Raw genomic sequence first — 56,587 nt, 5'->3', positions numbered from 1 at the left:
AGAAGGCCGACGGGTCCACGGCCCTGGCCGCGGCGGTCGGCTACCTCGTCTTCAAGGCCGTGCTCGCCAGCCCGGCCTTCCCCCACGGCGTCGACGGGGAGCCGCTCGACGCCAAGGTCCTCGGCGGCATCGTGATGGGCCTGATCGCGGCCCTCCTCTACCAGCGCTTCAGCCGCACCAGGCTTCCCGACTGGCTCGGCTTCTTCGGCGGCCGCCGCCTCGTGCCCATCCTCAGTGCCTTCGCGGGCGTCGGCGCGGGAGTGGTATTCGGAGTGGTATGGCCCACCGTCGGCAGCTGGTTCTTCCACTTCGGCGAGTGGCTGGTGGGCACCGGTGCCTGGGGCGCCGGCATCTTCGGCCTCGTGGTCCGGGCCCTCATCCCGATCGGGATGCACCACTTCTTCTCGTTCTTCCCCTGGTTCGAGGCGGGCACCTTCGTCAACCCGGCCACCGGGGCCGAGGTGCACGGAGACATCCACCGGTTCCTCGCCGGCGACCCGACCGCGGGCCAGTTCATGACCGGCGGCTTCCCCATCTACATGTTCGCCCTCCCCGCCGCCGCCATGGCCATCGCGCACACCGCCCGGCCAGAGAACCGCACCATGGTCAAGGGCATGATGATCTCGGTCGCCCTCACCTCCTTCGTCACGGGCGTCACCGAGCCCATCGAGTTCGCCTTCATGTTCGTGGCCCCGGTGCTCTACGCCGTCCACGCCGTCCTCTTCGGCGTCTCCATGGCCCTCTGCTACGCCCTCGGCATCCGCGACGGCTTCGGCTTCTCCTCCGGCGCCATCGACTACGTCGTCAACTACGGCATCGCCACGAAGCCGCTGCTGCTCATCCCGATAGGCCTGGGCTTCGCCGCCCTCTACTACGTGATCTTCCGCTACGCGATCGTCCGGTTCGACCTGCCGACACCGGGGCGCGAGCGCGATCCGGAGACCGCCGGCGAGGGGACTCCCGCGGGCGAGGGGACCGCCGGTTCCGCGGGGTCCGCCGGGCCGGGAGGGGCGATCGAGCCCGCCAAGGCCGACGCCACCACCTGACCGGCCCCGCGCCGCACCCCGCGCGCCCGCGCCGTACCCCGCGCACCGCCGCCGCGCACCCCTCCGTCGCCCGACCCACCAGACCCCCCAGGAGCCACCATGTCCGGATCCCGCATCACCTTCCTCCAGGGCCAGGCCGGCCAGGGCGCCGCCCTCGCCCGGATCGCCGACCGCGTCCGTACCCGGCTCGCCTCCCCGGAGCTGGCGGGCCTGCGCACCGCCCGGCGGCCCCTGTTCGCCGGCATCGGAGCCTCGTACGCGGCCCTCGCCGTCCCCGTGCAGCAGCTGCGCGAGGCCGGGGTCGTCACCCAGCGCGTCCTGTCCAGCGAGATCGAGTCCGGCACCACCGGCTTCGACACCGACTGCCTGATCGCCGTCTCCCAGGGCGGCCGCAGCTCCGAGACGCTCGCCGCCTTCCGGCGCGCCGCCCCCGGCATCACGAAGACCGCACTGCTCAACGTCGTGCCCTCGCCGCTCGGCGACCTCGCCGAACTGGTCGTGGACCTCGGCAACGAGTCCGACTCGTACGCCTCCACCATCGGCTACACCGGCACCGTCGTCGCCCTCGACCTCATCGCGGGCGCCCTCGCCGGCCGTGACGGCGACCCGTGGACCGCCATCGCGGAGCAGACCGCCGCCGTCCGCCGGCAGGCCGCCGAGGTCGTCGCCGGGCTGCGCGAGCGCGGCGCGCGGTGCATCGCCTCCGACGGCGTCGCGGCCGGGGCCTCCCGGGCCTCCGCGGAGGAGGGCGCGCTGCTGCTGCGCGAGGTGGTCCGGATGACCGCGGCCGCCTCGGCCACCCGCAACTACCTGCACGGCGAGATGGAGTCGGCGGGCAACACCCTGCACCTCGTGTACGGCGACGGGCGCGAGATCGAACTGGCCCGCTCCCTGGCCGCGGCCGGCCACCTCACCCTCCTGATCACCGGCGTGGACGTGGAGGTCGCCGAGAACCTGTTCGTCGTCCGGCTCCCGAAGGCCGCCGACGCCGTACGCGTGGTCCTGGAGACCGTGGTCCTGCAGGAGCTGGTGGCCCAGCTCAGCGACGAGCGGGGGGTGCCGATCGAGTCCTTCGTCTTCGCCAACGACGACACCAAGGAGGGCGGGCTCGACATGTCGGACTTCGAGGTGGCCGCCCACTCCCCGACGGGCTGAGACGGCCGGCCGGGGACCGCCCCGGCGGGCGCCCGACCGGGCCTGAGATCATCGGGGCATGCACTGCGTGAGGGAACCGGGCGCCGGGTGCGCCCCCGGCACCGGACCGGGAGCCTGACCTTGGACGACGTACTGCGACGGCTGGCCGCCGTCGGCCCCTTCTTCGCTGTTCCGTCCGGGAAGGAGCCACCCGGCCCCGGATTCCGGCCGCTCGGCGACCTGTACGGGGAGCACCTGGAACCGTACGTGGCCGAGGTGGGCCGCCGCATCGGCACCGGACCGGACCGGGTCGCCGCCTCGACCGCACAGTTCGGGATCGCCTCGAGGCTGTGGTCGCTCGGGCTCGGGTGCCTCGCGCTCGCCGGGCGGGTGCCGGACCTGGATCCCGGCCGGGTGTGGTGGCGGCTGCCCCGCGCGGGCTCGCTGGAACTGTGGCTGCCCGAGCCCGCCGCGCTGCCGGCCGGGGCGCTGGCGGAGAGCGTCCTCGGGAACCTGAACCGGCTGGACACGGGCCTGCGCGAGCGGTTCGGGGTCTCGCCCAAGGTCCTGCGGGGCAACGCGGCCTCGGGGCTCGTCGGGGCCCTGCGGGTGCTGACCGACCGGGTCGAGGGGGACGCGGCCGTGGGCGCGGCGGCCGCGCTGCTGGGCGACGGCGGGCCGCTCGCCGGCACCGGAACCTTCCTCCACGAACCCGGGCTCGGCGTGGCCTTCGTCCGGAACAGCTGCTGCCTCTACTACAAGGTGCCGGGCGGCGGCTTCTGCGGGGACTGCGTCCTGAGGACCAGGTAGGCCCCGCGGAAACGGGAGCGGGGCCACCGGGGGCAGCTGCACTGCTCCCCGATGGCCCCGCGGCGGCACGGCGACGTCGCTTCCGGCTGGTCGTCCGTGTGCCGTGACGAGCGGTCCCGGTGTCCCGACCCGACTAGAAGGTCAGGCTCCAGGAGTCGATCTTGCCGGTGTCGCCGCCGGCGTTGTCGTTCACCCGGAGCTTCCAGGTGCCGTTCGCGACCTCCGAGGAGGCGTTGACGGTGTAGGTCTGGTTGATGTTGTCGGTGCTGCCGCCCGAGCGGTTGTGCACCGTGTACACGGTGCCGTCGGGAGCCACGAGGTCGACCTTCAGGTCGCCGATGTACGTGTGCACGATGGCCACGCCCACCTTGAGCGTGGCCGGGGCGTTGCCCGTGACCCCGCTCGCCGTGATCGGGCTCTCGACCGTGGTGTTGTCGCCGATGGCGAAGTCACCCGTGTTCTGGAAGAACGTGCCGGGGGGCGGGGTGGATCCGACGGCCTTGAGGGCGTCGACCTGGCCCTCGCCGAAGAAGCCGTTCTTGGCGGTGGTGCCCTTGCAGCGGGTGTCCGACGGGCAGGCGACGTCGCCCGCCTGGGTGGACAGCTTGTCGCGCAGCTGCGCCGGCGTGATGCCCGGGTTGGTGCTCGCCAGCAGCGCGGCCACGCCCGCGACGTGCGGGGAGGCCATCGACGTACCACTCATGCTGCCGTACTTGCCGCCCGGCAGCGTGCTGTAGATGCCGGTGGCGTCACCGCCGGGCGCCGTGATGTCCACGACGTTGAGGCCGTAGTTGGAGTACGAGGCCTTCGCGGTGGTGCCCATCGCCGAGACCGTGACCACGCCCGGGAGCTCGGTCGGGATGTCCAGGCAGGCGTTGGTGATGGTGCGGGTGACCGGCGTCGAGTCGTTCGGGCTCTCGGTGTCGGTCGTCTTGTTGGCCAGGTCGAGGTTGGAGTTGCCGGCCGCGGCGACCTGCAGCGATCCCTTGCCCTCGGCGTACTCCTGGGCGCGCTTGACGCCCTCGATGATCGCGGCCTGGTCGGCGTTGTCCGGGCAGTTGAACTGCCACGGGTCCGTGTAGTAGCTGTTGTTGGTGACCTTGAAGCCGTGGTCACCGGCCCACATGAAGCCGCAGACGGTGTTCTCGGCGAAGAAGAGCGAGGAGCCCGGCTCCGCGATGCGCACCGAGGAGATCTTCACGCCCGGGGCCACGCCGATGACGCCCTTGCCGTTCTTGGCGGCGGCGACCGTGCCGGCCACGTGCGTGCCGTGGGTGCCGACGTCGCGCCAGGCACCGGCGCGGGTGTCCGCCTTGCCGTACGCGCAGGAGGCGGAGTCCGCAGCGTTGAAGTTCGGCGCGAGGTCCTGGTGCTGGTCGTCCACACCGGTGTCCAGGATGCCGACCTTGACGGCGGCGGACCCCGTGGTGACGGCCCAGGCCTGGTCGGCCTTGATCTGCGTCATGTCGGCGCGGACGGGCTCGCCCGAACCGGTCGCGGACTGCGCCGGGTTGGCGGGCAGCGCCGGGTTGTAGGCGTCCGCCGGTACGTCCGAGGTGCGGGTGGCGCCGACCTGCTGGACCCCGCTGACGCCGCGCAGGGTGGCGGCGAAGGAGGCCGAGGAGGAGTGGGCGACGATGACGCCGATGGCGTCGTAGTACGCGAAGACCGTGCCGCTGTTGGCGGTGACGGCGGAGCGCACCGCCGAGCTGTCACCGGGGGCGGTGATCACGAGGTAGGCGCGGGTTCCGGCAGCCCAGGTCGCACTCTGGGAAGCCGGGGCCGCTGCCTGCGGCGCGGGGGCCGGGGCCTGGGCGGCGGGGGAGACCGGGGCGGTGCCGGCGATCGCGGCGGGGGCCCCGAAGGCGAGGGCCGCGCCCAGGGCGGCGGCCAGCACCAGGGTGCGTCGGGGTCTGCGGGATATGTGGGGTATCAATGCGTCCTCCGATGACCCGGTGGGTCGCACCTACCGGGCCGTACGAAACGAGTGGTGGACGCAAGATGTCAGACGCATGCCCCGGTGCGGAAGTACCTTTTGCAACACGGGGGTTCGTTTATCGGTGGCGGCTAACCGAGTATGGGTGAGATGTGTGGTCTGTGCCGGGTCGGCCGGGCCGGGCACCGTGGGGGCGAGCCCGGCCCGGCCTTCCCGCGCGGCGTTCCGGTCAGGCCGGAACGCCGTCCTTGTCTCCGTACGGCTGCACCGGTACGGCATCCTTCCCGGCGACCGCACCGGTGCCGCTCGCGGTGCCGTTCCCGGTGTCCTTCCCGGCGCCGCCGGCCCGGCCTCCGGGGCCTTCGGCGTCGCTGCCGTGCGCGTCGTCGACCAGGGTGCTCTCGTCGAACGGGAGCCGTCCCGCGAGGACTTCGGCGGCGCGGGCGTGGTCGAACTCCTTCGTCCACGTTCCGATGAGGACCGTCGCCACCGCGTTGCCCGCGAAGTTCGTCAGGGCCCGGGCCTCGCTCATGAACCGGTCGATGCCCACGATCAGCCCGACCCCGTCGACCAGCTCCGGCCGGTGCGACTGGAGGCCGCCGGCGAGGGTGGCGAGCCCGGCGCCGGTCACGCCGGCCGCCCCCTTCGAGGCGATGATCATGAACAGCAGGAGGGAGATCTGCTCGCCGAGGGCGAGCGGCTTGCCCATGGCCTCCGCCACGAACAGCGACGACATCGTCAGGTAGATCGCGGTCCCGTCCAGGTTGAAGGAGTACCCGGTGGGCACCGTGATCCCGGTGACCGGGCGCGACACCCCCAGGTGCTCCATCTTGGCGATCAGCCGGGGCAGCGCCGACTCGGACGAGGAGGTCGACAGGATCAGCAGGAACTCCCGGCCCAGGTAGCGCAGCAGCGCGAACACGCTGACACCGGTGCACAACCGCAGGAGCGTGCCGAGCACGACGAAGACGAACAGCAGGCAGGTCGCGTAGAAGCCGATCATGATGACGGCCAGTGACTTCAGCGCGTCGATGCCGGTGGCCCCGACCACCGCCGCGATCGCCCCGAAGGCGCCCACCGGAGCGACCCACATGATCATCGCCAGGATCCGGAACACCAGCTTCTGCACGTGCCCGATCCCGCGCAGCACCGGCTCGCCCGCGGCGCCCATGGCCTGCAGGGCGAATCCGGTCAGCAGCGCCACCAGCAGCGTCTGGAGCACCTCGCCGCCGGTGAACGCGGACACCATCGTGGTCGGGACGATGCCGAGGAGGAACTCCGAGGTGCTCTCCGCCCCGCCCGCCTCGGCCTGCGCCTCGCCCGCGCTGCGCGCCGCCTCGGTCAGGTGGAGGCCGCTGCCCGGCTCCAGCAGGTTGCCGACCAGCAGACCGATGGCGAGCGCCACGGTGGACATGACCATGAAGTAGCCGAGTGCGAGCCCGCCCACGGCCCCCACCTTGGCGGCCTTGCGGACCGATCCGATGCCCAGCACGATCGTGCAGAAGATCACGGGCGAGATCATCATTTTGATGAGGTTGACGAAGCCGGTGCCCAGCGGCTTGAGCTCCACGGCCACGCCGGGTGCGGCGAAGCCGACGGCGATGCCGAGCAGCACCGCGGCGATCACCGCGATGTAGAGATAGTGCGTTCTGTCGCGCCTGGCGGCCACGATGCCTCCTGGTGGTGATTACGTCCCGGGAGGACCATCGCGCGCCGCTGTGACCCCGGTCACCCTTGCGTTCATTGAGTTCACGGCCCGGTGCACACTGAGCGTCATGTTCCGTTTGCCCCGTCCGCCGCGCAGCCTCGCCGGCCAGCTCTTCGCCATGCAGGTGCTGCTGGTCGCCGTGGTCGTCGCAGGCTGTGCCGTCTTCGCGTACGCGACCGCCCGAGGCCAGGCCGAGGAGGCCGCCCGCCGGCAGGCCGGAGCCGTGGCCCACGCGGTCGCGGACTCCCCGTCCGTGCGCGAGGCGGTACGGGAGGCCGTGCGCGGCGCCGATCCCTCGGCCCGGCTCCAGCCCTACGCGGAGCGGGTCCGCGTCGACTCGGGGGTCGACTTCGTCACGATCATGGCCCCCGACGGCCGGCGCTGGACCCATCCCGACCCGCGCCGGATCGGCGAGCCCTTCCTCGGGAACACCGCCCCCGCCCTGCGCGGCGAATCCTTCAGCGAGACCTACACCGGCACCCTGGGCCCCTCGATCCGGGTGGTCACCCCGCTCGACGACGGCGGCCGGGTCGTCGGCATGGTGAGCGCCGGCATCACCGTCCGGGCGATCAGCGACCGGCTGGCCGCGCAGCTCGCCGCCCTCGCCTGGGTCGCCGCCGCAGCGCTCGCCCTCGGCGGCATGGGCACGTACGTGGTCAACGCCCGCCTGCGCCGCCACACGCACGGGATGAACGCCGCCGAGCTGAGCGGGATGTACGACTACCACCAGGCGGCCCTGCACGGAGTCCGCGAGGGTCTGCTCATGCTCGACGGCCAGCGCAGGATCACCCTCATCAACGACGCCGGGCGCGAACTGCTCGGCCTGGGCGACGGGATGCGGGGCGCGTCCGTCGCCGGCCTGGGCCTGCCCGCTCCGCTCACCGGGGCCCTGCTGGCGGACCGGCCGAGGGTGGACGAGGTGCACCTGACGGCCGACCGGGTGCTCGTCGTCAACAGCTCGCCCGTCGCGGGCGGCGGCCGCCGCGGCACCGTGATCACGCTGCGCGACCACACCGAGCTGCAGTCGCTGACCGGCGAGCTGGACCACGAGCGCGGCTTCACCCAGGCGCTGCGCTCCCAGGCCCACGAGGCCGCCAACCGGCTGCACACGGTGGTCTCCCTCATCGAACTCGGCCGCGAGCGGGAGGCGGTGGAGTTCGCCACCGCCGAATTGGAACTCGCGCAGGCGCTCACCGACGAGGTGATCACCGCGGTCGGCGAGCCCGTCCTGGTGGCCCTGCTCCTCGGCAAGGCCGCGCAGGCGCACGAACGGGGCGTGGAACTCGTCGTCACCCCGGACAGCCGCCGGCTCGCCGCGGGCGGCGGACTGCCGCCGGCGCGCGACCTGGTCACGGTGCTGGGGAACCTGATCGACAACGCGGTCGACGCCGTCGCCGGCGTACCGGCCGCGCGGATCGCGGTCACGCTGCGTCCGGCCGGCGGCGAACTGCTCCTGCGGGTCGCCGACAACGGCCCCGGCCTCCCGGAAGGGGTCGACGTCTTCCGCCGCGGCTGGTCGGGCAAGGGTGAGGGCCGCGGGCTCGGCCTCGCGCTGGTCCGTCAGGTGGCCGACCGCTACGGCGGCGCGGTCACCGCGGCGCAGGGACCGGGCGGCGGCGCGGAGTTCACCGTACGCCTTCCCCTGGCGGCCGCGGCGCCGGAAGACGGAGGCGACCCGGCGGGGGAGCGCCGGGCCGCCGGTCGGGTACCCGGGCAGGCCGCCCGGCAGGGGCCCGGACCGGCCCCGGGCGGGCCGGCGGGACAGACCACCGGGCAGGGTTCCCGGGCGGCGGGGCCGCAGCCCCGGACGGCCCGGACCGACGGGGACCGGGCATGACGGGCGGGGACGTGCGGGTGCTGGTCGTGGAGGACGACCCGGTGGCCGCCGACGCGCACGCGCTCTACGTCGGCCGGGTGCCCGGGTTCACGGCGGTCGGCGCCGTGCACTCCCTCGCCGAGGCCACCCGCGTCCTGGACCGGACCCGCATCGACCTGCTCCTGCTCGACCTGACCCTGCCCGACGGGCACGGCCTGCGCTTCGCGCGCGGGCTGCGCGCCGCCGGACACCCCGTCGACGTGATCGTCGTGACCTCCGCGCGGGACCTGGCCGTGGTCCGCGAGAGCGTCTCCCTCGGCGTGGTCCAGTACGTGCTCAAACCCTTCGCGTTCCCCACCCTGCGCGAACGGCTCCTGCGCTACGCCGAGTTCCGCGCGACGGCGGGCGAGGCGGCCGGCCAGGACGACGTGGACCGGGCCATGGCGGCCCTGCGCGCACCCCGCCCGGCCGAGCTCCCCAAGGGGCTGAGCGCGCCGACCCTGGACCGGGTCGCCGCCCTGCTGCGGGCGGCGGACGAGGGGCTGACCGCGGCGGGGGCGGCCGGGGCGGCGGGGATCTCCCGGATCACCGCCCGCCGCTACCTGGAGCACCTGGTCGACAGCGGCCGCGCGGACCGCACCCCCCGGTACGGTCAGGTCGGCCGCCCCGAACTGCACTACCGCTGGCTGGCGGCAGCGGCGGGCTCGGTGTCGAACGTGTAGAACTTCCGGTGGTCCAGCATGTCGGCCGGGGTCACGTCGTTCCACGGCCGCATCGTGTCGCGCAGGTCCACGACGTTCGCCGTGCCGGCCGCGGGCAGGTACGTGGACTGCGGATGGCGGGTCTGCCAGTCGGCCCACAGCTTGTCCACGTAGGCGTGGTGCATCCAGAACACCGGGTCGTTGGGCGAGACGCCGGTGCCCATCTGGCCGCCGACCCACACGTGGACCCGGTTGTGCAGGTTGGCGCCGCGCCAGCCCTCCAGGTTGTTGCGGAAGCCGCTCGACGAACTGTTCCAGGGGGCGGTGTCGTACACAGGCATGGCCAGTACGGCGTCGACCTCGGCCTTGCTCGGCAGTTGGGCGACGCCCTCGCCGAGGGCCCGGCGCAGGTAGGCGCGCCCGTCCACCCGCACGTTCACGTTCCACTTGCCCGTCGCGTACGCGAACGGTCCGTCGAGGACCTGCCCGTCGCGGGCGCGTCCGGTGCCGCCGAGGAAGTCGGCCGCCCAGAGGGAGGAGCGGGAGGTGCGGTCCGTGGTCCAGTCCCAGTACGGGAGCGCCACCGACGCGTCCACCGCCTGCAGCGCCGCTTCGAACTCGAGAAGAAAGCGGCGGTGCCAGGGCAGGAAGGACGGGGAGCGGTGGCCCACCCGGTCGCCCGAGTCGGTGTCGCTCATGATGAAGCCGTTGTGGGTGGTGACGAACCGGTCGTAGCGGCCGGTCCGCTTCAGCTCCAGCAGGGCGTTGGTGAAGGCGCGCTTCTCCTCGGGCGTGAGCGCGGCCTGGTTCTTGCGCACGGTCATGCCGCGCCTCCCATCGGTGCGAACGGGGCGAGGGTGGCGCCCTGGAGCTCGCGCACGGCGGCGCGGGCCAGTGAGGTCGGATCGGCGAAGGTCTCGTAGTGGTTGATCACGCTGATCCACGTGCCGTCGGCGTTCCGCATCACGTGCAGTTCGCGGCCGTCTATTCGGACGGTGGGCTGGCCGGGGGAGTGGTGGCCGCCGTGGTGGCCGCCGGCGCCCGGGGTGATCTGGATGCGGCGGCCCTTGTAGACCTCGTCGACCGTGCCCGCGTCGGTGGGTGTGGACGGGGCGGGGGTGGCGCTGGCGCTCGTGGCGGCAGCGGCGAGGCCGAGTGCGGTGAGTACACCGGCAGAGGTTCCCAAGGCCTGCCGGCGGGTGATCGTGTTCATGGAGCGAAGAGGTATCAGTGCCGGCAACACGGTTGGCTTGTATCAGGACATGAGCGGATAAGTTGTTGGTAGAACAAGTTGGATGATCTTCCCGTTCGTACCGGCTCCAGCGGTGGGGACGGGAAGATCTACGCGGGTAACACTACTGGACAGTAATTTCTTCGGCCGACCCGGGCTTCTATGGGAGGGGTCACATCGCAGACTAGGCCGGAAGCCGCGCCGGCAACCGTGCGAGAAGGTTCCTGACGGGTGGTTCAGGGCGGTTGAGTCTGATATTGGTTCTATTCACCTATAGTCCCGATATGGCTCTCCATGAGACGAAGGACGTACGGGGCCCTGACGCCGATTCGGACGTGTTCGCGTCCGCCCTCAGCGGCCAGATCCTCCCGAAGTACCGGATGCCCGACGACCACTCGCCCACCGAGGTCGTCTACGAACTCCTCCACAACGAGCTGCTCCTCGACGGCAACGCCGCCCAGAACCTGGCCACCTTCTGCACCACGTGGTCGGACGACGGCGTGCACCGCCTGATGAACGAGTGCCTCGACAAGAACATGATCGACAAGGACGAGTACCCGCAGACCGCCGAGATCGAGTCCCGCTGCGTCAACATCCTGGCCGACCTGTGGAACGCCCCCGAGGGCACCACCGCGGCCGGCTGCTCCACCACCGGCTCCAGCGAGGCCGCCATGCTGGGCGGCCTCGCCCTGAAGTGGCGCTGGCGCGAGCGCCGCCGGGCCCAGGGACTGCCCACCGACCGGCCCAACCTGGTCTGCGGGCCCGTGCAGATCTGCTGGGAGAAGTTCGCCCGGTACTTCGACGTCGAGCTGCGCCAGGTCCCCCTGGAGGAGGGCGCCACCGGCCTGCTGCCCCACCAGCTCGCCGCACACGTCGACGAGAACACCATCGGCGTCGTCGCCATCCTCGGCGTCACCTACACCTGCGACTACGAGCCGGTCGAGGAGCTCGCCGCCGCGCTCGACCGGATCCAGGCCGAGCACGGCTGGGACGTCCCGATCCACGTCGACGGGGCCAGCGGCGGCTTCGTCGCGCCGTTCCTGCACCCCGACGTGGTCTGGGACTTCCGGCTGCCGCGCGTCGCCTCCGTGAACACCTCCGGCCACAAGTACGGGCTCGCGCCCCTCGGCGTCGGCTGGATCGTCTGGCGCACGGCGGACCTGCTCCCCGCGGAACTCGTCTTCGACGTCGACTACCTGGGCGGCGACATGCCGACCTTCGCCCTCAACTTCTCCCGCCCCGGCGGCGAGATCATCGCCCAGTACTACCTCTTCCTGCGCCTGGGCCGGGGCGGCTACCGCCGCGTCCAGCAGGCCTGCGCCGAGACCGCCCAGTACCTGGCCGGGGAGGTGGCCGCGATGGGGCCGTTCACCCTCCTGTACGACGGCGAGGGCGCCCTGCCCGCCGTCTCCTACACCCTCACCGACCCGGCCGCGGCCGGGTTCAGCCTCTACGACCTCTCCGACCGGCTGCGGATGCGCGGCTGGCAGGTGCCCTCGTACCCGCTGCCGGCCGACCGCCAGGAGACGGTCATCCAGCGCGTCCTCGTCCGGCACGGCGTGACCCGCGACCAGATCGCCCTGCTCGTCGAGGACCTGCGCCGGGCCGTGGAACACCTCACGGCCTCTCCGCCGCCGGTCCCCGCGACGGAGCCCAGGTCCGGCTTCCACCACTAGGGGTGCCTACCGGAACCCCGGCGGGGCCGGGGTTCCGGAACCGCCGGGGGTTCCGGGAGGACCGCTCAGCGGGCCCCGAAGTTCTGCGTCCACCAGGGGCCGCCCGCACCCTGGTGGATGCCGACGCCGATGTCCTTGAAGGAGCAGTTGAGGATGTTCGCGCGGTGCCCCGAGCTGTTCATCCAGGATTCCATCACCGACTGGGCCGTCTGCTGGCCCTTGGCGATGTTCTCCCCGTACGTCGACCAGCGGTACCCGGCCGCGGTCGTCCGCTTGCCGGGGTCCGCGCCGTCCGGGCTGGTGTGCGAGAAGAAGTCCCGCTTCGCCATGTCGTCGGAGTGGCCCTGGGCGGCCGCGCGCAGCTGCGGGTCCTCCTTCAGCGGGCCGCAGCCCGCCGTGGCGCGTTCCTTGTTGACCAGGGCGACGACCTGGCCCGCGACGCCCGGCGGGGCCGGAGCGGGCGCCGGCGCCGAGGGCTTGGGGGCGGGGGCGCTGGAGCGGCTCCTCTGAGGCGTCGGGCTCGCGCTCGGGCTCGGTGCGGTGGAGGGCGAGGCCGAGGCCGACGCGGACGGCGACGGGGAGGACGAGGGGGACTGCGACGGCGAGGCGGACGGCGAACCGCTGGGGAGCGGCGAGACGGGGTCGGTGGCCGAGAGCGCCGCCAGCGGTGCCGGGGACGCGGTGCCGCCGGCCTCGGTCGAGCCGGAGCCGGGGAGCGTGCCGAGGTAGGCCAGCCCGCCGCCCGCGACGCAGGCGGCGATCACGGCGCCGCCGACCACCCGGCGGCGGCTGCGGCGGCGCCGGCGCAGTGCGCCGCGAGAGGCCGCCACCGCCTCGCCGGAACCCGGCCCGCCGGCCGGTCCACCGCCGGCCGCTCCGCCCTTGTCGCCCGCGCGGCGCCGGGCCGCCCGGCCGGGGCCCGACACGGTGGGCGTGAGCTGGGTGGCGGCGTTCGCGAAGTCCGCCCCGGAGCCGTCGGCGAAGGCCGCGGGCGCGGGGTCGAAGCCGGCCGCCCCGGCCGTGCGCATCCCTGCCAGCAGGGCCGCCGAGACCGGCACGAGGGCCAGTCCGGCCAGCAGGCCCTCCGCCGGAACCAGGCCGCTCCACAGGCCGGAGCACCGTACGCATTCCCGGGCATGGCGGGCTATTCGCTTGCGCCACAGGGCGGAGGGCGCCCCGTTCCAGCCCGCGGTCACCTGCCGGAGTCCCTCGCACGGCGGCTGCGCGTCCAGGGCCCGCTCGACCACCCTGGCCGCCTCCAGCTGGGCCTTCATCCGCTGCACCCGTACCCCCGTGTGCTGCGGGGGCAGTTCCAGCGCGGCGGCCACCTCGGCCCGGGTCAGCTCGCCGGCGCACTCCAGCCACCACAGCGACAGCAGCGCCCGGTCGTCCGGCTCCAGCCACCGGGTGGCGCGGGCCGTCTCCCGGCGCTGACCCGCCAGGTTGAGCCGGGTGACGGTCAGGTCCACGAAGTCGGCCCCGGGGTCGGCGACGTCCTCGGCCGCCTCCAGGCCGCTCGCGCCCAGACCGTTCTGGCGGGCCTGCCAGTGCGCCCGTACCCGGTTCATCGCGATCGCCACGAGCCAGGACCGGAAGCTGTCGTCCGTGCGCAGGCCACCCAGCCCGTCGAGCGCCCGGAGCATGGTGTCCTGCACCACGTCGTCCACGTCGCAGGACCCGTTCAGGGCCCGCCCGACGATGTTGTAGACGAGCGGCAGGTGGGTGCTGACGAGCTCGTCCTGGGCGCGGGGATCGCCCGCGCGGGCCGCTGCCACCAGCGCTGCCGTGTGCTGAGTACTCATGTGATGTTCCCTGTCCGTACCGGCGGTCGATGATGCCCGATACCTGGGAGACCGTCGAGCGGGGCCCTGATAACGCTTTTCCCGAACACTTTTTCCGAACGTCCCTCCGGTGGGTCCCTCCGTCGCGTCCCGCCCGCGCGTCTCTCCCGCGCGTCTCTCCCCCGCGTCTCCTCCGAACGTCTACCCCGAAGTCGGCCGGGGCGCCTCCGGGGCGTCCGGGCGAGGGTAGCGCCGCGCCGATGCGTCCGACTGGGCGAGCCGCCGCAGGCAGGCCAGCATCGCATCCCCGAGGACGGTGCCGACCACCACCCGCTCCGCCATCTCCTCGGGGCGGTGCCGCCGGGCCACGAACGCCAGGTCGGCCTCGGCGATCTGCTCGGACGCCGCCGCGAACTCGTCCAGGAAGTCCAGGTAGTCCCCGTGGCCGACCTCCAGCAGCGAGGCCAGGGCCGAGGCCAGCGAGGCGGCCGCGGCGTGGTCCTCGGGCACCTGCCATCCGCGCCGGGCGATCAGCTCTCCGACCATGGCCCGCGCCCGGTCGCCCGACTCGCGTCCCGGCTCCGGTGCGGGGGCGGGGTCCACGGTCCGGGCGGCCGCCCCGAGCAGCGCGTGCACCGGACGGTCCAGGTCCTCCACCGCCTCAACCACCTTGCCGACGGCGGCCAGGGGCAGCTTGCCGACGTCCGTCAGGGCTCGGATCAAGTTCAGCCTGCGGACGTGGCGTTCGCCGTACTGCGCCTGGTTCGGGCTGCTCAACTCACCCGCGGGCAGCAGGCCTTCGCGCAGATAGAACTTGATCGTGGGCACCGGTACGCCCGTCGAGCGGCTCAACTCACCTATGCGCAACGTGAATTCTCTCTTTCGTGCGGTCCCGGGGCTTGCGTGGAGGCGACCGGGAACGGACAGTGAAGCTATCGGACATTGGATAGTGCCGATATCCACTATGGGGGGTAACAGAATGCGGAATCGTTTCACGGGCTGGCACCGGCCGCTGCTCGTCCTCGCGGCGGCCATGGCCCTGCTCGCCCTGGCGTCGGGGGTGGGGCTGATCGTGGACGACCGGCGGCTGGTCGGCTCCCCGATCTGGCACAAGCCGTTCAAGTTCTCCGTCTCCTTCGCCGTGTACGCGCTCACCCTGGCCTGGATGTACGCGCTGCTCTCCCGCGGCCGGCGGACCGGATGGTGGACCGGGGTGGTGATCGTGGCGGCGGCCGTCATCGAGATGGCCGTGATCGTAGGCCAGGTGATCCGCGGGCGGCGCAGTCACTTCAACAGCGAAACGCCCCTCGACGAAGCGCTGTTCAGCGTGATGGGAACGACAGTGGTCGTGTTGTGGCTGGGAACGCTGGTCATGGCGCTGGTGCTCTGGCGCGGGCCGCGCGCGGACCGGGCGGCCACCTGGGGGATCCGTCTCGGCTCGGTGATCGGACTCGTCGGGCTGGCGCTCGGCTTCCTGATGACCACGCCGACCGACGCGCAGCTCGCGGGGCAGATCACCGACACGATCGGCGCGCACAGCGTCGGCGTGCCGGACGGGGGCCCGCACCTGCCGGTCACCGGATGGTCAGCCACCGGGGGAGACCTCAGGATCGCCCACTTCGTGGGCATGCACGCGCTCCAGCTGCTGCCCCTGCTTGCACTCGCGCTCGCCTTCGCGGCCGCCCGCTACGGATGGGCCCTCGGCGAGGCGGTGCGCACCCGCCTCGTGCTCGTCGCGGGGGCCGGGTACGCGGCCCTGGTGGCCCTCACCGCCTGGCAGGCCCTGCGCGGCCAGGCGCTGACCTCGCCGGACGCGCTCACGCTCGGGGCGGCGGCGGCGCTGGCCGCCGTGGTCGCGGCGGGCGTGCTCCTGGTCCTGCGGACCGGCCGCCCGGAGCCGGCGGATCCGACGGACCCGGCGGGTCCGGCGCGGGACGGGGCGGGGGCAGAGCCGGCGCCGGACGGTGCGGGGGCGGCCGGCCGCTGAGCCGGCCGCGGGGGTGCGCGGCGGTGCCGGCCGCGGGGTGCCCCCTCGCGTGGTGCGCGGCTGCTCCCGATCCGGGGAACTGCGGCTCCCCGCAGGTTCGTTGGGGTAGTCGAACGGACTTACGGGGAACCATAGGACGACACGGCGCATGTGGGGGGCGGCATGTCGGCATCGTTCTCGACCACGCGGTTCTTGCCGGAGCTGTTCTCGCCGCGGCCGACCGCACCGCCGCGCGGGAACGCCTCCGCGCGGCCCGGGCCCCGCCCGGTCGCGGCCGAGGACGTGTGGCGGACGCCGGGCGGGCGGATTCCGCTGCTCCGGGAGGTGCCGCCCGAGGGGGCCGGGGTACACCGGGCCGAGGGGCCGGGCGGACCGCCCGCTTGCGTGCCGCGCGACGCCGCGAGCCTGCTGCGGGCCGCCCTCGCCGAGCCCGGCCCCCGGTTCGTGCTGGTGGTGGGCGAGGGCCTCGCCGGCGCGACCCGGCTCGCGCACGAGGTGGTGCGGGCCGTGCATCCCCGGTACGCGTTCGTCCGGCCGCTCTCCCCTGCCGCCCTGCCCGAGGCGGTACGGATCGCCGCGCGGCGGCGGCGCGCGGTGCTGTGGCTGGACGGCCTGGACGACCACCTCGGCTTCGGAGGCCTCACGGCCGCCCACCTGGACGGGCTGCGCGGGGCGGTGGTGGTGGCCACGCTGCGGGCCGCGGAGTACCGGCGCCACCGGGCGCGCGAGGCGAGCCGGCTCACCGGCTGCGACCGAGGCGCCTGGCGGGCCGAGTACGACCTGCTCGGCCGGGCGGTCGTCGTCCCCCTCGCCCGGACCTCGACGCCGCGGGAGCCGGACGGGGCGGCCGCCCGCCGGGAGGACCCGCGGATCGGGGCCGCCCCGGACGCGGGGGAGGGCCGTGGTCCCGCCGGCGTCCCGGCGGACGGCGCGCGGTCGGTGGCCCGGTGGACCGCCGGCCTGCCGCCCGGGGCCCCGTCGGGCGGCGGCGCGGTGGTGGCCGCGGCCGTGGACTGCCGACGGGCAGGGCTGCGCCGCCCGGTGGCCCGCGCCTGGCTGCGGGCGCTGTACCCGGCCTACCTGCCCGGGCCCGCGCCGGACGGGGGGACCGGCGAGGAGGCCGGCGCGGGCTCCGGGCGGCGGCCTCCGGGCGGGCCGTTCGGGGCGGCTCCGCTGGAGGCGCGCGGGAGGGGTTCGGGGCCGACCCCCGGCGGGGGATCCCGGACGGGGCCGGGCCGGGGGTCCGGGGAGGCGTTCGGCGACCGTTCCGGCGGCATTCCGGGCGGGGCCCCCGGCGGCCGTGCCGGGGCGGAGGCGAGCCGGGGCGCCGCTGCGCCGGCCGAGCGGGGTTCGGAGGGGGCGTTCGCGCAGGCTCTGGCATGGGCGTGCGGGACGGTGCCGGGCGAGGCCGCGCCGGGTCTGCTGACCGGGAACGACCGGCTCGGGTACGCGGCCGACCGCCGTCTGCTGGACGCGCCGGGGCTCGGGCCGGTCCCCGAGCACCTGTGGCAGGGGCTGCTGGATCGCGCCGGGCCCGGCGACGCGTACGACCTGGGCCTCGTCGCCCGTCAGGAAGGGCGCCCCGCCCGCGCGGTACGGGCGCTGACCGCGGCCCGGCGGGGCGGGGTGGCCGAGGCGGAACTGCCCCTCGCGCTCGCGCTCGGCGACGCGGGCCGGCCGCGCCGGGCCGCCGCCGACCTGGCCGCGCTCACCCGGCGGAGCGAACTGCGGCTCGGCCCCCGCCACCCCGACACCCTGGCCGCCCGTCACCAACTGGCCTTCTTCACGGGGGAGGCCGGGCATCCGCGCGCCGCCGCCGCGCGGTTCGGGCTGCTGGTCGCCGACGCCCGGGCCGTGCTCGGCGCGGGGCATCCGGACACCCTGGCCGCCCGCCACCAACTGGCCTTCTTCACCGGCGAGTCGGGCGACACCCGCTCGGCTGCGGGGCAGTTGGCGTCCCTGCTGGCCGACGCGGTGCCCGTCCTGGGGGCGGACCACCCCCGGGTGCTGGCCGTACGGCGCGGCCTGATCTGGTACCGCCCGGCGGAGCGCGCCGAGGCCGTCCGGGAGTGGGCCGCGCTGCTCGCGGACACGGAGGGGCGGCTCGGCCCCGACGATCCGCACACCCTGGCCGTCCGCGCCGGTCAGGCGGCGCTGGCGGCCCGTACCGGGCGCACCGCCGAGGCCGTGCGGGCCTGGGCGGCCCTCACCGCCGACCGCGCGCGCGTCCTCGCCCCGGACCACCCGCACGTCGTGCACTCCCGGCTGGAGTGGGCGCGGGCGCTGATCGCCGCCGGGCAGCGGCGGGAAGCCTCCGCGCTGCTGTTCCGGGTGCTGGAGGAGGGCGCGGAGTTCCTGGAGCCGGGCCACCGCCACCTGTGGCTCGCACGCGCGCTCCGCGCCGGGCTCACAGCAGCGGAGCCAGGGCCTCCGTAGCGGTGCGCAGGGCAGGGGCGTACGCCTCGATCTCCTCGCGCGAAACCAGGAAGGTGACGGTGGTGACGCTGACCCCGCCGACCGGGCGGCCGTCAGGCCGCAGGACGGCCGCGCCGATGCAGCGGATGGTGGGTTCGTTCTCCTCGTCGTCCAGGGCGAAGCCCCGGGCGCGTACCCCGGCCAGTTGCGCGCTCAGCTCCCGGGCGGTGGTCAGCGTGCGCACAGTCCGCGCCGGCAGACCGGCGGCGGCGATCAGCTCCCGGACCTCCGCTTCGGGCAGGTGCGCCAGGATGCTCTTGCCGATGGCGGTCGTGTGCAGCGGCATGCGCATGCCGACGCGGGACGCCGTGCGGAAGGGCTGGTCGCTCTCCAGTTTCTGGATGTAGGTGATGGTCTCGCCGCTGTGCAGCGCGAGGTGCACGGTCTGGCCGGTGGTCTGCTGGAGCTCGCCGAGGATGCGTCCGATGCTCGCCGGTTCCCCGCCGGTGACCAGCGCGGACAGGCCGCGCAAGCGCGGACCCGCCCCGTACCGGCTCTCGGAGTCCTGGCGTACGAAGCCCTGCTCGACGAGCGAGGCCAGGATCCGGAAGGTGCTCGACTTGGGCACGGCCGCCGCCGCCGTCACCTCGGCCAGCCGGTGCGGGCCGCCGGGCGCCGCGACCGCTTCCAGGATGCGGAGCGACTTCTCCAGCGCCGAACCGGCGGAGGAGGTCCGTCCGCCGCGCGCACCGTCCGCCGGTCGGTCCGCCGGTCGGTCCGTGGGCCGGTCCGGGGGTCGGTCGATCGGGTCGTTCGGTGACACGGGAACTCCCGTCCTGTGTAGGGTCTAGACCAACTGGTTCCAGTACACGATACCTCGTTCCATTACGTGGAACGAACGGGAGGGTTCCTTGTCCTGCCACCCGTACGCGGTGATAGCCGCCCAGCGGCTGCTGCCGGTGCTGCGCAGCCCCGATGCCGACGCGGCCGTCCGGACGGCCTCGGCCCTGCTCGCCGCAGGCTGCCGCGCGGTCGAGCTGACCACCTCCACACCCGGTTGGGCCGACGCCGTCCGCCGCACGGTCCCGCTCGCGGACGCCCACGGCCGTCCCGCCCTGGTCGGCGTCGGCACCGTCTCCACCGCCGTCCTGGCCGAGGCCGCCCTGGACGCGGGGGCGGCGTTCCTGATCTCCCCGTACCCGGCCCCCGAGGTCCGGGCGGTCGCCGACCGCCGCTCCGCGGTGTTCATCGAGGGCGGCTTCACTCCGGGGGAGATCGCCGGGGCCGTCCGGTCCGCCGGCGCGGCGAAGGTGTTCCCGGCCCACGTGGGCGGCCCGCAGTTCATCCGCTCCCTCAAGGCCGTCCTCCCCGAGGCCCTGATCATCCCCACCGGCGGGATCCGGCCCGAGGAGGTGCGCACCTGGCTCGCGGCCGGCGCCGGTGCGGTCGGCATCGGGAGCGGGCTGCCGGAGGACCCCGGTGAACTGGCCGCCGTCTTTGCCGCGCTGGCGGGTCCCTGCTGCTCGGACTGCTCGGGGGCCGGGGCCGGCACCGTCGACGCGGGCGGCGTCGATGTCGCGGGAGGCATCGATATGGCGGGACGTGTCGGCGGTGTGGGCGACCGTGTCCGGGAGGGGCGGGCGTGACCGGGTACGACGTGCTCGTGCTCGGCGAAGTCCTCGTCGAGATCCACGCTGACGCCGCCCTGCGCGCCGCTGCCGACGGCACCCCGGCCCGCCTCTCCTACTCCGGCGACGCCCTCAACGCGGCGGCCGCCGCAGCGGCGGCAGGGGCCCGGACCGCCCTGCTCGCCGTCGTCGGAGACGACGAACTCAGCATCCCGCTGCTGCGCCGCGCCACCGAGCTCGGCATCGACGTCTCCCACGTGCGCCGCGCCCCGCGCCCCAACGGCGCCTACCTGCTCGGCGCCGACACCGAGGGCGACCGCGAGTTCGTCTACTGGCGCACCCACAGCGCCGGTTCCACCCTCTCGCCCGACCACGTCGACTCCTGGCGGACGCTGCTGACCGGCTCGAAGGCGCTCATCACCAGCGGGATCACCGGCGCGCTCTCGCGCGGGAGCCGGGACGCGGTGCTGGCCGCCGCCCGGACCGTGCACGGGGCCGGGGGGCACCTCTCGTACGATCCCAACTTCCGCTCCCGGCTGACCGGCCGGACCGAGGCCCGGGAACTGCTCGCCCGGATCGCCCCGCTCACCGGGCTGCTCAAGACGTCCTGCCCCGCCGACGCGCTCGCGCTCCTGGACACGGCCGACCCGCGGACGGCCGCCGCCCGCTGTCGCGCGCTCGGCGCCCGTACGGTGGCCGTCACCGCCGGCGCGGGCCCGCTGCTGTTCGACGACGGCGGACGGGTCGCCCACCACCCCGTACCCGTCAACCCCGCCCCCGTCGACGCGACCGGCGCGGGGGACTGCTTCACCGGTACCGCCACCGCCCGGATCGCCCTCGGCGACCACCTCGCGGACGCGGTGGCGTACGGCATGGCCGCGGCCTCCCTCTCGGTGTCCGGGCGCGGGGGCACCGGGTGCGTCCCGGCGTTCGCGCAGACGGCGGCGCTCGCCGCGGCCCACGGAGGGGGTCTCGCCGACGGGGCGGTCCGGTAGCGGGGGCGGGGCGGGCCGGCCGGGGCGGGCCGGGGCGGGGGCCGCGGGGTCCGTTACGCCGTCGGCTCCGCCGGGCTCAGGAGCGCGATCTCCTCGGGCGAGAGCCTGACGGCCCCCGCCGCGAGGTTCTCCTCCAGGTGGTCCGGGTTGCCGGTTCCCGGAATGGCGAGGACGTGCCGTCCGCGGCCCAGCGTCCACGCGAGGCGCAGCTGCGCCGCCGAGACGCCGTGGGCCCGGGCCACGGCGCGCACCCGCTCGCCGTCGTCCGCGATCACCCCCGCCTCCCGGCCCGCCCCGGCGATGGCGAAGAAGGGGACGAAGGCGATGCCCTGTTCCCCGCACGCGTCGAGGAACGCGTGGTCCTCGGCCGGGGAACCGATCCCGTACGGGTTCTGCACGCACACCACCGGCGCGATGGCCCGGGCCTCGGCGAGGTGGTCGGGCCGGGCGTTGGACAGGCCGAGGTGGCGGACGAGCCCGGCCGTCCGGAGCTCGGCGAGCGCGCCGAAGTGTTCGGCGATGGACCCGGTCGTCTCACGGCGCGCGATGCGCAGGTTCACCACGTCCAGGTGGTCACGGCCCAGCTGGCGCAGGTTCTCCTCCACCTGCCCGCGCAGCTGCCCGGGCTCGGCCCACCACCACGTGCCGGACGCGTCGCGGCCCGGTCCGACCTTCGTGGTGATGACGAGGTCGTCGGCGTACGGGGCGAGCGCCCGGTTGATCAGCTCGTTCGCGGAGCGCAGCGCGGAGAAGTAGAACGCGGCGGTGTCGATGTGGTTCACGCCGAGCTCGACGGCGCGCCGCAGGACCCCGGTCACGCGCGCGCGGTCCGAGGGGGAGCCGTCGGCGAGGTGCGTGAGGCGCATCGCGCCGAAGCCGATCCGGTTGACGGTGAGGTCACCGAGCTGCCAGGTTCCCGCGGAGGACACGGTGATCGTTTCTGTGCTCATCGGGCGACCGTACCGGGTGCCCCCGGCCCGGCACGGCCGACGGCCCGCACGGCCCCGGCGTGCGCGGGGTCGTACGGGCCGTGCGGCCGTGCGGGGTGATACGTGGTGTGACGCCGCCGGGCCGGATCGGTGTCCGCGGCCCGGCGGCGCCGGTCTGCAGGGCCCCCGAAGGGGCGCCGGTCAGCGGCCGCGCAGGCCGCGGTCCACGGCGGTGATCAGCTCGCCGTCGGCGGTGTCCGCGTCGAGCGACCAGAACATCGCGCCGCCCAGGCCCTCTTCGCGTACGTAGGCGGTCTTCGTGCGCAGCACCTGCGGGTCGTCGTACGTCCACAGCGTGGTGCCGTCGAACAGCCAGGCGTGGCCGCCGCGACGGTCGCGGTGAACCTGGTAGGACCCGGAGGACGCGAGCTTCTTCAGCTCCTTGTAGTCCTCGTACCCGGCGGCCCAGGTGGCCGGCGCCGGGCCGGTGGCCGGCTGGCCCATGCCGTCCCCGCCGCCGCTGACACCGGTCCAGCCCTGCCCGTAGAACGGCATGCCCACCACGAGCTTGTGGGCGGGCGCGCCGCGCCGCTTCCAGGCCTCCACCGTGCCGTCGACGCTGAAGTCGTTCCGGGCGCGGAGCGCGGACTGCTGGGCCGTGGTCGCCTCGCCGGAGACGTGGAAGTCGTAGCCCTGGAGGTTCACGAAGTCGAAGTCGCGCATGATCCGGCGGACGTCGAAGCCCGCGTCGATCTTGGCCGTCGCCGTCGGCACGTAGGCCGTCAGCTCGTACTTCGTCTTCCGCTTCTGGCTCTTGGCCAGCGCGTCGAGCTGGGTGCGGAACTCCTTGACGAGCGCGGTGAAGTTGGCCTTGTCCTCCGGCCGGAACTTGGTGTCCGCGTCACCGGCCGAACCGGGCCACTCCCAGTCGAGGTCGATCCCGTCGAACACGCCGGCCGCGGCGCCGACGCCGCCGCGGGCGCCGTCCTGCGGCAGGTTCCCCTTGATGTAGAGGTCGATGCAGGAGGTCACGAGGGCCTTGCGGGAGGCGGGCGTCAGCGCGGCGTCCGAGAAGTGCGTGGACCAGCTCCAACCACCCAGCGAGATGAGGGCCTTGAGGCCCGGGTGCTTGGCCTTCAGCTCGCGCAACTGGTTGAAGTTGCCGGCGAGCGGCTGGTCCCAGGTGTCCGCCACGCCGTCCACGGAGTTGGCGGCGTCGAGGGGCCGGGCGTAGTCGGCCCAGGCGTCGGCCTCACCGGGAACGTTGCCGGTGAAGCACTTGCCGTCGGCGCTGACGTTGCCGAAGGCGTAGTTGATGTGGGTGAGCTTGCCGGCGGAGCCGTTCGCGTCGAGGTCCTGGACCTGGAAGTCCCGTCCGTAGACGCCCCATTGGGTGAAGTAGCCGACCTTCTTGTACGAGCGGTCGTGCCCCTTCCCCGCGTCGCCGTGCGCACCGGCGGAGGGTGCGAAGGCGGTCAGCAGGGAGAGGGAGCAGGCGGCGACGGCCAGTTTGCCGAGCATGCTGCGGCGCATGGGCTTCCTTTGCGGATGCGGGGAGTGGGGCGTGAGCGCGTGCGCGGTGCATGCCGGAAACTATTGGTCTGGACCAGAGCGGTCAAGGGGGTGGCCTGAAATCGGTGCGGTGCGGGTGTCCCGGCCGGGAGCCCGCAGGCCACCGAGGCGGGGGCGGCGACCCGGCGCGCGGGTCCTTGTACGGCCCCTCCTGCCGCCCCTCCTGCAGCCCCTCCGCCCGGCCGGGCCGGGGCGTCGGCCGCGCTGGGCCCCGAGGGCTCGTAGGCTGGTCGGCAGCCTACGGGAGGACGCCCCATGCAGCCCCAGACGCTGGAAGCCGGCGACCCGCTCGCCGTCTCGGTCACGGCCGCCATCCGCGACGGCGACCTGCCCGCACTGCGGAGCCTCCTGGAGGACCACCCCGCGCTCGCGAGCGCCCGCATCGTCCGGCGCGGCGAGGCGGCCGGCGAGCGCAGCCTCCTGCACATCGCGACCGACTGGCCCGGGCACCACCCGCGGACCGCCGAGGTCATCCGTACCCTGGTGGCCGCGGGCGCCGACCCGGGGGCCCGGTTCGTCGGGGCACACGCCGAGACTCCGCTCCACTGGGCCGCCAGCAACGACGACGTCGGAGCCGTCGACGCCCTCATCGCGGCCGGCGCCGATGTCGAGGCCCCGGGAGCGGTCCTCGGCGGCGGTACCCCGCTCACCGACGCCTGCGGCTTCGGCCAGTGGCGCGCCGCCCGCAGGCTCCTGGACCACGGCGCCCGCACCGGCCTGCAGGAGGCGGCGGCCCTCGGCCTCCTCGACCGGGTCGCCCGCCTCCTCGCGTCGGGAAGCGGCCCGGAAGAGGTGACGAGCGGCTTCTGGGCGGCGTGCCACGGCGGCCAACTGTCCACGGCGCGATACCTGTTGTCTCAAGGAGCGGACGTCAACTGGATCGGCCACGACGGGCTGACACCGCTCGGCATCGCTCTGAGCAGCGAGAACGCCGAGCTGATCGACTGGCTCAAGGCGGCCGGTGCGCACGTCGCCGCCGAAATTCCACCCGGTTGACCGCAGAAATCAGTGGATCTTCAGACCCCGTCGTGTCATGGTTGGTTTCACCGAAGGGGTGTAGCTCAGCTGGTCAGAGCGCCGGTCTCCAAAACCGAAGGTCGCAGGTTCGAATCCTGCCGCCCCTGCCATCAGTTCACGTCCCGTCACGTGAGCGCCCCGTGCCGTACGCCGTGGGGGGGGGGGGGGGGCGCCCGCCGCCCCCGCCCCCCGCCGCTCCGCCCGCCCCCCCCCCCGCGGGGGGCCCCCCCCCCCCCGCCCCCCGCCCCCACGGTGCTGTCCGGGAGCCGAGCTAGGAGGCCGCGTCCTCCTGGTACCCGTACGGGCGGGTGATGATCTCCATGCCGTGCCCGGCGGGATCCGTGAAGTACACGCCGCGGCCGCCGTCGTGGTGGTTGATCTCGCCGGGGTGCTTGCCGTGCGGGTCGGCGAAGTACGGAACTCCGGCCGCCTTGATCTGCTCGAACGACGCGGTGAACTCCTCCTCGGACAGGAGGAACGCGTAGTGCTGCGGGGTGATGGACCCGGCCGGGATGGTCGCGAAGTCGAGAACGACGCCGTTGGCGAGGTCGAGGGGGATGAAGGGACCCCATCCGGTCCCGACCTTGAGGCCGAGTACGCGGGCCAGGAACTCGGCGGACTCCCGGTTGTCACGGGAATGGACGATCGTGTGGTTCAGCTCTACTGCCATGGGTGGATGCCTCCGAAAGGCACGTCCCGGCGCCTCCATGTCTCACCCGGTCGGTGACCGACACGCGATGCCGTGATCGCGATCCTAGACAGTGGGTCCGGGGACGTCCAGCGGCTGACGGCTCCCGGGCACGGCGTGCACGGGGTGACGCGGCCCGTCTGGAAAACCCGGCAGCCGTGCGGGAACAGCAGGCCCTGGCGACACGGTTGCATCGAACGCGGGGCCGGCGCCGCACGGGCAACGGACACGAAGGCCACAAGGCCGTCCGTTTCACCGGGATCCGGCCCCGCGGTCGCGGTGAACCTGCCGTACCTGAACCAACCCGAATGTCCGTAGGAGGACTCCATGACTGACCGCCCCTTGACGCTCATGGCTGTACACGCGCACCCCGACGATGAGGCCACCAGCACCGGAGGTGTCCTCGCGCGGTATGCGGCGGAAGGCATCCGCACGGTTCTGGTGACGTGTACCGACGGCCGTTGCGGTGACGGACCGGGGGGTGTCAAGCCCGGCGATCCCGGACACGATCCGGCGGCCGTGGTCGTGATGCGCCGACAGGAGCTGGAGGCGAGTTGTGACGTCCTGAAGGTCGGCGACCTGGAGGTGCTGGACTATGCCGACTCCGGGATGATGGGCTGGCCGAGCAACGACCTTCCCGGATCCTTCTGGCAGACCCCCGTAGAGGAAGGCGCTGCCCGACTTGCCGAACTCATGCGGCATTACCAGCCCGATGTGGTCGTCACGTACGACGAGAACGGGTTCTACGGCCATCCCGACCACATCCAGGCCCATCGCATCACGATGGCAGCGCTGGAGATGACCGCGCTCACGCCGAAGGTGTACTGGACGACGATGCCCCACTCGGGGATGCGGCGGTTCGGTGAGATCATGCGCGAGTTCCACGAGGACATGCCGGAGCCGGATCCCGCCGAGGCCGCAGCGATGGCGGAGATCGGCCTCCCCGACGACGAGATCACCACGTGGGTGGACACCACCGCGTTCAGCGGCCAGAAGTTCGATGCGCTGGCCGCGCACGCCAGTCAGGGCGAGAACATCTTCTTCCTCAAGATGGGCAAGGAGAGGTTCGGCGAGCTGATGGGCACGGAGACTTTCGTACGCGTCAAGGACGCCACCGGCGCGGCCGTGCCCGAGACCGATCTCTTTGCCGGACTGCGCTGACCTGCCTCGGGCGCTCACCGTCCGGGTGGATGGCGGACCGTGCCCATCGCTCTGAGGGGAGCGCCGGGGGAGAGGCTCGGGGGGCGGTCTCACTTCTATTGCCGATCGCGATTGTTCATAGACTGGCGGAGTGGAGGACATCGATGCGATCGCGGCGCTGCAGGATCCTGTGCGGCGCCGCCTGTACGAGTACGTGGTGGCGCAAGGCCGCGAGGTCGGCCGCAACGAGGCCGCGGAGGCGGCCGGGGTGGCGCGCACGCTCGCGGCGCACCACCTCGACCGGCTCACCGACGCCGGGCTGCTGGAGAGCGGCAGCCGCAGGCTGACGGGCCGGTCGGGGCCGGGGGCGGGCCGTCCCGCCAAGGTGTACACGCGGGCCCGCACCGAGCATGCGGTGTCGCTGCCCGCCCGCGACTACCGCACCGCCGCCGAACTCCTCGCCGAGGCGGCCGAGGAGGCCGGCCTGGATGCCGGGCTGTGCGCGGCCGCGCGTCGGCGGGGCGAGGCGCTGCGCGGTGCGGGCGCCCCCTGCGGCGATCTTGCCGAGGCGGTGGAGGTGCTGGCCGCCCGCGGCTACGAGCCGTACTGCGAAGCCGCGGACGCGGGGCCGGATGCCGGCGGAGCGGCCGACGGCGGGGGTGCCGATCGGGGAGCGGGAGCGGCCGCCCGCGTCGTCCGGATGCGCAACTGCCCTTTCCACGCGGTCGCCGAACGCTTCCCGCCCCTGGTGTGCGGCATGAACCTCGCGCTGCTGGAAGGTCTGCTCGGCGAGGGCGGGCCGGTGCGCGCACGACTGGATCCCCGGCCGGGAGAGTGCTGTGTGGTGGTGGAAGATTCTAAAGACAATGATCGTTGACATAGAAAAGGGTGCCGTGCTGGGATGAGGCCATGACCGCGCCCCCGCACGCCATGCACCTGGCCCAGCTCAACGTCGCCGTCCTCCGCCACCCCATCGACGATCCGCGCATCGCCCCGTTCGTCGCCATGCTCGACCCCGTCAACGCCGCGGCCGACGGTGCGCCCGGCTTCGTGTGGCGGCTGGTGGAGGAGGGGGCGCCGGACGCCACCGGTCTGCGTCCGGCCGGCGAGGACGTCATCGTCAACCTGTCGGTGTGGGAGAGCCAGGAGTCACTGTGGGACTTCGCCTACCGCAGCGGGCACCTGGAGGTCATGCGACGCCGTCGTGACTGGTTCGAACGGCACGTCGAGGCGCACCTGGCGCTGTGGTGGGTCCCCGCCGGTCACACTCCGACCGTCGGTGAGGCCTTGGAGCGGCTGGCGGACCTGAGGGCGCACGGGCCGTCGCCGCGCGCGTTCACCTTCGCCTCCTCCTACACGGCCGAGGAGGCCGCCCGGCACGTGCGAACCGCACCGGCAGAACCGGGGTAGGCCGTTCCCAGGTGCGCTCGGCCGACTACTCGCCCACCGCTCCGTCGATCGCTTCGCGCAGCAGGTCGGCGTGGCCGTTGTGGCGCGCGTACTCCTCGATCATGTGGGTGAGGACGTAACGCAGCGAGATGGGTTCGCCCCGGAAGCTGACGGTGTCGTCGAGGGAGCTGAAGGACGCGGCGACGGCACGGGCACGGGCGCACTCCTCGCGCCAGACCCGGAAGGCCTCGCCGACATCGGCGTCCTCGACGTGGAACTCGGCGAACGTGCCTTCGGCCTCGCCGGGCCAGGGCGCCTTGACGTCCTCGGCGTTCACGATGAAGCGGAACCAGCTCCGCTCGACCGAGGCCGCGTGACGCACCAGGCCCAGGAGCGTGAGCCCCGAGGTCGGGAGTACCTTCCGCTTCAGCTGCTCGCCGGTCAGATCCGCGCACTTCACGGCCAGGGTTGCCCTCTGGTAGTCGAGGAACGAGATGAGCGACGCACGGTCGTCGGCCACCTTCGAGGGGTGTATGCGCTGGTCATCGGTCATCGGGCGATCATGGCAAGGACGCGTACGCGCCGGCCACCCCGGTCCGAAGAGCGGACACCGACGCCCACTGGACCCACCCCCCCCTGCCTCTACGGGAGGGAGTTCGGCGACAGGGAGCCCCGCGGCCGGGGCGATGTGTGTCCCCGGCCCGGCCCGGCGCCTGCGTCGTCCGCCCCACGGGCGGTGGACCGGGCCACCTCCACGAGGAGGCGGACCGGTCCGCCGGCCAGACCGAGCAGGGGGAGCGGGCTCCGCTCAGCGGCCGTCGATCAGTGCTTCGGCCAGCTGCGGGGAGAACACGCCGGCGGGCGGGGACCCGGCCGGGCACTGCGAGGAGTTGCCGTCGGAGTCGCCGGGGCTCTTCAGCCAGAGCTGGTACTCCGCACCGCCCGCGCTGCCGGCCCGCGACGTCACGCCGAGCTTGCGCCGGACCGGGTTGCAGAAGCCGACGTGGCCGCTGCCGGGGGAGCCGGGGACGACGTGGGCGCCGTTGCCGTTGCGGGAGGTGTCCACCACCCACCGGGTGGTGAGGCCGAAGTCCGTCTTGAGCTGCGCCGCCAGTCGCTTCGCGTAGTCGTCGGCGACGGCGGTGTCGTCGAAGTTGGAGACGTTGACGGAGACGCCGCGGGCCAAGGAGGCCCCGGAGCGGTTGAGCAGGTAGGCCATCTTCTTGAGGCCGATGCCCTGGGCGCCGCTGAGGTCCGGTCCGAGGGTCCAGGTGGCATTGCCCGCGTCGAGGTAGGTCTGCACGAGCGCGCCCTGCTGCTGGAGGTGCTGGGTGGCGTACCACAGCATGTCGAAGCGCTGTTCGGCCGTGCCCTTCATGCAGGCGTCGTCCGAGGACTGGGCCACCGCGTCCGGCTCCAGCACGACGATCGCCGGACGGCCCGCGATGCCCCGCGCGAACTTGTCGGCCCACGCCTTGTACAGGTCGGGCGAGCCGGCGCCGCCCGAAGAGGCCCCGCCGCAGTCCCGACCGGGGATGTTGTAGGCGACCAGCACCGGCACCTTGCCCTGCGCCGCGGCTGCCCCGACGTAGTCGGACACTTCGGTCTGGATGCCGGTGGCCGCATTGCCGTCCGCGTCCCAGTCCCCGAACCACTTGACGGTGTTCCGGTCCGCGATGGCCGCCTTGATCTTGGCGGCCCGGGCGTCACCCGGGTTGTTCCCGACCCAGGTCGCGGCGTTGTTCGCGGGGTCCACGTAGAAGCCCTCGCGGGCGGTGGACGTGGTCAGCGAGACGTTGTCGATGACGATGTCCGTCGTGACCGGCCGGCCACCGAACTGGAACGTGATGGCTCCGGTCGTCGTGTCGATGCCGGAAGTGAACGGCATGGTGAAGCGCTGGGAGGCTGTCGTCAGATCGACGGTCCGGTCCAGCGCCGCCGTGTGGGGTGCCGCTCCGAGCTGGGCGGTCGTACGCATCTTCGCCGGCACCGAGGCCCTGGCGTCGAAGGACAAGGTGTAGGCGACGCCGGGACGGAGACGGACGTCGTCCTGCCCGATCATCGCGTCCCACAGCTTGCCGGTACCTCCGTTGACGGTCGCGACCGCCGCCCCGCCCGCGGCGGCCAGGGTGGCGCCGCTGGACCACCAGTCGGCGGTGCCGGGGGCGAACGTGCCGTTCTTCGCCAGCTCGCCGTAGAGCGCCTGCGGCGCGGCCGCGGCAGCCGGAGCCGGAGCCGCGGCAACCGGAGCCGCGGTGGAGGACGGGGCGAGCGATGCCAGCAGAGCGGTGGCCAGCACCGGAACGGCGACCGCCGGGAGCAGCCTGGGCCTCGCAGTCATGGGAGCCTTCTTTCTTCGGTCGTGACGGGCCGGTGATGACGGGCCGGCCGTAACGGCGCGGAGGCATACCCCGATGAAGGCTCCCCTCGTGCGTCTACCGAGCCCTCCCCCGTCGCACGAACCCCGCTCCATGATCACCTGGCGTTGCGTCACGAGACCACAGGGGACGGTGATGTGTGACCTCTCCCACAGCCCCATCGGAGAAGGAGGAAGCCAGTTCGCCCGCCGGATCGCAAGGCGGGGTTCTGCCGCCCGCGTATGTCGACGGGGCGACGGAAGGCCGGCCGTCGGCGCCGGCCCGGTGCTCTGGTTCCTCCGCCCGGCCGTTCAGGCGCCGCCGTACACCGCCTCGACGTTGTCCCGTGCGGGACGCGTCCGGCCCGCCGGGCCTGCCGCGAAGTGCCGCAGGAGGTTCTCCGTCACTTGGCTGGTCAGCGCCCCCGCCCGCGCGTCCAGGCCGTGGTTGGCGCTGCCGGAGCCGTCGCCGTGTGCGTCCAGGGCCTCCACCCACCGCATCGTCCCGGTCGCGAACACCCCCGCACCGCCCGGCGCCGTGTAGTACGCCGTGTCCTGGTGGCTGGGCCGGCCCTCGCATACCACCGGGGAGTGGGCGAGTATCTCGATCGGGCGGGGCGTGGGGGAGCCGGTGTCGACCTTGTCGTACTCCACCCCGACCAGGTGGGCGAACCGGTCGCCCGCCCGTACCCCGGTGCCCTCGAACAGCCAGTGCTCCGGATGGGTCACCACGTACGGGGCGTCCACCGGGTAGCCGTCGTACATCACGCCCAGCAGCGAGCTCTCCGGGTCCGGGGCGGGCGCCGCACGGAAGTCGGCCGTGGCCGGGTGGCCCCTGCGGAAGCCGGGATCCTGGGCGAACGAGGTCTTGTAGCAGACCACCGTCCGGTCCGGCCCCAGTTCCGAAGCCTCCAGGCGGATGCGCCGGTAGCAGCAGTTCGCACCGAGGAACGCGAGGTTGGTACCGGTGTCGCGGGCCGCGGTGACGTGGGCCCGCTGCTCCGGCGACCAGTACTCGTCGTGCCCGAGGGAGAGCACCGCCGACGCGCCCTCCAACAGGCGCTTCTCCCGGGCCACATCGACGGTCGTCGCGTAGGCCAGGGGTATGCCGAGCCGCTCGGCGAGCGCGATCAGCGGGGCCTCGTACTCCAGGAACAGACCCGCGCCGTCGTCGTACGCGTACGGCCGGTCGAAGGTCACGGCGAGCGACCGCGAGGCATACCCGCCGCTCGGGCCGTCGTAGCTGCCGTAGCCGCCCCACCGGTTGTACGCCTGCCAGGTGGCGACCGCGTTGACCACCACCGTACGGCCCGCCGTCGCAGCCGAACGCACGGTCAACGGCACGAAGCGCCGGCCTCCCTCGCCGCCCTGCGCGTCGAGCCGCAGGAGGTAACAGCCCTCGGGCCAGCCCGTGGTCTCGAGGGTGGTGGTACGGGCCCACTGGGTGCGCACCATCCTCGTCCCGGAGTCCACCGTCCGCTCCGGCTGCCGGGTTCCCGCAAGCGCCTCGGAACGCCACACGAGCCGGGCCCTGGCCCCGCCGTACCAGCCCATGCGGTAGGCGGAGACGGTGAACCGGGGTGCGGTGGTGGACACGTGCAGCCCGAGGGGCTCGCCGGGCAGGACGCTCACCCGGTCCGCGAAGCCCTCGATGGCCCGGTCCGGCCCGGGCTCGGTGATCCGCCAGTCGGGGTCGCCCGGCCGGGCGTTCTCGGCCGCGACGTCGAACCCCGCCGTCCGGGGCGCCGAGGGTGCACCCTCGGGCGCTGCCGATCCGTCGCCGGGCTTCCCGCGCTGCCCGTCGGCAGCACGGTCCCCGCCTGCTGGCCCGTCGCCGTCCCCACAGCCGGCCACGGTTCCGAGACCGGCGGCGGTGGCAGCCCCCGTCGCAAGGGCGAGGAACCGCCGCCTGTCGGCGCGTTCGCCGTACCCGTCCATGTGGTCCTGATCCATGCGGAGCACGCTATGCCAGCGCCGGAACCCGTCCCGGACCACCCCTCCCGCCACCCGCGAACCGCGCGGGGGTGCGCCGGGGAGCCCCGGCGGCCGTTCCGCGGAGCGCGCTCACCGAGGTCTCCGGGGGAGCGGTCGGCCCCAGGCGCTCTCCTCAGTCGACGTGCTCGCGGTAGCGCTCGATCACCTCCCGCAGTACTTCCGTGCCGTCCCGCGCCCACAGGCCGGGGTTGAAGATCTCCACTTCCACCGGCCCGCGGTATCCCGCCGTGTCGGCCAGCTCGCGGAACGCCCGCAGATCGACGCAGCCGTCGCCGAGCTGCCCGCGCCCGAGCAACACGCCTTCCGGGAGCGGCGTCACCCAGTCGGCCACCTGGACGGACGTGATGCGACCGCCCCTGCCCGCCCGCCGTAGGTCGGCGGGCAACCTCTCGTCCCACCAGAGGTGGTACGCGTCGGCCACCACGCCCACCTGATCGGCCGGGAACTGCTCGGCGATGTCGAGGGCCTGCCCCAGCGTGGAGACCACGCAGCGGTCCGAGGCGAACATCGGATGCAGGGGCTCGATGCCCAGACGTACCCCGTGCGCGCCGGCCCAGGGTGCGAGCTCGCCGAGGATCTCGACGATCCGGAGCCTCGCCCCCGGCAGGTCGCAGTCGCCCGCGGGCAGGCCCCCCGACACCAGGACCAGGGTGTCGGCGCCGAGTTCGGCCGCCTCTTCCACGGCCCGGCGATTGTCGTCGAGCGCGAGCGCCCGGCCGGCCGCATCGGCGGCGGTGAAGAACCCTCCACGGCACAGCGAGCTGACGCGCAACCCGGCCCCCGCGACCAGCTTCGCCGTCTCCCGTACCCCGAATCCGCGGACCGGGTCGCGCCACAGGCCGACCGCGCCCACCCCGGCCGCCGTGCACCCGGCGACGAGCTCGGGCAGCGACCACTGGCGGACCGTCTCCTGGTTGAGGCTGAACCGTGCCGGAGCCGGGGCTCCTTCCCCGCTCACGAGGTCACCCCGTACACCGAGAGCAGCCGCCGCATGCGGTCTTCGGCGAGCTCGGGGTCCGGGAACAGCCCCAGCCCGTCCGCCAGCTCGTAGGCAGTGGCGAGATGGGGGAGTGAGCGGGCGGACTGGAGCCCGCCCACCATCCCGAAGTGATCCTGGTGGCCGGCCAGCCAGGCCAGCAGGACCACGCCGGTCTTGTAGAAGCGCGTCGGCGGAGCGAACAGATGTCTCGACAAGCGGACCGTGGGATCGAGCAGCTCCCGGAAGCCCGCCTGATCGTCGCGGTCGAGGGCGAGAGCGGCCCGGGCCGCGATCGGGGCGATCGGATCGAAGATCCCCAGCAGCGCGTCGCTGGCCAGCGCCCCGTCCCCGGCGATCAGCTCCGGATAGTGGAAGTCGTCGCCCGTGTAGCAGCGCACCCCGGCCGGCAGTCTCCGCCGGATGTCCACCTCCCGCTCCGCGTCCAGCAGGGACACCTTGACCCCGTCCACTTTCCCGGGCGACTCCGCGACGACCTTGAGGAAGACCTCCACTGCCTCGTCGAGGTCGACGCCGCCCCAGTAGCCGTCCAGTTCCGGATCGAACATCGGCCCCAGCCAGTGCAGAACCACGGGCGACGCGCTCTGTCTCAGCAACGTGCCGTAGACCTCCAGGTAGTCCTCCGGACCCCGGGCGGCCCCGGCCAGGGCGCGTGAGGCCATGAGGACGGCCCCCGCTCCACAGGCCTCGGTGTGCGCGAGTTGCTCCTCGTACGCCTTGGTGATGGCGTCGAGCGAGTGCGTCCGGCCCGGCTCCAGCTGGTCGGTACCCGCGCCGCAGACGATGCGCCCGCCCTGGGCCCGGGCCTCGGCCGCCGAGCGGCGGATCAGTTCCGCCGCGGTCGGCCAGTCCAGGCCCATGCCGCGCTGCGCCGTGTCCATGGCCTCGGCGACCCCGAGACCCTGAGACCAGAGGCGGCGCCGGAAGGCCAGCGTGGCCTCCCAGTCGACCAGGGGCGCCGCCTCCGCCGAGGCGGCCAGCGGATCGGCGACCACGTGCGCCGCCGCGTAGAACGTACGGCTGCGGGCCGGTGCGTGGGTCAGCGGCGCGAACGGGTCGGGATTCGGACGGTAGGGCCGGAACGAGCCGTCCGCCGACGGCAGCCGGATGCTCACAGGGTCACCTCCGGAACGGACAGACGGCGTCCCTCGGCGGAGGAGCGCAGACCGAGATCGGCCAGCTGTACCCCGCGGGCACCGGCCAGGAAGTCCCACTGCCACGGCTCGTCGAGCACGACATGTCGCAGGAAGAGCTCCCACTGCACCTTGAAGCCGTTGTCCGAGGGGGAGTTGTCCGGAGCCTCCTGCCAGTGGGCACGGAAGGACTCGCCCTGCGGCAGATCCGGGTTCCACACCGGCTTGGGCGTGGTGCCGCGGTGCTGGACGCGGCATCCGCGCAGGCCGGCCACGGCCGACCCGTGGGTCCCGTCCACCTGGAACTCCACCAGTTCGTCGCGGTGGACCCGCACGGCCCAGGAGGAGTTGATCTGCGCGACGGCGCCGCCCTCCAGCTCGAAGATGCCGTACGCCGCGTCGTCGGCCGTCGCCTCGTAGGGCTTGCCCTCCTCGTCCCAGCGCCGGCCGATGTGCGTGCGCGTCAGGGCCTGGACGGTACGCACGCGGCCGAAGAGCTCGTGCAGGAGGTATTCCCAGTGCGGGAACATGTCCGCGACGATTCCCCCGCCGTCCTGCGCGCGGTAGTTCCACGACGGCCGCTGGGCGGCCTGCCAGTCACCTTCGAACACCCAGTAGCCGAACTCGCCCCGGACGGACAGGATCTCGCCGAAGAACCCGCCCTCGATCAGCCGCTTCAGTTTCAGCAGTCCCGGCAGGAACAGCTTGTCCTGGACCACGCCGTGCTTGACCCCGGCGGCCGTCGCGAGCCGGGCCAACTCCAGCGAGGACGCGAACGACAGCGCGGTGGGCTTCTCGCAGTACACGTGCTTGCCCGCCGCCACCGCCTCCCGCACCGCCGACTCGCGGGCCCCGGTCACCTGGGCGTCGAAGTAGATCTCGACCTCGGGGTCCGCCAGTACGGCGGTCAGGTCCGTGCTGACGTGGTCCAGGCCGTGGCGCTCGGCGATGGCTCTGAGAGCGGGCTCCCGGCGCCCCACGAGGACCGGCTCCGGCCACAGCACCGTGCCGTCCCCCAGGTCCAGCCCGCCCTGCTCGCGCAGGGCGAGCAGGGACCGGACGAGATGCTGCCGGTACCCCATGCGGCCGGTCACGCCGTTCATGGCGATCTTGATCGTCCTGCGTTCCACGGTGTCCCCTCCTTGCTGAATCTCGGCTGGCGCTCCATAGAAAGCGCTTTCTCTTCTATCAGGCTAGGGCGTGCGATGGCGCAGGTGCAACACTCGTACGGGTGATAGAAAGCGCTTTCTGAATCGTGCACCATGGACTCACACGCCGGATGAGACGATGACCCGGGACGGAAAGAGGAGGGGTGCAGCATGGCGGTGACTCTCGCCGAGGTCGCGGCGCGGGCGGGTGTTTCGCCGGCCACGGTCTCCCGCGTACTGAACGGCGGATACCCGGTGGCCGGCGGCACGCGGACCCGTGTGGAGCAGGCGGTCGAAGACCTGGGATACGTGGCCAACGGCCCCGCCCGGGCACTCGCGGCAGCCACGTCCGACCTCGTCGGCGTGCTCGTCCACGATGTCGCGGACAGCTTCTTCGGGATCCTTGCCGGCTCCCTGCAGAGTGCGCTCGCTCCCACCGGCCCGTCGGACGGGCGCCGGCTCGCCGTCGTCTGCAACACACAGGGCGCCCCCGAGGCCGAACTGGCCTACCTCGCACTACTGGACGGCCAGCGCGCCGGCGGGATCGTCCTCACCGGCGGCGCGGCGGAGGATCCCGGACACACGGCCGCGCTCGCCGCACGGGTCACCCGCATGGCCGCGGGCGGTGTTCCCGTCGTCCTGTGCGGGCGCCCCCCGATGCCCCTGCCGGCCGACCTGCCCGTGGCCACGGTGATGTTCGACGACCGGGGTGGCGCCTTCCGGCTCGCCGAACACCTCCTGGCACTCGGCCACCGCCGCATCGCCTATGTCGCCGGACCCCCGGGGCTCAGCACCACCCGGGAGCGCCTCGAGGGACACAGTGCGGCCCTGGCGCGGCACGACCCCGGTCTGGCCGACGCCTGTGCCCCGCTCACGGTGCACGCCGGGTTCGAGCGGTCCGCCGGCTACGACGCCACCCGTGAACTGCTCCGGCGCGGGGAGCACTTCACCGCCGTCGCCGCCGCCAACGACACCGTTGCCACGGGTGTCGCCGCCGCCCTGCGGGACGCGGGGATACGGATTCCCGAGGAGGTGTCCGTCGCGGGCTTCGACGACCTGCCGTTCTGCGTGGACACGGCGCCCGCGCTCACCACCGTCCGGGTGCCGCTGCGGGAGGCGGGGACCCTGGTCGCCCAGCTGGTCACCGGGCGCCGACCCCTGCCGCCCGGCGGCCTCACCACCCTGCCCACCGAACTCATGGTGCGCGGCTCCACCGGGCCGCCTCCGGCGGAAGGGAGCCGCCCGTGAAGTACGCCTTCTCCACACTGGGGGTGCCGGGCGCCCCGCTCGACCGCAGCGCGGGCCTGGCGGCCATGCACGGGTTCGACGGCCTCGAACTACGGGCCCATGCCGAGGAGCCCCTGCATCCGGACAGTTCGCCCGCCGAGCGTGCCGCCGGGCGTCGGACTCTCGCCCGGGAGGGGGTGCGGGCCCTCGGGGTCGCCGGGTACGTCCGGGTGGCCGCCGCCGGGGCCGACGGGCCCGTCCTCGCCGATCTGCGCGACCTGGTTCGCCTCGCCGCCGACCTAGAAGCCCCGTACGTGCGGGTCTTCCCGGGCGGCGCCGAGCTGCCTGCGGCGGCCGCGGATGCCAATGCCGTACGGCGGCTGCTGGCCACCGCACCGTACGCGGAGCGCCAGGGCGTACGGGTGCTGCTGGAAACGCACGACTCCCACCGGACCGGGGCGGCGGTGGCGCGGGTGCTGGACCGGGTCGCCCAGCCGGGGGCCGGTGCGCTGTGGGACGTGCTCCACACCTGGCTGGGAGGCGAGACGCCGGCCGAGTCGCGGCGGGCCCTCGGGGAGCACGCGGGCTACGTCCAGGTGAAGGACGTGGCCTCGGCCCGGGAGCTCACCCCGGTCGGGCTCGGATCGGGGGTGTTGCCGCTCGCCGAGGTGGTGGCCACACTGCCGGCGGACGGGTGGGTCTGCTGGGAGTACGAGAAGCGGTGGTACCCCGAGGCGGCCGAGCTGGCCGGGCAGCTCGACCGGGGCCGGCGGTACCTCCAGGACCTGGAGGCGGGCCGACCCCCCGGAACTCCGGCCGACTAGCCGGATGGCCGAACGGGCGACGGGTCCCGTGGGACCCGCCCCGCCTCCAGCGCCCTGGCGGGGCCCCGGGCGCCTCTGCCACCGCGCCGGCGTCCTTCCCCGCCGCTGCTGTGGTGTGCGGGTCATGCGGGTCCGCTTGCCGGCCTGGGTCACGGGGCGCCGCTCCGTCCCGTGCCGCGGTGGTGTCCCGTCTCGCGCCCGTGCCGCGGTGGTGTCCCGCCCCACGCCCGTGCGGCGGTGGTGCCCCGTCTCACGCCCGTGCCGCGGAGGTGTCCCGCCTCACGCGCTGCCCTCCCTTACGTGCTGCCCGCCTGTGCCGGTGTCCCCTGGGGGCGCGGTGCGTCCCCTCGGGGATGCGTGCCTCGGCCCCGGGCCTGCCGTCGGCGTAGGTGGCCCGGCCGCGGCGGTGCCCCGTCCGAGGGGTGGGAGGGGCGATCGAAACGATCGGTTGTGGGGGAGCAGCCGTCGTGTCGTCAGGGGCGGATGGTCAGTCGCGGGAGGAGTTCCAGGTGCTGGCGGGGGCCGGCCTCCGAGTCCCCGTCCGCGAGCAGCCGGTCCAGCAGCAGTCCCGCAGCCCGCGCGCCCACCTCGTGCTTCGCGGGCGCCACCGCCGAAAGCGGTACGTCGGCCATGCCGGCCACCTCGTCGTCGTACGTGATCACGGCCAGGTCCTCCGGGACCCGCACGCCGCGCGCCGTGAGCCGCGGGATCAGCATGATCGCGTCCGTGTCGCTGTGGATCAGTGCCGCGGTCACCCCGCCCCCGGTCACCGCCGCGCACAGGTATTCCAGGGTCCGGGCGAAGAGGTCGGCCTCCGGCAGGGGGTCCGGTCCGGCCGCGGGCCACGGCGGGGCCTGCTCCAGTCCGAGGGCGGCCACAGCGGCCTCGTACCCGGCCCGCAGCCGTGCCGTCGTCGGGGTGGTCCGGCTGGCCAGGGCGATCCGCCGATGGCCCAGTTCGGCCAGGTGCTGCACGGCCCGGGCCGCCCCGTGGGCGTGGTCCGACGCGACCCGGTCCAGCGCCGCCGCCGGATGCCCGGGCGGAGCCCAGCGCTCCACCAGGACCGTCGGGACCGGGAGTTCCGCCGCCCAGGCGCCCTCCTCGGGCCCCGGCGACCCGGCCTCCCAGTTCGGCGTCAGCAGCAGTCCGTGCGCCCCGGTCGACACCAGCCGGTCCGCCTGGGTGCGGTCCTCGCCCGGGAGGTACCGGGTCAGTCCCACGGTCAGCCGGGCGCCGCGCGCCTCGACCGCCTCACGGGCGCCGCGGACGACGTCCGCGTAGTAGTACTCCGTCGTCGGCACCACCATCCCGACCACGAGTCCCTCCCCGCCGCCGGTGTGGCCCGCGGCGCCACGGGCGACGGCGCCTGCCGGAGACTGCGCCCCCGTCCGGTGGGCCGCCGGGCCGTGCGCCGGGTCCACCCGGCTGATCACCCCGTGCATGCGCTGGATCTCGCCCCGCGCCGTCATCGCCTCGATGTCCCGCCGCAGCGTGACGGGGGAGATGCCGAGCTCCTTGGCCAGGTCCGCCACGCGCACACTGCCGCGCGCCCGGACGAGGGCGAGTACGCGGGCCTGGCGCTGGTCTACGTGCGGTCTCAAGTGTCCCCCTGCTGTCTGCGCGGTCGCGGTGGGCCGGTCCGGCGCGGGAATCGGAGCGTACGGGTATGCGCGGCACGTACGGGTACGCGCGGGACGTACGGGTACGCCAGGGTGCGTGCGGGGCGCCCAGCGACATCATAAGCATTTGATTCGATCGAATCGATCGAATCTGATCAACTGGTCATTGACGGTGCCGCCAGTGCGTTCATATATTCGGTGGCGCCCGCACCCCGCAACTCACACCCACACCCACACCCACACCCACACCCACGCCCCGCACCCACACCACCCCCACGCGTGCACCCCACGCCGTCTCGACCTCTCCCGGGAGTCAGCGCATGCTCACGCACGACCAGGACGGATTCCGGCGCGCAGGCCGGCCCCACCGCATCGTTTCCGGGGCCCTGCACTACTTCCGGGTCCACCCGGACCTGTGGGAGGACCGACTGCGGCGGCTGCGCGCCCTGGGGGTGAACACCGTCGACACGTACGTCCCGTGGAACTTCCACGAGACGGCCCCCGGCAAGGCGGACTTCACCGGCCCGCGCGATCTCGCCCGCTTCCTGCGCCTGGCCCGGGACGCCGGCCTCGACGCCATCGTCCGGCCCGGCCCCTACATCTGCGCCGAATGGGACTTCGGCGGGCTGCCCGCGCGGCTCCTCGCCGTCGACGGCCTCCACCTGCGCTGCTCCGACCCGCGGTTCGAGGCCGAGGTGGACGGCTGGTTCGACGCCGTCGTCCCCGAACTGCTCCCCCTGCTCGCCGGCCGCGGCGGCCCGGTGGTGGCCGTACAGATAGAGAACGAGTACGGCTCGTACGGCGACGACGTCCGCTACCGCGCCCACGTGGAGCGGGCACTCGTCGAACGCGGCGTCGACTGCCTGCTCTTCACGGCGGACGGCCCCGAGGACGCCATGCTCCAGGGCGGGAGGGTCCCCGGCCGCCTCGCCACGGCCACCTTCGGAGCCCGGCCCGCCGAGCGCCTCGACGCCCTGCGCCGCTACCAGCGGACCGGCCCGCTCGCCGCCATGGAGTTCTGGATCGGCTGGTTCGACCACTGGGGCGAGGACCACCACGTCCGCGCGGTCGAGGACGCGGCCGGTGCCCTCGACGAACTCCTCGCCACGGGCGCGTCCGTCAACCTCTACATGGCCCACGGCGGCACCAACTTCGGCTTCTGGGCCGGCGCCAACCACACCGGTTCGCGGCCCGGCGAGCCCGGCTACGAACCCACCGTCACCAGCTACGACTACGACGCACCCATCGGCGAAGCCGGGGAACTCACGCCCAAGTTCCACGCGTTCCGCGAGGTCATCGGCAGGTACCTGCCCCTGCCCGACGGACCGCTGCCCGAGCCCCTGCCCCGCATGGCCCCCGCCCTCGCCGCCCCCGCCGGCACCGCGGCGCTGCTCGACGGCCTGGACCGTCTCGCCGGACCGCCCGTGATGCGTGCCGCGCCCGAGTCCATGGAGCGGCTCGGACAGAGCCACGGCCTGATCCACTACCGCACCTCGATCACCGGCCCGCGCCCCGCGATGCCCGTCCGGATCGACGGCCTCGGCGACCGCGCGTACGTCTTCGCCGACGGGGTCGCGCTCGGCGTCCTCGACCGCAACGCGCCCGACGAGGGCCTCGACCTGGCCGTCGGCGAGGCCGGCGTGGTCCTCGACGTCCTCGTACGGGCGCAGGGACGGGTCAACTACGGGCCGCTCCTCGACGACCGCAAGGGCATCTGGCGCGGTGTCCGGCACGGCCACCAGCAGCTCTTCGAATGGGAGATCCGCCCCCTCCCGCTCACCGACCTGACGTCGCTCGACTGGTCCCGCGAGCCCGCGGCGGGCCCGCCGGCCGGGGCGGGGCCGGCCTTCCACCGCTACCTCCACACCCCGGACGCCCCGGCCGACGCCTTCGTGGACGTATCCGGCTGGGGCACCGGCCTGGTGTGGGTGAACGGCTTCCTCCTCGGCCACTACGACACCCCGCGCGGCCCGCAGCGCACCCTCTACGCCCCCGGTCCCCTCTGGCGCGCCGGGGAGAACGAGATCATCGTCCTCGAATGCGAGCGCCCCGGCACCGAACTGCCGCTGCGCGACCGTCCCGACCTCGGCCGCCCCAAGGTCGTCACCCTCCAATGAGAGAAGCTCCGCACGTGAAGCGCACGAGCGCCCGTCTCGCCGACGGCCGCGAGATCCTCTACTACGACACCGACGGGGCCGCGGCCCGCGCCTTCCCCGACACCCGCCCCCTCGGCGCCGCCGCGAGCGCCTCGGAGGTCCGCCGCGACCCGCTGCTCGGCGACCCGGTGGTCATCGCCTCGCACCGCCAGGGACGTACCTACCACCCGCCCGCCGACGAGTGCCCGCTGTGCCCCTCCACCGGAGGGCGCGCGAGCGAAGTCCCGGCGCCCGACTACGAGGTGGCCGTCTTCGAGAACCGTTTCCCGTCCCTCGCCGGGGACACCGGCCGCTGCGAGGTCATCTGCTTCACGCCCGAGCACCTGACCTCCTTCGCCGAACTCGACGAGCGGCGTGCCGCCCTGGTGCTCGCCGCCTGGACCGACCGCACCGCCGACCTCTCCGCCCGCGAAGGCGTCCGGCAGGTCTACTGCTTCGAGAACCGGGGCGCCGAGATCGGCGTGACCCTCGCCCACCCGCACGGCCAGATCTACGCCTTCCCGTTCGTCACCGCCCGCACCACCCGGATGCAGGCCACCGTCGCGGAGCACCGCTCCCGCACCGGCGGCAACCTCTTCGACGAGGTCCTGGCCGGCGAACGCGCCGACGGCTCGCGGATCGTGCTGGAGGGGGAGCACTGGACCGCCTTCGTGCCGTACGCGGCCCGCTGGCCGTACGAGGTCCACCTCTACCCGAACCGCCGCGTCCCCGACCTGCCCGCCCTCGGCGAGGCGGCCCGCGCCGAGTTCCCCCGCGTCTACCTGGAGCTGCTGCGCCGCTTCGACCGGCTCTTCGACCGGCCCGAACCGACCCCGTACATCTCCGCCTGGCACCAGGCCCCGACGGGGAGCGGGCGCGAGGACTTCGCGCTCCACCTGGAGCTCTTCACGGTCCGCCGCACCGCGGACAAGCTCAAGTACCTCGCCGGCACCGAATCCGGCATGGAGGCCTACATGAACGACGTCCGGCCCGAGGACGCGGCCGCACGCCTGCGCGAGGTGGCGAGCCGGTGAGCGGGGCGGCCCGGGAGTTCCGGGAACTGTACGGGTACCTCCCCGAGGGGGTGTGGGCGGCGCCGGGGCGCGTCAACCTGATCGGCGAACACACCGACTACAACGACGGCTTCGTCCTGCCCTTCGCACTGCCGCAGCGCACGGAGGTCGCCGCCGCCCGGCGCGGTGACGGGATCCTCAGGCTCCACTCGGCCGACGCCCCCGCCGGGGCGGTCTCCCTCGACGTCGCCGGGCTCGATCCGGCGCGTCCCCCGCAGGGTGCCGCGAGCTGGGCCGCGTACCCGGCCGGGGTGGCGTGGGCGCTGCTGGACGCAGGCCTTCCGATCGGTGGCGGCGCCGACCTCCACGTCCGGTCCGAGGTGCCGACCGGGGCCGGGCTCTCGTCCTCCGCGGCCCTGGAAGTGGCCGCCGGGCTGGCCCTCGCCGATCTGTACGGGCTCGCGCCGACCCGCCCCGAGCTGGCGGCGCTCGCCCGGCGCGCGGAGAACGCGTACGTCGGGGTCCCGTGCGGGGTCATGGACCAGATGGCCTCCGCCTGCGCCACCGAGGGCCACGCCCTGCACCTGGACACCCGGAGCCTCGAACAGCTGCACATCCCCTTCGACTGCGCCGCGGCGGGCCTGCGCCTGCTCGTCATCGACACCCGGGTCAAGCACGCCCTGGCCGACGGGGCGTACGCGCAGCGCCGGGCGTCGTGCCACGAGGCGGCCGCCGTGCTCGGCGTACCCGCCCTGCGCGACCTGCCCTACGACGGGCTGGAGCGGGCCCTGGCGGGTCTCGCCGACCCCGTTCACCGCAAGCGCGTCCGACACGTCGTCACCGAGAACGAACGGGTCGTGCGGATCGTGGAGCTGCTGCGTTCCGGCGGGCTGCGGGAAGCCGGGCCGCTGCTGACCGAGGGACACGCCTCCCTGCGCGACGACTACGAGGTGTCCTGCCCGGAGCTCGACCTCGCCGTGTCCACCGCCACCGCGGCCGGGGCGTACGGCTCGCGGATGACGGGCGGCGGGTTCGGCGGCTCGGCGCTGGCCCTGATCGACGCGGACGCGGAGCCGGAGGTGGGCCGGGCGGTGACCGAGGCCTTCCGCGGGGCGGGCTACGCGCCGCCCCGCATCACGACGGCGGCTCCGTCGGCCGGCGCGGTCCGCCTGCGGTAGCCGCCCGCCGGGGCCCGGGGCCCGGGCCCCGGGCCCGAAGCGGTCGAATGGCACCACCCGGTGGAGCGAGCCCAGGGTGTCGCCCCGCTCTGCGAGCACCTCGGGTTCGGTGACATGGGGCAAGGCCCGAGGCGCGGTGGCCGTCAAGGTGCGGTGGGGTACCTTCGCGGTGATCACCGTGACGTCACGAGAGCGGAGAAACGGAACCCATGCGCTATCTCTCCCTGGGCAGTTCAGGTCTGCAGGTCTCCGCCGTCGGACTCGGCTGCAACAACTTCGGCGGCCGCCTCGACGCCCGGGCCACCCGCGCCGTCGTCGACGCCGCCCTCGAAGCGGGAATCACCCTCCTGGACACCGCCGACATCTACGGCGGTGGCGGCGGCTCGGAGCGCCACCTGGGACAGGCCCTCAAGGGCCGTCGTGACCAGGTCGTCCTCGCCACCAAGTTCGGCTTCGCGGGCATGGACATGGAGTACGGGCCCGCCGCGGGCTCGCGCGGCGGCCGGGCCTACGTCCGGCGCGCCGTCGAGGAGTCCCTGCGCCGCCTGGACACCGACCACATCGACCTCTACCAGCTGCACAGCCCGGACCCGGCCACGCCCGTCGCCGAGACCCTCACCGCACTCACCGAGCTCGTCGCCGAGGGCAAGGTGCGCTACATCGGGCACTCCAACTTCAGCGGCTGGCAGCTCGCCGAGGCCGCCCACGTCGCCCGCGAAACGGGTGCGGCGCCCTTCGTGTCGGCGCAGAACGAGTGGTCCCTCCTGCAGCGCTCCGCCGAGCGCGAGCTCGTCCCCGCCGCCCGGCACTACGGGGTGGGGGTCCTGCCCTACTTCCCCCTCGCCAACGGGCTCCTGACGGGCAAGATCCGCCGCGGTGCGCCCGTCCCGGCCGGCTCGCGCCTCGAAGGCCGCGACGGCTACCTCACGGAGGAACGCCTCGACGTGGTCGAAGGCCTGGCCGCGATCGCGGAGAAGCACGGGCGCAGCGTGCTCGAACTCGCCGTCGGCTGGCTCTCCGCGCAGCCCGGCTGTGCCTCCGTCATCGCGGGAGCCACCTCGCCCGAGCAGGTGCGGGCCAACGCGGCCGTCGCCGACCGTCCCCTGGACGCCGAGCTGCTCGCCGCGATCGAGGCCGTGGCACCGGGCGTCCCGGCGTGAACCGTCCCCCGTCCGGCGGGCACGGCATGCTGCGCTGCGCCGTGCTCGACGACTACCAGGAAGCCGCGACGACCGTCGCCGACTGGAGCCCGATAGCCGGCCGGGTGGAGGTGGTGACGTTCACGGACCACCTCTCCGACGAGGACCGGCTCGCGGCCCGCCTGGCCGACTTCGACATCGTCGTCACCCTGCGCGAGCGCCTGTCCTTCCCGGCCTCCCTGCTCGACCGGCTGCCCCGTCTCGTGCTGCTCGTCGCCAGCGGCATGCGCAACTCGGTGATCGACTACGCCGCCGCCGCGCGCAACGGGGTCACCGTCTGCGGTACGGCCAGCTCCGGCACCCCGCCCGTCGAACTGACCTGGGCGCTGCTGCTCGGCCTGGCCCGGGGCATCGTCCCGGAGAACACCGCCCTGCGCACCGGCGGGCCGTGGCAGAGCACCCTCGGCGCCGACCTGCACGGCCGGCGCCTCGGACTCCTCGGCCTCGGCAGGATCGGCGGCCGCGTCGCCAGGGTCGGGCTGGCGTTCGGCATGGACGTGGTGGCCTGGAGCCGCAACCTCACGGACGAGCGGGCCGCGGAGGTCGGCGTGCGCCGCGCCGGATCCAAGGAGGAACTGCTGGCGGACAGCGACTTCGTCTCGGTCCACCTCGCCCTCGGCGATCGCACCCGGGGCCTGATCGGCGCACCCGAGCTCGCCCTGATGCGGCCGACCGCCTACCTGGTCAACACCTCCCGGGCGGCCATCGTCGACCAGGACGCGCTCCTCGCCGCCCTGCACGCGGGCCGGATCGCCGGCGCCGGCCTCGACGTCTTCGACACCGAGCCGCTGCCGGAGGAACACCCGCTGCGCACCGCCCCGAGGCTCCTGGCGACGCCGCACCTCGGCTACGTGACGCGGGCCAACTACGCCACGTACTACGGCGAGGCCGTCGAGGACATCGCCGCGTTCCTCGACGGCTCGCCCGTACGCGTCCTGCCGTGACGGACCGGGGCCCGCCCGTGCGGGCCCCGGCTGCCCCGGCCCCGGCGTCCCGGGGCCCTCCCGGTCAGGAGGTGATGTCCTTGCGGGAGAAGCCCCGGAAGGCCAGGGCGAACAGCACCAGGGCGTAGGACACCGACACCGCGGTCCCCTTGACCATCCCGCCCCACTCCAGCTGCGGTTGCAGCGCGTCCGCCCAGGCGAACTGCCAGTGCGCCGGGAGGAACTCCCGCCACGACCCCAGGGCCGTCACCGCGTCCAGCACGTTGCCGACGATCGTCAGACCGACCGCGCCGCCCACCGCGCCCAGCGGCGCGTCCGTCCGCGTGGACAGCCAGAACGCCAGCCCCGCCGTGACCAGCTGCGACACGAAGATGAAGGCGACCGCCAGCGCGAGTCGCGGCACCGTCTCCGAAGCCGCGAGTGCCCCGCCCGTGGGCAGCTTCAGCGGCCCCCAGCCGTACGCGGCCGTACCCGCAGCCAGTGCCACCACCGGCAGCAGCACCATCGCCGCCAGGCTGAACCCCAGCGCCACCACGAGCTTGCTCCACAGCAGCCGGGCCCGCGGAACCGGCGAGGCCAGCAGGTAGCGCAGCGAGGACCAGCTCGCCTCCGAGGCCACCGTGTCCCCGCAGAACAGCGCCACCGGCACCACCAGCAGGAAGCCCGCCGAGACGAACAGGCAGGTCGCGGCGAAGTTCGCGCCCGAGGCGGTGGCCGTGTCGATCAGGGTGATCCGGCCGTTGCCGCCGCCCGGGCCGTCGTCCGGCCCGCCGCCCACCGCGAACGCGACGATCATGATGAACGGCAGCGCGGCGAGCACCCCGCCCATGACCAGCGTCCGCCGCCGGCGCCACTGCCGCAGCGCCTCCACCCGCAGCGGCAGGGTCCGGCCCGGCCGGTAGCCGGGCGCGGTCTCCTGGACGGCACTCATGCCGAACCTCCGATCAGCGTCAGGAACGCGTCCTCCAGCCGGCGGTGCGGCCCCACTCCGGACACCGGCACCTCCAGCCGTACGAGTTCGGCGATCAGCTCCGTGGCCGTCGCGCCTTCGAGCCGTACGAGCAGCCCGTCGTCGGCGGCCACCACGGAACCCACTCCCTCCAGGGCCGCCACCTTCTCGACGGCCACCTCGTCCACCGGTCCCGCCAGCGTCACCAGCAGGGTGTCGCCGCCGCCGGTGATCTCCGCGACCTCGCCCGCCTGGACCAGCCGGCCGCGGTCCATGACCACCAGGTGGGTGCAGGACTGCTCCACCTCGGACAGCAGGTGGCTGGAGACGATGACCGTCCTGCCGCCGGCCGCGTAGCGGATCATCACGTCCCGCATCTCCCGGATCTGCGGCGGGTCCAGACCGTTCGTGGGCTCGTCGAGGATCAGCAGGTCCGGCATGCCGAGCATGGCCTGCGCGATCGCGAGCCGCTGGCGCATGCCCTGCGAGTACGTGCGCACGGCGCGCTCCAGCGCGTCGCCGAGGCCCGCGATCTCCAGGGCCTCCGCCATCTGCGAGTCCTCGGCGGGCCGGCCGGTGGCCTGCCAGTACAGCTCCAGGTTGGCGCGGCCCGTCAGATGCGGCAGGAAGCCCGCACCCTCGACGAAGGCGCCGACGCGGGACAGCACCGGAGCCCCGGCGCGCACCGCGTGCCCGAACACCCGGATCTCACCGGCGTCCGGGGAGATGAGCCCCATGAGCATGCGCAGGGTCGTGGTCTTGCCGGCGCCATTGGGCCCGAGGAGGCCCAGGACCTGGCCCTTCTCCACCCGGAACGACAGGTCGCGGACCGCGTACCGGTCCTGGGCCTTCGCGTAGCGCTTCGTCAGCCCCGTGATCTCCAGCGGTACGTCCGCCAGCGCGGGCTCCGGAGCCGGTGCCCCGCCGCGCCCTCCGCCGGTCCGCCGGATCCCGAGCAGCGCCGCGGCCAGCGCGACCGCGCCCAGCGGGAGCCCCCACGTCCAGGCGGGCAGCCCGGAGGAGGCGGTGCGCACCCCCGGGGCCACGGGAACGGTCAGGGGTCCCTCGGCCGTGACCGTGTACACGGCGGGCGCCGCCGGGGTCGCGTAGCCGAGGTCGGTCGCGGCGACCACCAGGCGCAGCCGGTGCCCCGCCTCGACCGCGTGGTCGATCGCGGGCAACCGCAGCGCGATGCTCCGGCCCTGCCCGGCGTCCTCCACCCGGACGGGGGCGACGAGCTGACTGGGCAGAACCTGCTGCCGGCCGTCTGGCCCCACGTCGTACACCTTGCCGAACAGGACGGCCGATCCGTCGGCGGCCGTCGACCTCACGTTCAGGGTGACGGTCGGGGTTCCGGTGATGCGCAGGTCCTTGGCCAGCGGCTCCGATTCGAACCGCGCGTTCTGCCCCGGGAAGTCCAGGGACAGCCCCGCGCCAAAGGCCGCGAGCTGTCCTCCGATGCCCGGCAGCGAGGACAGCGCGGGCGGCGCGCCGCCCGCCGGATTGGCGAAGCTCTGCTCGCGCCCGGACAGGGCGAACCGCTCGGGGCCGGAGGCGAGCCCGGGGTAGCGGTCGCCCTCGGCGCCGCGCAGCGTCACCTGCCCGTCGGTGGAGTCGATGCCGCCGGAGCGCGAGACGCGGAACGCCGGACCGGTGTCCGCGCCGCTGTCCTCCTTCAGGTAGCGGTCGAACCAGGCGGCCACCCGGGCGTTCGCCCGGCCGGCCTCCCGCATCCCGCCGTCGTGGCCGCCGGCCGCCCAGTCCACCGAGACGGGCGCGCCGTTCGCCGCGATGGCCGTGGCCATGGCATCGGCCTGGTCCAGCGGGAAGAGGGAGTCGTCCTGGCCCTGCACGATCAGGGTCGGCACCTTGATCCTGCCGACGACGGCGGAGGGGCTGCGCCCCTCCAGCAGGGCGCGGGCCTCGGCGTCGGGCTTGCCGGCCACCGCGACCCGCTCGTACATCGCGCACAGCTCGGGCTGGAACCGGCCGCAGCCGGGGGCGGCCGGAGGGTCCGCTGCCTGCGTTCCGCCCGGGGCCGCGTCCTGAGCGGCCGGTTGCCGCGCAGAAGGCGCCTGCCCGGCCGGGGCCCGCCCGGACTGCTGCAGGCCCTCGGCGGAACCGGTGGTGAAGAAGATCCCCGCCCACAGCTTCTTGAAGACGCCCCCGGGGAAGAGCGAGTCGGCGAGGTTCCAGTAGGTGATCTGGGGGGCGATCGCGTCCACCCGCGCGTCGTACCCGGCGGCCAGCAGCGAGACCGCCCCGCCGTAGGAGGCCCCGGACACGCCGACGCGCGGATCACCGGCCGCGTCGAGGCGCACCTCGGGCCGGGTCGCGAGCCAGTCGACGAGCCGCGAGACGTCCTTGACCTCGTGCTCCGGGTCGTTGAGCCCGATCCGGCCGCCGGAGCGGCCGAAGCCGCGCGCCGACCAGGTCAGGACGGCGTACCCGTCGCGGGCCAGTTGCTCGGCCTGGGCCCGGACGTCGTCCTTGCTGCCGCCGAAGCCGTGCCCGAGGAGCACGGCGGGCCGTTTCCCCCCGCCGTCCTCCCCGCCGCCCGCGGTGAAGTACGAGGTGTCGATGCCGGCGCCGGGCATGTCCAGGACACGGTCCTCGCGGTGTACGGCCGGCGGGTCGCCGGCGGCGGCCGCGGCGGTCCACGTACCGGCTCCCGCGACGACGGCGAGCGCGGCGGCGCCCGCGATCAGGCGGCTGCGGCGGCGCCGGGGCAGTCGGAGCTTCATGGGGAAACCCTAGTCGCAGGCCGCACCGTGCCCGAGCGCCCGCAGGGGGATGTCCCGCCCTTCCGGAGGAGTACGCGCGCCGCCCGGCGTACCGCGCCTGCGGTACGCCGGTCCGCTCAGCCCGTGTGCCAGTGGAACTTCCCGCCGCCGACCCACCGGACCTCGCCCGGGTCGTCCAGGTCGTGGATCGTGATGCCGAGGGCCGCGGCGGCCAGGAGCACGTCCGTCATGGCTCTCGCGGTGCCGACGACCTCGCCGTCGATCTCCACGATGCGGAACGGCGGGTCGCCGGGCTGTACGCCGCCCACGCTGACCCGCGCCGAGGAGATGTAGGGACTCGCGCTTTCCGTCATGCGGAGATCGCTTCCACGTCCGGGCCGGACGTAATCGCGGTCGGTGGCGCGCCCGGGTTCCGGGGCCGACCTGCGGGGCGCGCCGTCCGGCGGGAGGATGGCCGCATGCTGCTGGCCGAGGTCGCGCGCGTGTCCCGGGAGGTCGCCGAGACCTCCGCCCGCTCCCGCAAGTCCGCCCTCCTCGCGGAGGTCTTCGCCGCCGCGCCGCCCGAGGAGGCGGCGCTGGTGATCTCCTACCTGGCCGGACGGCTCCCGCAGGGCCGTCCGGGCGTCGGCTGGCGCGCGCTGGCCCGGGAGGTCGAACCGGCCGCCGCCCCCGGGCTGACCGTCCGCGCGGTCGACGAGGCGGTGTCCGCGCTGGCCGCCGTAGCGGGCCCCGGGGCGCAGGCCGAGCGGCGCCGCGTCCTCGACGGCCTGCTGGGGGCGGCCACCGGGGACGAGCAGGCGTTCCTGCGCAGCCTCCTCTCCGGCGAGGTGCGCCAGGGCGCGCTCGACGCCGTGGCGCTGGACGGGGTGGCCGCCGCCGCCGGAGTACCGGCGGCCGGCCTGCGCCGGGCCGTGATGCTGGACGGCTCCCTGCCCCGGGTGGCCGCGGCGGTCCTGGCCGGGGGCGCGGAAGCGCTCGGCGGCTTCACGCTCCGCGTCGGGCAGCCCGTCCAGCCGATGCTGGCCGCGACCGCCGCGTCGGTGGCCGAGGCCCTGGAGACGCTGGGGCCCTGCGCGGTGGAGGAGAAGCTCGACGGCGTACGGGTACAGGTCCACCGGGACGGGGACGGCGTACGGGTGTACACGCGCTCCCTGGACGAGATCACCGGGCGGCTCCCGGAGGTGGCGGAACTGGCCCGGTCGCTGCCGGGGGAGCGGTTCATCCTGGACGGCGAGGTCATCGGCCGGGCGCCGGACGGACGCCCGGTCCCCTTCCAGGAGGTGGCGAGCCGCGTGGGCTCCCGCACCGACGTGGAGGCGGCCCGCCGGACGCTCCCGCTGGAGGCCCGCTTCTTCGACGTCCTCGTCTCCGGGGACACCGTCCTGCTCGACCTGCCGGTGCGCGAACGGCACGCGGCCCTGGCCGCCCTGGTGCCCGAGACCGCCCGGGTGCGGCGGCTCGTCGTCGACGATCCGGCGGCGCAGACCGCCGAGGCCGAGGAGTTCTGGAGGCAGACCCTGCTCCGGGGCCACGAGGGGGTGATGGTCAAGGCCCTCGACTCCGTCTACGCCGCGGGCCGGCGCGGCCGGAACTGGCTGAAGGTGAAACCGGTGCACACCCTGGACCTGGTGGTGCTCGCCGCCGAGTGGGGCCACGGGCGGCGCACCGGGCTGCTGTCGAACCTGCACCTGGGCGCGCGGACCGCCGACGGCGGGTACGCCATGCTCGGCAAGACCTTCAAGGGACTCACCGACGAGATGCTGCGCTGGCAGACCGGCGCGCTGGGCGCGCTGGCCGTCTCGGACGACGGGTTCACCGTCCGGGTCCGGCCCGAGCTGGTGGTGGAGATCGCCTACGACGGCCTCCAGCGCTCCCCGCGCTACCCGGCCGGGGTCGCGCTGCGCTTCGCCCGGGTGCTGAGGCACCGCCCGGACAAGACCGCGGAACAGGCCGATACGGTGGAGACGGTGCTGGGGCAGGGCACGGCGGGCTGACGCCGGAGGCCCCGCCCCCGGGACGCGGTGCCGGGATGGTCCGTCGGTGGTCCGTCGCGGTGGTCACCGGCCAACGGACGGCGGAATTTGCCTCAGAGGTAAGGCGGATTGCCAGAAAGGCAAGTCTCTGGCTCAATCGGTACATGACACCCGGTCCCGCACCCGGCCCCGAAGACGCGGCCGACCCGCTCGGCAGCGCCGCAACCGCCGGCCGCCCCGGCACCGCCGACGCGGACCGCGGCCCCGACGAGCTGCCCACGGTGGCCCCGCAGCTGCGCGACCTGCGCCGCCGCGCCGGACTCACCCTCGAAGCCGCCGCCGCCCGGGCCCGCCTCTCGCCCGCCCACCTGTCCCGCCTGGAGACCGGCCGGCGCCAGCCCTCGCTGCCGCTCCTGCTCGGCCTCGCCCGTACCTACGGCACGACCGTCTCCGAACTGCTCGGCGAGACCCCCGCCGTCGCCGACCCCATCGTACGGGCCGGTGCTCCGGGGGCCCGCGAGGCCGACGGGTGGACGTACTGGCAGGCGGGCGGCTCCGGGCGCGGGATGCAGGCGCTGCGCGTGCACGTCCCGTACGCCGGCGGCCGGGAGGACCTGGTCCGCGTGCATCCCGGCGAGGAGTGGCTGTACGTCCTCAAGGGGCGGCTGCGGCTGCACCTCGGCGACGCCGAGCACCTGCTGGAGCCGGGGGACAGCGCGCACTTCGACTCGCTCACCCCGCACAGGATCGCCGCGGCCGGCCCCGACGGGGCCGACCTGCTGTTCGTCCACACGCTGCTGCAGAGCAGCCTCGCCGGGCTCTGTCTCGGCGGCGCGACCACGCACGACCGATAGCCGAGGAGCCGTACCCGTGTCCCAGGGAGAGAACATGCCGCACGTGACAGAGGCCGCGCAGCCCGCCGGGGCGTCCCCGGGAGCCGTGGAGGAGCCCGCGCCGACGGGCGTCCGCGCCCGCATCGAGTCGAAGTTCCCGCGCGGTCTGGTGATCCGGCTCATCGCCTACTTGTTCGTCGGCCACCTCTTCGCCTTCTTCGTCTACCTCCTCTTCGTCCTGGGCGCCGAGAACCAGTGACCCCGGGCCCAACTTTCCGCTCGCGGCTCTAGGAACCTGCAGGTCCTGTCGCTACCCTCCGCGCATGATTTCCACGGTTGTCTGGGGTACCGGCAACGTCGGCCGTTTGGCCATCCGCGCCGTCGAGGCCCATCCGGCACTGAAACTCACCGCTGTCATCGTCCACAATCCAGCCAAGGTCGGCCGCGACGCGGGCGAACTCGGCCAACTCGACCGCCCGTTGGGGGTCGCGGCCACCGACGACGTCGAAGCCGTCCTCGCCGCCGGCCCCCGGGCCGTGGTCTACGCGGCCTCCGGGGACGTCCGCCCCGACGACGCGCTGGCCGACATCACCCGGGCGGTCCGCTCCGGCGCCGTCGTCGTCAGCCCCGCGCTCTACCCGCTGTACGACCACCGCAGTGCTCCGCCCGAGTTCCGGGACCCGGTCCTGGCCGCGATCGCCGAGGGCGGCGGCTCCCTCTTCGCCTCCGGCGTCGACCCCGGCTGGGGCAACGACGTGCTCCCCCTGCTGCTCAGCGGGCTCGGCACCACCGTCGACGTGATCCGCTGCCAGGAGATCTTCGACTACTCCACGTACGACCAGCAGGACTCCGTGCGCCACCTCATCGGCATGGGCCAGCCCATGGACTACGAGCCCATGATGCTCCTGCCCTCGATCCCCACGATGGTGTGGGGCGGGCAGGTGCGGATGATGGCGCGGGCGCTCGGCGTCGAACTCGACGACATACGCGAGACGGTGGAACGCCGTGCACTGGACACCACCGTCACCACGCGGACCATGGGCACGTTCGAGGCCGGCACGCAGGGCGCCGTCCGCTTCGAGGTGCAGGGCATCGTCGAGGGCGAACCGCGCATCGTCATCGAGCACGTGACCCGGATCCACGCCTCGTGCGCCCCGGACTGGCCGTCACCGCCCGACGGGGGCGACGGCGCCCACCGCGTCGTCATCGAGGGCCGTCCCCGCATCGAGGTCACGATCGAGGCGACCGACGAGGGGGAGAACCGCTCCGCCGGCGGGAACGCCACCGCCGTCGGCCGCCTGGTCGGCGCCATCGACTGGCTCGCCGAGGCCGAACCGGGCCTCTACGACGCCCTCGACGTCCCCATCCGCCCCGCCGTCGGAAAACTCGGAAGGAAACAGCCATGAAGATCGACATTCCCGAAGGCCAGCACCCGATCGAGTACGTGTGGGGCGACATGGTCCCCGGCATCGGCATGGCGGCGGCCAACTTCTCGCTGTCCGTGTACGCCCACACCACCCTGGGCCTGCGCGAGTTCGAGGCGGCCCGGCTGCGCGTCGCGCAGATCAACGGGTGCGTCTTCTGCCTGGACTGGCGCACCGAGCGCGAGGGGGAGAAGGTCGAGGAGGAGTTCTCCGACGCGGTGACGGAGTGGCGCACCACCGACCGCTTCGACGAGCGGACCCGGCTGGCGGCCGAGTACGCCGAGCGCTACACCCTCGACCACCACGGCCTCGACGACGAGTTCTGGGACCGGATGACGGGGTCCTACAGCCAGTTGGAGATCGTCGAACTGACCATGAGCATCGGGTCCTGGCTCGCCTTCGGCCGGCTCAACCACGTGCTCGGCCTCGACAGCGTCTGCATGCTGCCGGGCCACTGACATGGGTCCGGGGCCGTTCGGCGTGTCCGACCGGCCCCGGCTTCCGTCCCCGCCCGCCCCGCTACAGGTCGGTGGCGATGATCTTCTCGATGTTCCGCTCGGCGAGCGCCGTGATGGTGACGAACGGGTTGACGCTGGTGTTGCCGGGGATCAGCGCACCGTCGATCACGTACAGGCCGGTGTAGCCGTGCAGACGGCCGTAGTTGTCGGTGGCCTTGTTCAGGACCGCACCGCCCAGCGGGTGGTAGGTGAGGTGGTCGCCCCAGATCTTGTTGAGGCCGAAGAGGTCGGTGCGGTAGATCGTCCCCTCCTTCTTGTTGATCTTGTCGAAGATGGTCTTGGCCATGTCGATGGACGCCTGCTTCCAGGCCGTCTGCCAGTTGAGGTCGACCTTGCCCGCCGCCGCGTTCCAGGAGAACTCGGCGCGGTGCGGGTTCTTGGTGATCGACAGGTAGAAGGAGGCGTACGTCTCGATGCCGGTCGGCAGGGGCGCGACCTCGGCGAAGGCCCCGCCCGCGTCCCAGTTGTCGATGCCGCCGCAGGGGATGGACGCCTGGACCTTGCCGGTCGCGTCCCACATGTGGTTCGCGCGGCCGCACATGACGTTGCCGTTGTCGCCCCAGCCCTTGCCGATCTCGTTGTTCAGGCGGGGCAGGACGCCGGTGGCCTTCAGCTTGACGAGCAGCTTGCTGGTGCCGACGCTGCCGGCCGCGAAGAACACCCGGTCGGCGGTCACGCTCTTGGAGGCCGAGACGCTGCCGTCGGTGTTCAGCTGGCTGAGGGAGACGGTGTAGCCGCCGCCCGGGGCGGGGGCGACCGAGGTGACCTGGTGGAGGGGCGAGATGGTGACCCGTCCGGTGGCCTTGGCGGACGCGATGTACGTCTGCTGGAGCGACTTCTTGCCGTAGTTGTTGCCGTAGAGGATCTCGCCGCTCACCGCGGACTTGGGGACGGTGCCGGCCGCCTCCTGCTTCATGTAGTCCCAGTCGTATACGTCCGGCACGAAGACGAAGGGGAAGCCCGAGCGCTGGGCGTGCTTGCGGCCCACGCGGGCGTACTGGTAGCAGTCGACGGTGTCGAACCAGGCCGGGTCGATGAGGCCCACTCCGAGGCCGGCGTTGGCGCGGGGGTAGTAGGTGTCGTACATCTCGTCGGCGTTCACCGAGGGCAGCACGGAGCTGAAGTTCTGCCGCTTGGGCGTCACGGCCATGCCGCCGTTGACGAGCGAGCCGCCGCCCACGCCGCGGCCCTGGTAGACGATGATCCCGCCCATTTCCTCGGCGTCGAGGATGCCCGTGTACTTGGGCACGTTCTTGTCGATCGGGAACCCGAGGAAGTTGCTGAGCGGCGCCTTCGTCTTCGTGCGCAGCCAATAGGAGCGGTAGTCCGGGTTGGTGGTGTGCGCGAAGATCTTGCCGTCGCTCCCGGGGGTGTCCCAGGCCATGCCCATCTCGACCATGTGCACGTTGACACCGGCCTGCGCCAGGCGCAGCGCCGCGACGGATCCGCCGTATCCGGTGCCGATCACCAGGACCGGGACGTGGGCCCCGTTGTCGATGGCGGCGTTGGCTGCCGACGCCTGCGCCGCATGGGCGGGGAGGACCTGGGCGGAGAGGGCGACGGCGCCCAGAATAGAACCTGTTCTTGCAAGAAATCCGCGCCGGGAAAAGCCGTTGGAGCCGTTTCTGGGCAGGGTGTTGTCACTCATGTGACGTTCCTCACTCTCGGCTGAATGAGAACGAGTTCTACTGCTACAGGCGTGTGAAGTCACTACATACCTATTGGTAACTTCGTAACTTCAGGCCGGTCGCGTCACAGGGGCTGCGGACTCCCGGCGCTGCACCCCGCCCGGGACCAGCAGGGACGCGACCGCGGCGAACGGGCGCCGGGTGGCGGTCAATTCAAGCCGCCACGGCGCCGCGCGGATCACCGCACCGGCGGCTGTCGCCCCCCTTGAGGGGGGCGCCGCCCCTTCATCTGCGGAGGGGGTCGGGGTTCGCGATGCCACAACGGGCCGCAAATTCACGACAGTCGGACGAATATTTCGCGCACGACCCTTGCTGTGTTCCTGCGCACCGCCCTACTGTCCCGGCCATGCCCCCAAGAAGAACGGCCGCCGTGCTGGCGGTGCTCACAGCGTCCGCGCTCGGCCTCGGAGCACTGGGCGCGGCCCCGGCGCTCGCCCGCCCGGACACCGCCCGCGCCGCCGCTCCCTTCGTCACCCGGGCCGGACTCGACCCCGCGCTCGTCGAAGGACGGGGCGCCCGCGTGGACTTCGCCGAACAGGAGGCGGAGAACGCGGTCACCGACGGCACGGTCATCGGCCCCGACCGGACGGCGTACTCGCTCCCGGCCGAGGCGTCCGGCCGCGCGGCGGTGAAGCTGACGCCCGGCCGCTACGTGGAGTTCACCCTGCCCGCCGCCGCCGACGCGCTCACCGTCCGCTACAGCCTCCCCGACGCGCCGCAGGGCGGCGGGATCACCGCCCCGCTCGACGTCACCGTGGGCGGTCAGAACCGCCGGACCATGACCCTGACCTCGCAGTTCTCCTGGCTGTACAACCAGTACCCCTTCACCAACGACCCGCAGGCCGACCTGCTGCACCCCGACTGGTGGATCACCGAGTGCGGCTGCGTCCCGGCGGCCACCACCCCGGCCCCGGTGATCGCCAAGCCCTTCCGCCCCCACCACATGTACGACGAGCAGCGCCTGCTGCTCGGCCGCACGCACCGGGCCGGGGAGAAGGTGCGCCTCACCGTCCCCGCCGGATCCGCCGCGGCGTGGACCGTGATCGACCTGCTGGACTCCCAGCTCGTCGGCGCCCCGCACGTGGAGGCGG

Annotated in this window: 48 protein-coding genes and 1 tRNA gene (2 of these 49 only partly in view); 28 read left to right on the top strand and 21 right to left on the bottom strand. The window is 73.7% G+C overall.

The annotated features are described in order from the left end of the window. From ACZ6S8_RS16765 to ACZ6S8_RS16755, 3 genes are all read left to right on the top strand, one after another. A protein-coding gene (locus ACZ6S8_RS16765; protein ID WP_469456359.1) for a PTS transporter subunit EIIC crosses the window boundary here: on the top strand, positions 1–1,046 show its 3' portion. Its footprint begins 268 nt before the window's first position; only the last 1,046 of its 1,314 coding nucleotides appear in the window; its start codon lies beyond the left edge, outside the window; it ends in the stop codon at positions 1,044–1,046. Positions 1,047–1,145: 99 nt separating this feature from the next. Next, on the top strand, positions 1,146–2,201 hold the full coding sequence (locus tag ACZ6S8_RS16760) for an SIS domain-containing protein (RefSeq protein ID WP_469456357.1): 1,056 nt from the start codon (positions 1,146–1,148) through the stop codon (positions 2,199–2,201). Between the two features lie 120 nt (positions 2,202–2,321). Next, the gene (locus ACZ6S8_RS16755) at positions 2,322–2,990 is read left to right on the top strand and encodes a (2Fe-2S)-binding protein (RefSeq protein ID WP_469456355.1); all 669 of its coding nucleotides are present in this window, start codon (positions 2,322–2,324) and stop codon (positions 2,988–2,990) included. A gap of 133 nt (positions 2,991–3,123) precedes the next feature. Here the strand turns inward: ACZ6S8_RS16755 and ACZ6S8_RS16750 are convergent, their stop codons facing one another. Further along, a complete protein-coding gene (locus ACZ6S8_RS16750) occupies positions 3,124–4,887 on the bottom strand; it encodes a S8 family peptidase (RefSeq protein WP_469456519.1) in 1,764 nt (587 codons plus the stop codon). 268 nt (positions 4,888–5,155) lie between these two features. Further along, positions 5,156–6,595, bottom strand: coding sequence for a cation:dicarboxylate symporter family transporter (locus tag ACZ6S8_RS16745; RefSeq protein WP_469456353.1), 1,440 nt, complete (start codon positions 6,593–6,595; stop codon positions 5,156–5,158). A gap of 106 nt (positions 6,596–6,701) precedes the next feature. Here ACZ6S8_RS16745 and ACZ6S8_RS16740 point away from each other — a divergent pair, with 106 nt between their 5' ends. Together ACZ6S8_RS16740 and ACZ6S8_RS16735 are read left to right on the top strand one after the other, a co-directional pair. Beyond that, on the top strand, positions 6,702–8,471 hold the full coding sequence (locus tag ACZ6S8_RS16740) for a sensor histidine kinase (protein WP_469456351.1): 1,770 nt from the start codon (positions 6,702–6,704) through the stop codon (positions 8,469–8,471). Further along, positions 8,468–9,172 carry a response regulator gene (locus ACZ6S8_RS16735; protein ID WP_469456349.1) on the top strand — a complete coding sequence of 235 codons (705 nt, stop codon included), beginning with the start codon at positions 8,468–8,470 and terminating at the stop codon, positions 9,170–9,172. Before ACZ6S8_RS16740 ends, ACZ6S8_RS16735 begins: the two co-directional genes overlap by 4 nt. Here ACZ6S8_RS16735 and melC2 read toward each other — a convergent pair. Both melC2 and melC1 read right to left on the bottom strand, forming a co-directional pair. Beyond that, positions 9,127–9,975, bottom strand: a complete 849-nt coding sequence (gene melC2, locus ACZ6S8_RS16730) for a tyrosinase MelC2 (RefSeq protein WP_469456347.1) — start codon at positions 9,973–9,975, stop codon at positions 9,127–9,129. The genes ACZ6S8_RS16735 and melC2 overlap by 46 nt on opposite strands. Further along, complete coding sequence (gene melC1, locus ACZ6S8_RS16725; protein WP_469456345.1) at positions 9,972–10,364, bottom strand: apotyrosinase chaperone MelC1; 393 nt, start codon at positions 10,362–10,364, stop codon at positions 9,972–9,974. The genes melC2 and melC1 overlap by 4 nt, the downstream gene beginning before the upstream one ends. A gap of 302 nt (positions 10,365–10,666) precedes the next feature. Here melC1 and ACZ6S8_RS16720 point away from each other — a divergent pair, with 302 nt between their 5' ends. Further along, entirely contained in the window at positions 10,667–12,058 is a 1,392-nt protein-coding gene (locus ACZ6S8_RS16720; RefSeq protein WP_469456343.1) for a glutamate decarboxylase, read from the top strand. 65 nt (positions 12,059–12,123) lie between these two features. On the opposite strand, the gene ACZ6S8_RS16715 is transcribed toward ACZ6S8_RS16720, so the two are convergent. Next, positions 12,124–13,860 carry a sigma-70 family RNA polymerase sigma factor gene (locus ACZ6S8_RS16715; RefSeq protein WP_469456341.1) on the bottom strand — a complete coding sequence of 579 codons (1,737 nt, stop codon included), beginning with the start codon at positions 13,858–13,860 and terminating at the stop codon, positions 12,124–12,126. 180 nt (positions 13,861–14,040) lie between these two features. Next, positions 14,041–14,691 carry a MerR family transcriptional regulator gene (locus ACZ6S8_RS16710; protein WP_469456339.1) on the bottom strand — a complete coding sequence of 217 codons (651 nt, stop codon included), beginning with the start codon at positions 14,689–14,691 and terminating at the stop codon, positions 14,041–14,043. 127 nt (positions 14,692–14,818) lie between these two features. On the opposite strand from ACZ6S8_RS16710, the gene ACZ6S8_RS16705 reads away from it, so the two are divergent. Beyond that, entirely contained in the window at positions 14,819–15,826 is a 1,008-nt protein-coding gene (locus ACZ6S8_RS16705; protein WP_469456338.1) for a hypothetical protein, read from the top strand. Between the two features lie 162 nt (positions 15,827–15,988). Continuing rightward, positions 15,989–18,262: a hypothetical protein gene (locus ACZ6S8_RS16700; RefSeq protein ID WP_469456337.1), complete on the top strand. Its 2,274-nt coding sequence runs from the start codon at positions 15,989–15,991 to the stop codon at positions 18,260–18,262. Here ACZ6S8_RS16700 and ACZ6S8_RS16695 read toward each other — a convergent pair. Continuing rightward, positions 18,234–19,064 (bottom strand): IclR family transcriptional regulator, encoded by an 831-nt coding sequence (locus tag ACZ6S8_RS16695; protein WP_469456335.1) that lies wholly within the window; start codon positions 19,062–19,064, stop codon positions 18,234–18,236. The genes ACZ6S8_RS16700 and ACZ6S8_RS16695 overlap by 29 nt on opposite strands. A gap of 88 nt (positions 19,065–19,152) precedes the next feature. On the opposite strand from ACZ6S8_RS16695, the gene ACZ6S8_RS16690 reads away from it, so the two are divergent. Then, positions 19,153–19,887, top strand: coding sequence for a bifunctional 4-hydroxy-2-oxoglutarate aldolase/2-dehydro-3-deoxy-phosphogluconate aldolase (locus tag ACZ6S8_RS16690; protein WP_469456333.1), 735 nt, complete (start codon positions 19,153–19,155; stop codon positions 19,885–19,887). After that, positions 19,884–20,864: a sugar kinase gene (locus ACZ6S8_RS16685; protein ID WP_469456331.1), complete on the top strand. Its 981-nt coding sequence runs from the start codon at positions 19,884–19,886 to the stop codon at positions 20,862–20,864. Before ACZ6S8_RS16690 ends, ACZ6S8_RS16685 begins: the two co-directional genes overlap by 4 nt. Positions 20,865–20,917: 53 nt before the next feature. Here ACZ6S8_RS16685 and ACZ6S8_RS16680 read toward each other — a convergent pair whose 3' ends face one another. Next, positions 20,918–21,814, bottom strand: coding sequence for an aldo/keto reductase (locus ACZ6S8_RS16680; protein WP_469456329.1), 897 nt, complete (start codon positions 21,812–21,814; stop codon positions 20,918–20,920). A gap of 180 nt (positions 21,815–21,994) precedes the next feature. Next, positions 21,995–23,326 (bottom strand): glycoside hydrolase family 18 protein, encoded by a 1,332-nt coding sequence (locus ACZ6S8_RS16675; protein WP_469456327.1) that lies wholly within the window; start codon positions 23,324–23,326, stop codon positions 21,995–21,997. Positions 23,327–23,620: 294 nt separating this feature from the next. Here ACZ6S8_RS16675 and ACZ6S8_RS16670 point away from each other — a divergent pair, with 294 nt between their 5' ends. Then, entirely contained in the window at positions 23,621–24,361 is a 741-nt protein-coding gene (locus ACZ6S8_RS16670; protein ID WP_469456325.1) for an ankyrin repeat domain-containing protein, read from the top strand. Between the two features lie 54 nt (positions 24,362–24,415). Further along, positions 24,416–24,492: transfer RNA gene (locus ACZ6S8_RS16665), tRNA-Trp, on the top strand. A 161-nt stretch (positions 24,493–24,653) separates the two neighbouring features. Here ACZ6S8_RS16665 and ACZ6S8_RS16660 read toward each other — a convergent pair. Beyond that, complete coding sequence (locus tag ACZ6S8_RS16660) at positions 24,654–25,052, bottom strand: VOC family protein (protein WP_469456323.1); 399 nt, start codon at positions 25,050–25,052, stop codon at positions 24,654–24,656. Between the two features lie 345 nt (positions 25,053–25,397). Here ACZ6S8_RS16660 and ACZ6S8_RS16655 point away from each other — a divergent pair, with 345 nt between their 5' ends. From ACZ6S8_RS16655 to ACZ6S8_RS16645, 3 genes are all read left to right on the top strand, one after another. Next, on the top strand, positions 25,398–26,231 hold the full coding sequence (locus ACZ6S8_RS16655) for a PIG-L family deacetylase (protein ID WP_469456321.1): 834 nt from the start codon (positions 25,398–25,400) through the stop codon (positions 26,229–26,231). A 130-nt stretch (positions 26,232–26,361) separates the two neighbouring features. Next, positions 26,362–27,087 (top strand): helix-turn-helix transcriptional regulator, encoded by a 726-nt coding sequence (locus tag ACZ6S8_RS16650; protein WP_469456319.1) that lies wholly within the window; start codon positions 26,362–26,364, stop codon positions 27,085–27,087. A gap of 32 nt (positions 27,088–27,119) precedes the next feature. Beyond that, positions 27,120–27,620 (top strand): DUF3291 domain-containing protein, encoded by a 501-nt coding sequence (locus ACZ6S8_RS16645; protein ID WP_469456317.1) that lies wholly within the window; start codon positions 27,120–27,122, stop codon positions 27,618–27,620. A 25-nt stretch (positions 27,621–27,645) separates the two neighbouring features. On the opposite strand, the gene ACZ6S8_RS16640 is transcribed toward ACZ6S8_RS16645, so the two are convergent. The 6 genes from ACZ6S8_RS16640 to ACZ6S8_RS16615 all read right to left on the bottom strand — a co-directional run bounded on the left by ACZ6S8_RS16640 (position 27,646) and on the right by ACZ6S8_RS16615 (position 35,183). Beyond that, positions 27,646–28,152 carry a DinB family protein gene (locus tag ACZ6S8_RS16640; RefSeq protein WP_469456316.1) on the bottom strand — a complete coding sequence of 169 codons (507 nt, stop codon included), beginning with the start codon at positions 28,150–28,152 and terminating at the stop codon, positions 27,646–27,648. Positions 28,153–28,407: 255 nt separating this feature from the next. Further along, positions 28,408–29,940 (bottom strand): glycoside hydrolase family 6 protein, encoded by a 1,533-nt coding sequence (locus ACZ6S8_RS16635; RefSeq protein WP_469456314.1) that lies wholly within the window; start codon positions 29,938–29,940, stop codon positions 28,408–28,410. A gap of 327 nt (positions 29,941–30,267) precedes the next feature. Continuing rightward, positions 30,268–31,908 carry a N,N-dimethylformamidase beta subunit family domain-containing protein gene (locus ACZ6S8_RS16630; protein WP_469456312.1) on the bottom strand — a complete coding sequence of 547 codons (1,641 nt, stop codon included), beginning with the start codon at positions 31,906–31,908 and terminating at the stop codon, positions 30,268–30,270. A gap of 154 nt (positions 31,909–32,062) precedes the next feature. Continuing rightward, on the bottom strand, positions 32,063–32,908 hold the full coding sequence (locus ACZ6S8_RS16625; RefSeq protein ID WP_469456310.1) for a sugar phosphate isomerase/epimerase family protein: 846 nt from the start codon (positions 32,906–32,908) through the stop codon (positions 32,063–32,065). Then, the gene (locus ACZ6S8_RS16620) at positions 32,905–34,062 is read right to left on the bottom strand and encodes a dihydrodipicolinate synthase family protein (protein WP_469456308.1); all 1,158 of its coding nucleotides are present in this window, start codon (positions 34,060–34,062) and stop codon (positions 32,905–32,907) included. The genes ACZ6S8_RS16625 and ACZ6S8_RS16620 overlap by 4 nt, the downstream gene beginning before the upstream one ends. Then, a complete protein-coding gene (locus ACZ6S8_RS16615; RefSeq protein ID WP_469456517.1) occupies positions 34,059–35,183 on the bottom strand; it encodes a Gfo/Idh/MocA family protein in 1,125 nt (374 codons plus the stop codon). Before ACZ6S8_RS16615 ends, ACZ6S8_RS16620 begins: the two co-directional genes overlap by 4 nt. Before the next feature lie 216 nt (positions 35,184–35,399). Between ACZ6S8_RS16615 and ACZ6S8_RS16610 the strand changes: the two genes are divergently transcribed. Continuing rightward, positions 35,400–36,476 (top strand): LacI family DNA-binding transcriptional regulator, encoded by a 1,077-nt coding sequence (locus ACZ6S8_RS16610; protein ID WP_469456306.1) that lies wholly within the window; start codon positions 35,400–35,402, stop codon positions 36,474–36,476. Next, positions 36,473–37,279, top strand: a complete 807-nt coding sequence (locus ACZ6S8_RS16605) for a sugar phosphate isomerase/epimerase family protein (RefSeq protein ID WP_469456304.1) — start codon at positions 36,473–36,475, stop codon at positions 37,277–37,279. The genes ACZ6S8_RS16610 and ACZ6S8_RS16605 overlap by 4 nt, the downstream gene beginning before the upstream one ends. Positions 37,280–37,752: 473 nt before the next feature. Here ACZ6S8_RS16605 and ACZ6S8_RS16600 read toward each other — a convergent pair whose 3' ends face one another. Then, entirely contained in the window at positions 37,753–38,880 is a 1,128-nt protein-coding gene (locus ACZ6S8_RS16600; RefSeq protein WP_469456302.1) for a LacI family DNA-binding transcriptional regulator, read from the bottom strand. A 338-nt stretch (positions 38,881–39,218) separates the two neighbouring features. Here ACZ6S8_RS16600 and ACZ6S8_RS16595 point away from each other — a divergent pair, with 338 nt between their 5' ends. From ACZ6S8_RS16595 to ACZ6S8_RS16575, 5 genes are all read left to right on the top strand, one after another. Then, a complete protein-coding gene (locus ACZ6S8_RS16595) occupies positions 39,219–41,015 on the top strand; it encodes a glycoside hydrolase family 35 protein (RefSeq protein WP_469456300.1) in 1,797 nt (598 codons plus the stop codon). A 14-nt stretch (positions 41,016–41,029) separates the two neighbouring features. Then, positions 41,030–42,067, top strand: coding sequence for a galactose-1-phosphate uridylyltransferase (gene galT, locus ACZ6S8_RS16590; protein ID WP_469456298.1), 1,038 nt, complete (start codon positions 41,030–41,032; stop codon positions 42,065–42,067). Continuing rightward, positions 42,064–43,224, top strand: coding sequence for a galactokinase (gene galK, locus ACZ6S8_RS16585; protein ID WP_469456296.1), 1,161 nt, complete (start codon positions 42,064–42,066; stop codon positions 43,222–43,224). Before galT ends, galK begins: the two co-directional genes overlap by 4 nt. Positions 43,225–43,433: 209 nt before the next feature. Then, positions 43,434–44,384 (top strand): aldo/keto reductase, encoded by a 951-nt coding sequence (locus ACZ6S8_RS16580; protein WP_469456294.1) that lies wholly within the window; start codon positions 43,434–43,436, stop codon positions 44,382–44,384. Positions 44,385–44,410: 26 nt separating this feature from the next. Further along, complete coding sequence (locus ACZ6S8_RS16575) at positions 44,411–45,367, top strand: D-2-hydroxyacid dehydrogenase family protein (protein WP_469456515.1); 957 nt, start codon at positions 44,411–44,413, stop codon at positions 45,365–45,367. Positions 45,368–45,431: 64 nt separating this feature from the next. Here the strand turns inward: ACZ6S8_RS16575 and ACZ6S8_RS16570 are convergent, their stop codons facing one another. The 3 genes from ACZ6S8_RS16570 to ACZ6S8_RS16560 form a co-directional block, all read right to left on the bottom strand. Further along, positions 45,432–46,298 (bottom strand): ABC transporter permease, encoded by an 867-nt coding sequence (locus ACZ6S8_RS16570; protein WP_267719297.1) that lies wholly within the window; start codon positions 46,296–46,298, stop codon positions 45,432–45,434. Then, the gene (locus ACZ6S8_RS16565; protein WP_469456292.1) at positions 46,295–49,060 is read right to left on the bottom strand and encodes an alpha/beta fold hydrolase; all 2,766 of its coding nucleotides are present in this window, start codon (positions 49,058–49,060) and stop codon (positions 46,295–46,297) included. Before ACZ6S8_RS16565 ends, ACZ6S8_RS16570 begins: the two co-directional genes overlap by 4 nt. Before the next feature lie 116 nt (positions 49,061–49,176). Beyond that, on the bottom strand, positions 49,177–49,413 hold the full coding sequence (locus ACZ6S8_RS16560; protein ID WP_469456290.1) for a hypothetical protein: 237 nt from the start codon (positions 49,411–49,413) through the stop codon (positions 49,177–49,179). A gap of 105 nt (positions 49,414–49,518) precedes the next feature. On the opposite strand from ACZ6S8_RS16560, the gene ACZ6S8_RS16555 reads away from it, so the two are divergent. The 5 genes from ACZ6S8_RS16555 (at position 49,519) to ACZ6S8_RS16535 (ending at position 53,748) form a co-directional block, all read left to right on the top strand. Then, on the top strand, positions 49,519–51,054 hold the full coding sequence (locus ACZ6S8_RS16555; protein ID WP_469456288.1) for an ATP-dependent DNA ligase: 1,536 nt from the start codon (positions 49,519–49,521) through the stop codon (positions 51,052–51,054). 143 nt (positions 51,055–51,197) lie between these two features. Then, positions 51,198–51,887: a helix-turn-helix domain-containing protein gene (locus tag ACZ6S8_RS16550; protein WP_469456287.1), complete on the top strand. Its 690-nt coding sequence runs from the start codon at positions 51,198–51,200 to the stop codon at positions 51,885–51,887. Between the two features lie 34 nt (positions 51,888–51,921). After that, on the top strand, positions 51,922–52,125 hold the full coding sequence (locus ACZ6S8_RS16545; RefSeq protein ID WP_469456285.1) for a DUF6126 family protein: 204 nt from the start codon (positions 51,922–51,924) through the stop codon (positions 52,123–52,125). A gap of 64 nt (positions 52,126–52,189) precedes the next feature. Further along, complete coding sequence (locus ACZ6S8_RS16540) at positions 52,190–53,272, top strand: NAD(P)H-dependent amine dehydrogenase family protein (protein WP_469456283.1); 1,083 nt, start codon at positions 52,190–52,192, stop codon at positions 53,270–53,272. Beyond that, positions 53,269–53,748 (top strand): carboxymuconolactone decarboxylase family protein, encoded by a 480-nt coding sequence (locus ACZ6S8_RS16535; RefSeq protein WP_469456281.1) that lies wholly within the window; start codon positions 53,269–53,271, stop codon positions 53,746–53,748. The genes ACZ6S8_RS16540 and ACZ6S8_RS16535 overlap by 4 nt, the downstream gene beginning before the upstream one ends. Before the next feature lie 61 nt (positions 53,749–53,809). Here the strand turns inward: ACZ6S8_RS16535 and ACZ6S8_RS16530 are convergent, their stop codons facing one another. Then, the gene (locus ACZ6S8_RS16530; protein ID WP_469456279.1) at positions 53,810–55,456 is read right to left on the bottom strand and encodes a GMC oxidoreductase; all 1,647 of its coding nucleotides are present in this window, start codon (positions 55,454–55,456) and stop codon (positions 53,810–53,812) included. A 386-nt stretch (positions 55,457–55,842) separates the two neighbouring features. On the opposite strand from ACZ6S8_RS16530, the gene ACZ6S8_RS16525 reads away from it, so the two are divergent. Further along, a protein-coding gene (locus tag ACZ6S8_RS16525; protein WP_469456278.1) for a glycosyl hydrolase family 28-related protein crosses the window boundary here: on the top strand, positions 55,843–56,587 show its start. 1,241 nt of this gene lie beyond the right edge of the window; 745 of the gene's 1,986 nt are visible here — the first part of the coding sequence; it begins with the start codon at positions 55,843–55,845; the stop codon falls past the right edge of the window.

The organism is Streptomyces sp. NPDC048461 (genome assembly GCF_055587105.1).
This window is presented reverse-complemented; position numbering and strand designations above follow the sequence as displayed.

Coding starts and splice junctions, on each gene's coding strand:
- ACZ6S8_RS16635 (WP_469456314.1), bottom strand. CDS start 29,940: ATGACTGCGAGGCCCAGGCTGCTCCCGGCGGTCGCCGTTCCGGTGCTG.
- ACZ6S8_RS16615 (WP_469456517.1), bottom strand. CDS start 35,183: ATGAACGGCGTGACCGGCCGCATGGGGTACCGGCAGCATCTCGTCCGG.
- ACZ6S8_RS16575 (WP_469456515.1), top strand. CDS start 44,411: ATGCTGCGCTGCGCCGTGCTCGACGACTACCAGGAAGCCGCGACGACC.
- ACZ6S8_RS16670 (WP_469456325.1), top strand. CDS start 23,621: ATGCAGCCCCAGACGCTGGAAGCCGGCGACCCGCTCGCCGTCTCGGTC.
- ACZ6S8_RS16740 (WP_469456351.1), top strand. CDS start 6,702: ATGTTCCGTTTGCCCCGTCCGCCGCGCAGCCTCGCCGGCCAGCTCTTC.
- ACZ6S8_RS16735 (WP_469456349.1), top strand. CDS start 8,468: ATGACGGGCGGGGACGTGCGGGTGCTGGTCGTGGAGGACGACCCGGTG.
- ACZ6S8_RS16705 (WP_469456338.1), top strand. CDS start 14,819: ATGCGGAATCGTTTCACGGGCTGGCACCGGCCGCTGCTCGTCCTCGCG.
- melC2 (WP_469456347.1), bottom strand. CDS start 9,975: ATGACCGTGCGCAAGAACCAGGCCGCGCTCACGCCCGAGGAGAAGCGC.
- ACZ6S8_RS16610 (WP_469456306.1), top strand. CDS start 35,400: ATGGCGGTGACTCTCGCCGAGGTCGCGGCGCGGGCGGGTGTTTCGCCG.
- ACZ6S8_RS16720 (WP_469456343.1), top strand. CDS start 10,667: ATGGCTCTCCATGAGACGAAGGACGTACGGGGCCCTGACGCCGATTCG.
- ACZ6S8_RS16645 (WP_469456317.1), top strand. CDS start 27,120: ATGACCGCGCCCCCGCACGCCATGCACCTGGCCCAGCTCAACGTCGCC.
- ACZ6S8_RS16540 (WP_469456283.1), top strand. CDS start 52,190: ATGATTTCCACGGTTGTCTGGGGTACCGGCAACGTCGGCCGTTTGGCC.
- ACZ6S8_RS16560 (WP_469456290.1), bottom strand. CDS start 49,413: ATGACGGAAAGCGCGAGTCCCTACATCTCCTCGGCGCGGGTCAGCGTG.
- ACZ6S8_RS16715 (WP_469456341.1), bottom strand. CDS start 13,860: ATGAGTACTCAGCACACGGCAGCGCTGGTGGCAGCGGCCCGCGCGGGC.
- ACZ6S8_RS16580 (WP_469456294.1), top strand. CDS start 43,434: ATGCGCTATCTCTCCCTGGGCAGTTCAGGTCTGCAGGTCTCCGCCGTC.
- ACZ6S8_RS16660 (WP_469456323.1), bottom strand. CDS start 25,052: ATGGCAGTAGAGCTGAACCACACGATCGTCCATTCCCGTGACAACCGG.
- ACZ6S8_RS16530 (WP_469456279.1), bottom strand. CDS start 55,456: ATGAGTGACAACACCCTGCCCAGAAACGGCTCCAACGGCTTTTCCCGG.
- ACZ6S8_RS16760 (WP_469456357.1), top strand. CDS start 1,146: ATGTCCGGATCCCGCATCACCTTCCTCCAGGGCCAGGCCGGCCAGGGC.
- melC1 (WP_469456345.1), bottom strand. CDS start 10,364: ATGAACACGATCACCCGCCGGCAGGCCTTGGGAACCTCTGCCGGTGTA.
- ACZ6S8_RS16545 (WP_469456285.1), top strand. CDS start 51,922: ATGCCGCACGTGACAGAGGCCGCGCAGCCCGCCGGGGCGTCCCCGGGA.
- ACZ6S8_RS16565 (WP_469456292.1), bottom strand. CDS start 49,060: ATGAAGCTCCGACTGCCCCGGCGCCGCCGCAGCCGCCTGATCGCGGGC.
- ACZ6S8_RS16630 (WP_469456312.1), bottom strand. CDS start 31,908: ATGGATCAGGACCACATGGACGGGTACGGCGAACGCGCCGACAGGCGG.
- ACZ6S8_RS16655 (WP_469456321.1), top strand. CDS start 25,398: ATGACTGACCGCCCCTTGACGCTCATGGCTGTACACGCGCACCCCGAC.
- ACZ6S8_RS16535 (WP_469456281.1), top strand. CDS start 53,269: ATGAAGATCGACATTCCCGAAGGCCAGCACCCGATCGAGTACGTGTGG.
- ACZ6S8_RS16680 (WP_469456329.1), bottom strand. CDS start 21,814: ATGAGCACAGAAACGATCACCGTGTCCTCCGCGGGAACCTGGCAGCTC.
- ACZ6S8_RS16675 (WP_469456327.1), bottom strand. CDS start 23,326: ATGCGCCGCAGCATGCTCGGCAAACTGGCCGTCGCCGCCTGCTCCCTC.
- ACZ6S8_RS16640 (WP_469456316.1), bottom strand. CDS start 28,152: ATGACCGATGACCAGCGCATACACCCCTCGAAGGTGGCCGACGACCGT.
- ACZ6S8_RS16570 (WP_267719297.1), bottom strand. CDS start 46,298: ATGAGTGCCGTCCAGGAGACCGCGCCCGGCTACCGGCCGGGCCGGACC.
- ACZ6S8_RS16555 (WP_469456288.1), top strand. CDS start 49,519: ATGCTGCTGGCCGAGGTCGCGCGCGTGTCCCGGGAGGTCGCCGAGACC.
- ACZ6S8_RS16700 (WP_469456337.1), top strand. CDS start 15,989: ATGTCGGCATCGTTCTCGACCACGCGGTTCTTGCCGGAGCTGTTCTCG.
- ACZ6S8_RS16550 (WP_469456287.1), top strand. CDS start 51,198: ATGACACCCGGTCCCGCACCCGGCCCCGAAGACGCGGCCGACCCGCTC.
- ACZ6S8_RS16595 (WP_469456300.1), top strand. CDS start 39,219: ATGCTCACGCACGACCAGGACGGATTCCGGCGCGCAGGCCGGCCCCAC.